The sequence below is a fragment of the Oligoflexus sp. genome (genome assembly GCF_035712445.1).
GTDB lineage: Bacteria > Bdellovibrionota_B > Oligoflexia > Oligoflexales > Oligoflexaceae > Oligoflexus.
On sequence record NZ_DASTAT010000104.1, the window covers coordinates 1 to 49,713 of the forward strand.

Here is a 49,713-nt window from a genome sequence, read left to right on the forward strand (position 1 = left end):
ACCGGCGAAGAGCTGGATGATGAGTTTATCCGTACCGTCATGGAAAATGCGTGGCATGGTGCCGCCACGCGGCCTTTCAGGAGTTCATAATGCCTATCAAGCAGATTATAAATAAAGGTGCGGACGGACGCCCGTTGGCGGCTGTGGCCAAGGTGTGGACCGACGACATTGATGACAGCGCCCTGGATCAGCTGCGGACCTTGGGAACGCTGCCTTTTATCTTTAAGCATGTGGCGGTGATGCCGGATGTTCATGCGGGCAAAGGATCGACCATCGGCTCGGTGCTGGCGACCAAGGGCGCGATCACGCCCGCGACGGTCGGTGTGGATCTGGGCTGCGGAATGTCCGCCTATAAAATTCCTGGACTCAGGCCGGAGCAGCTGGAAGGACGATTGCCCAAGGTGCGGCGGGCTATTGAAAAGGTCGTCCCAGTGGGGCAGTCCGTTCATAAAGGCAACGCGGGCATGCGCATGCTGCAGCGCGAGGAAACCGAGTCGTGTTTGAACGGCAAGCAGGAGGTCCTGGATCGCGCGCGCTCCTTTGTCGGCAACGATCGGCATCTGGGTGGACTCGACAAGGTGAGCACACAGATGGGCACGCTCGGCGGCGGGAATCATTTTATCGAGGTTTGCGTGTCCAAACAGAATGAGGTCTGGCTCCTTCTGCATTCGGGATCACGCGGCGTCGGCAATATGATCGCGCAGCATCATATTAATCTGGCCAAGGGTCTGATGAAAAAAGCCTTCATTGATCTGCCGAACCCGGACCTCGCCTATTTTTTGGAAGGCAGCCGGGAATTCGATCACTATATCCGCGACATGCTCTGGGCCCAGGAATTTGCCTACCTGAACCGTCGCTCGATGGGCCGCCTGGTTTTAAATGAGCTGATCGAGATCTTTGACCTGCGCGATGGCAAGGGTTCACGGCTGAAGGCGGAGTCGATCGAATTCATCGACTGCCATCATAATTATGTGGCCCGCGAGCAGCATTTTGGTGAAGACGTGTGGGTGACCCGGAAAGGGGCCGTGCGGGCCTTTGCCAACGACCTGGGGATCATCCCTGGGTCCATGGGGGCCAGATCCTTTATCGTGAAGGGTCGCGGGGAAGCGGAATCCTTCTGCTCCTGTTCGCATGGCGCCGGTCGGCGTCTTTCGCGAACCAAGGCCAAGGATCTTTATACGGAAGCTGATCTGAAGCGCCAGACGCAGGGTATTGAATGCCGGAAGGATGCTGGCGTTTTGGACGAGATACCGGCGGCCTATAAGAATATTGATGAGGTCATGCAGAATCAGAGCGATCTGGTCGAAGTCGTCGAGGAGCTGCGGCAGGTGGTTTGCGTCAAAGGCTAGGACGATCAGGAAGCGCGGCGCAGGCTTTTCGCGTCCAGCCGGTTGCCGATGCTGTAGTAAAGCCTTGTCGCGGAAGGATCGTCCCGAACATTCAGACTCTGAGCGCTCAGATCGAGTTCCGTGAAATCCTTCCGATGGGTCGCAGGAAGGCTGCGGAAGACCTGGCTCTGGAGGATAATCATCGAGCCTTGGATATCCATGGTCTGGGCCAGGATTTTTCGCAGCTCTTCATAACGCGTTGCCAGGATCACGGCCCGGCCGTACATGTGATATTCGATGGGACGATAGGTCGTATAGAAGCTTTCCAGCTCACCCGACGCGATCCCAATCGAACAGTAGATGGGATTGGTGTAGTCCAGGGTGCGGACGTTCTCTTCAAAAATCTCGACAAAGCGATAGGCCAGCTCCAGAGCCACCTCGGCATTGGCACGCCCGCCGGGAGCCAGGAACGGGTAACCGATCGAGCAGAGAAAGCCATCGCCCATTTCATTGATGCGGAAGGCGTTGCATTCCATCCGCTCGGGATTGTAGTGATCCATCATCAGTTCGCTGCAGCGGCCGAAGGTTTCGCGAAAAAGGGCCTGGGCCCTTTCATGCTCGACCTTGGAGCTGGCGATGATGTCGAAGAAGATCGCGCAGCCCTTGCCCGAACCGCAGGGCATGGTTTTTTCCAGTTCGATGCCCTGCTCCATCATGCGCAGCTGATGGGGATAGAAGACCTTGTCGAGCTGTTTGAAACTGTGCGAAGTTTTCTTTTGCTCCAGCTTCAGCTGAAAGTAATTGCGTCGACTCACTTCATTCAAGAGCGCCGAGCTGAAACCGTAAAAGCCGAAGAAGAAGATGAAGAGCTGCTCATCGGTGCCCCAGGGGATCTTCAGGCTATAGATCAAAACCAGGGCGAGGACGACGTTCGCGAGGGAAAAGAGCACGGTGTGCAAAAATCCCAGCGAGACCTTCAGAAAAAGCAGACCGAACGAGAACAGGAAAAGTATCAGGTAGCCGTTATAGGACTCGTGAATCTGAAGGCCCACATATTCGGCCCAGATGCCATGCATCGCCGTCAGGATCATGGTCAGGCGGGATGGGGGGATCTTCAGGAATTTATTGACCTGAAAGAATGTGGTGAGAAAACCGATCACCGTAAGGACCGTGGGCACCACAACGAAGCGAAAGGGATCCAGCTCGCTCGGATGCCCAAAGATGCGTTCGAAGAGCAGGATAGCGGTGACTGCAAGCAGCCATCCGGGAATCCCCATCAGGGACATCAGGACGCCGATGCGGGCGGCAGGGGATAATTTTTTAAAACGCTTGATGAACATGCTTCGGCATCGGCTACTTGGGCCGAAATATTAAGCCAGCCTCAAGCGGCATAAATCACGCCCAGCAGACCCTCGTGGCAGCGCTGCAGGTACTTCATTCCAGCGTTCCTCGTGATAGGCCTTGATGGAATTCTCCCAAAGGGCCTGATGGGTTCGTTTCAAATTCCTGACGATTATCGGATTGTGATCATAGACTTCGTAAAGGGCTATGCGCTCCGCTTTGCCCTTCACCTGGGTCCGACTGGGCGAGCCATGCAGCGAGGACGCTTGCGAAAGACGAAGCGCCTGGTTCACGGTGACGGAAAAAGGTCAAGGAGCGGGAACCAATGACCGAATCTCTAAAGGGTCTATCTTTATCAAAGGATTTCTTCATGAAAGTATGGTCTTTGGGTTTGGTCTTCGCGGCTTTGAGTATAGGTTGCGGCGAGAAAAAAGAAGAGAAGACGGAGAACATTGTGCAGGTGAAGCTTCCCGATGGGACGGGCATCGAGCTGAATAAGGATAGACTCTATGCGGAAAGCGAATGCGAATTGGATAATGTTCTGACCTCCACCTATCGGAAAAACTGGTACTCCATCAGCCGGGATTATTTTGTGATGTGGGGCCTGGTCTTTTTCAATGCCAACTGCGATACGGCGCAGGAGCATCTCGTGTTCGGCAGTCCTTTCACCATAGGGCTGAAGGACTTTGACGGCAGCAAGGGCACTGTGGATGTGAATGATGATCAGAAGGCGGATTATGAGATCACGGCGACTGAAGATCAGCTGACCATACATGCAGTCTATGATGGCAATGAGGAAGTCGACACGGTTTATGCGAAGTCTGAAGACGTATTCTCGACTGACAGGATATTCGATTTCTCGCTGGAAGTCTCCACACCGACCCTGACTGCGACTCAACTCGATGTGGAATTCAAGCTGGCGCTGACCACCGATGATTTTTTGGTGAACGAAGCGAGCTATCTGAAGTCCATTTATGCCGAGACGACCTGCAAGCTGGCCAATGGTGCCATCGTGCATCCCATGCTACCGGACGAGACGCGGGACAATCGTTTGGATGGTGCGGGCACCTACAAGGCATCGGCGGTTCTGAGCGCGAATCAGAAAAATTCTGCTCTGAAGTCCTGCGAAGTTTACCTGGAACGCGTCTATGAAGCCACGGATTCCGGACGCTCCGGCGCGGAAATCAAGTCTGTGGAAATCTCTCTTTAAAAATGAAAAGGCCGCCTCAGGTGAGGCGACCTTGCTGGGTCGAAATTCAGGGCCGGCACTGAAAGGTGACGTTGGCTTTCCGGGGTTCAGCCGCAGCGCAAAGCTCCGCGTTCACACCCTGAATGGCCAGCGACGGATTGTGACCCCGCAAATCCACCGACAGACTTTCACTGCTGCCGCCTGTCAGCGTAACCTGGGCCCGGGCCTGATCACCGGCTTCAATCAAAGCCAGCGATTGCACCGCAGATGCGGTGGTGAACTGGAGTTCAGTTTCATGTCCGGCCAGGAAAAAGCAGAGGCCGAGCAGCGGGGTCGTGGCATCAAGATCCAAAACGACTTTGGTGCGGTCGCCCACGATTTTCAGTGCGACCACGCTGTTGGGGCTGATCGTGATGGCAGTATCGGTATCCTGAACTGTGACGACGGTCATGGGCTTACCCAGATTTTTCATCGCGGGAGCACAGGCCTTGGCCACGGCTTTGGTATCGGGGATAGGCATCGAAGGCGTGGCATGGGAACTGCCTCCTCCTCCTGCAGCGGCATCCTCGATGGGACCGCGGTTGGATTCTGCAGGGCGGCCGGGCAAGGCTGTACTATCGCGAGATGAAACGGGTTTGGCGAAACTGTTTTCATTGGGATTTGCACCAGGGCCTTCATCAGCCGTGGCATCGGCGCTACCGAATGTATCATCATCGGCGTCGAGAGTGTCGATATCAAAACTTTCACCCGACATCTGGCTGGGATCGTCCGCTTTATTCACAGCGACTTTGATCAGAGCCTGGGGCCGTTCCTGAAACGAAGGCGTATCGCTTCCACATGCAGCCAACTGCAAAGGCAGTAGCACCTTCCACGAAGAACTGACTAACTTGAGCATGCAAAATCCTCCAGGGTGCAGAGTTTCTGAACTCCGCCCAGGATCCTTCGGACCGGGACTGTTAGTTATTCTGAATTTCTAAATTCGTGAGGATATTCGATGGCTTAGGGTGCCGTTTTGGAAACGGCACCCCGTTAGGAAAGCCCTGGCTTTTACATTGTTGCGTCGGCGGAACCGGCCGCTGTGGACTCTCCGTTCCGCTCTGCCCGACGCATCTGCGAAAGGTAGCGCGGTTCATTGGGCGAGCCACGCAGGGCTATTTTATAATGATGGATGGCTTCCGCCCGTCTTTCTTTTTTCAAAAACCAATTGCCCAGACGATAATGAGCCTCGGGATGGTCGGGACTGATTTTAAGCGCCAGATAATATTCCCCGTTGGCCTCGGAATTTTTTCCCTGCCAGCGCGCGATGTCGCCCAGCACCTGATGCGGATCCGCCTGATTGGGGTTCAAAGCCAGACTGCGTTTGAGGGTCGTGGCCGCCTCGCCGGGACGTTTGAGATGAAAGTAGGAGGTACCGAGGCTGGTCAGAACTTCCGGCCAGTCCGGTTTGATTTCCAAAGCCTTGTTGAAGTAGGTCACGGCCTGATCGTATTCCTTGGCATGAAAGAGGACATTGCCGAGATTACGGTTCAGCTCGGGATCCTTCGGATTGGCCTTCACGGCTTTTTCATAGTGAGGACGGGCCTGGGCAAACGCTCCCTGCTCATAGTAAATATCACCGAGCGTGCGATGGGCCGTGTGATCCGAAGGATTAAGCTTCACAGCCGCTTCCAGATGGGTCTGCGCTTCCTGCGCCTTGCCGGTGCGAGACAGGGCCAATCCAATCAGGGCATGGGAATGAGCCTGCTCGGCTGTTTGATTTCCGCCAGCCAGCGAGAGGGCTTTTTGCAGATAAGGAATGGCCTGATCATACTGCTCACGCCGCGCATACAGCATGCCGAGATAGCGAAGATTGGTGCTGTTTTCCGGGGCGATATTCACGGCTTTTTGAAAGTGCAGCAGCGCCTTATCGAAATCACCCTGATCATAATAGGCGAGGCCGAGACGATTGTGGGCTTCCGTGAAGTTGGGATTCAGCTCCAGAGTCTTTTCAAAAAGCGCAGCGGCCTTGGCCGGTGACCCATGCTTCTGTTCAATTTCACCTAAATAGAAGTGAATATCCGCATCGATCTGATTGACGGTGAGTACCTGCTCGTAATGAAACTTGGCCTTCTCCCACTGCCCCTCGCGTCGATAGGTATCACCGAGCGTCGCATGCACGACAGGACTGTTGGGATTGATCACGATCGCATGTTCCCAAAGCGCCTTATCATTCTGCCAATGCTGAACATTCCGCCAGGTCAGATATCCAAAACTGGCAATGGCCACGGCAAAGACTGCAGGAAGCCAGGCGCGGCGTCCCAGGGCCACGGCACCTGCAATGCCAAGGGCCGGACCGAGCATCGCAATATACGCAAAGGAGTCGGCCACGGTGGAGGTGGCCTGCTTCGAGAAGAGCACAAGACCGAGATAAGGCAAAAGCGCAGTCACGAAAATTCCAAAGCCAGCCAGGAAAATTCTTTGCAGCTGGCCACGACTGTAGCCGATGAAGACGAGGATGATCAGCGGCAGCAGCCATGTGAGATAGCCCCACCAGTGACTCATGACGAAGGCCGGTGAGCGGCCATAGTCAGGGCCGAGCATGACCGGAGCCAGAAGCTTCATGATGTAAAACATCAGGGCATCACCCGCGACAAACGGACGATACCAGAAGGGTGTTTGCTCAGCGAGAACATGCGTGGGGTCAGCACGAATGGCCCAAATCACAGGAAAAATAGCCAGAAACGCCCAGAAAAAGAGAGGCCAGACCGGAACGCGCGAGGCGGCGAAGGAACTGCGCTTGGGCAGAATATTCAGCAAAAGCAGCGCGATCAAAGGGGTCACCGCCATCGCGGGTGTCGTCAGCAAAGCCAGGATAAAGCTGAATGTTGCAAGCTGCAGGGGACGACTGCCCTTGCTGCGGGAATCACTGCTGCGCACCTCACCAAAGACGAGATATTGCCAGAGAGCCAGAAGAGCAAAGAAGGCGCCCAACACGTAGGGCGTGGCGGCAATATAGGCGACCGGCTCCACCTGCAAGGGATGCAGCGCGAAGAGCAGGGCTCCCACAAAGGCGGCTCCGCTGCTTTGAAGCGCGAGGGTCAGGATCAGCATGACCAGGATACTATTGGCCACATGCAAACCGAAGCTCAGCCAATGCAGGACTGAGGCTGTTGGCTTTTGACCTGGTGAAGCCAGCTCGACGATGGTCCAGACGGTGCGTGTCACCGGCTGCCAGACCTCACCCTGATGGATGCGCCAGCCTTCGCGAAGCCTTTCCCCGACCGGAGTGTCGGCGGGTTGATCGGTGCTATCGACAAGGCCCAAGGCGCGACGATCATCCCAAACATAAGTGGCCTGACGCATGCCTGAAAACGAGGCGGCACTCGCCACGATAAGCAGCCATGCATAAAAAATTTTTTCCATAATCAGTCTCCTTCGCGAGACAGAACCGAACGCTCGCCGGGGCTGAGTCGGTTAATGTGAACGGGAAAACGGAATAACACATAGATCTTTGTAAGTATTCCGGCACAAAAAATCATTCCTTTTTTGACGAAAGCTCCCATTCCGAGGCCCTGTAGGGAATGGGAGACAGGCTTTCCGTGGGGGTTTTTAGGCTCGCCAGCGTCCTCTTAAATATCCAAGGCCGCATCCTGATGCGCCTCATGTCCGCCTATGCTGCTGCCGCGCAGTCCGCATTGCAGATTCGCGGGCACCGCTTCCAATATTTTTCGCGGGTAATCGAGCTTCAATTCACTCATGAATCGCACGAAGGATTCGCGCGATTGTGTCAAACGCGGATTGAATTTTTTCTCTTCGCCTATAGTCGATGAGGTCATGCCTTTATAGTCGTGACCTGGAAAAACCAAGGTGGATTCCGGCAGCGTGAAGAGTTTTTGCGCGACCGAATCATAGAGCTGCGCGGCGCTGCCGTTCTGAAAATCCGTGCGGCCACAGCCCCGGATGAGAAGTGCATCGCCTGTGAAAACGCGATCACCGACCCAGAAGCTGAGGCAGCCATTCGTATGCCCCGGCGTTTCCAGGACCTTGATTTCAAGCCCGCCGACGAAGAGGGTATCGCGTTCCGTGAGCTGAAGGTCCGCGCATCGCGTCGCGTTCACCTGAGCCAGGGCCGTTTGGCAATTGGTTCGCGCGCGCAGATAACCGGCCCCTGTGATATGGTCCGCATGCACATGCGTATCGAGCACGTATTTAAGTTTCAGATCGAGTTCATCGAGCAGGCGCAGATCACGCTCAAGCTGCTCCTTCACAGGATCGATCAGCACGGCGTCCCGGGTCAGTTCATCCGCCAGGAGATAAGTGTAGGTTGACGTTTCACGATCGAAAAGCTGTCTGAATATCATGGATCCCATCCTCCGTTTCACGAAGGAAGTCTAGCGGCCCCGCACGCGCGGAACAAGTCGCTGTTTGACGGGTTGGATCACCCATCGGCATGGCCTCGCTTTTGCTACTTACGCTTCCGTTGGCTCAACCTTGGAGGTGATTATGCTAGCAATGACCTACCGCGGACCCTATCGTGTGCGCGCGGATCAGAAGGCGGAACCTGACATTGAACATCCTAATGATGCCATCGTGCGCGTGACCCGTTCCGCCATCTGTGGTTCGGATCTCCATCTTTATCACGGCTTGATTCCGGATACCCGCGTGGGATCAACTTTTGGCCACGAGTTCACCGGCGTGGTCGAGGATGTCGGGACATCCGTCCAGAACCTGAAAGTAGGCGATCATGTCCTGGTGCCATTCAACATCGCCTGCGGCTCCTGCTATTTTTGCTCGAAAGAGCTTTATGGGAACTGCCACAACTCAAACCCCGAAGCCACCGCCGTCGGTGCCATCTTCGGCTATTCGCATACAGCCGGTGGTTATGATGGAGGCCAAGCGGAGTATGTGCGAGTACCCTTCGCGGATATCGGGCCTTTGAAGATTGAGGATGATGTCGATGAAGAGGATGCGCTTATGTGCACCGATGCGCTGCCGACGGGTTACCAGGCTGCCGAGATGGGTGATATCAGGGAAGGCGACACCGTGGTCGTGTTCGGAGCTGGCCCGGTGGGGATTTTTGCGGCACGCTGCGCCTGGCTATTCGGAGCCGGCCGCGTGATCGTTGTCGATCATGTGGATTATCGCCTGGAATTCGTGCGGAAGTATGCGCCCTGCGAAACGGTGAATTTCAAGGAGGTGGACGACATGGTCGTGCATCTGAAAAAAATCACCGACTGGCTCGGGCCGGATGTGTGCATAGACGCAGTCGGCGCCGAAGCTGGAGGCAGTGCCCTGCAGCGGCTGACAGGGGTGAAATTGAAGCTGCAGGCCGGAGCTGCCACGGCGATTTTCTGGGCCATCAACTCCGTCCGCAAAGGCGGCAATATTTCGATCGTCGGCGTCTACGGCCCCACCTTCAATGCTGTGCCGATCGGCAATGCGATCAACAAGGGTTTAACCCTGCGGATGAACCAGGCCAGCGTCAAACGCCATCTGCCGCGGCTCATGGAGCATATTCAGGCCGGGCGTCTGGATCCTAAAGCGATCATCACCCATCGCGTGCCGCTTGAAGAAGTGTCTGACGCGTATCATATGTTCTCAAGCAAGCTCGACAATTGTATCAAGACGGTTCTGATTCCACCCCGTGGTGCATTTTGAAAGGATATTCCCATGATGCAGATAGAAAACACGGAAATTCCAGGCTGGGGCGCGGACCTTGATCCGGCGCGACGCCCTGCCGTCCCCATGGAGAAAACACCCGAGGGCGGCACGGGTGCGCATTGGGATATACCCGAGCTGCAGCCAGGCTCCGTCAAAATTTTAAAATCCATCGAGCATCCCCGCATGCCGCCCGTGTTCGGGACGACGGTGCCTCCCAGGGGCCTGAGCGGACGTATCAAGGAATTCGCCTATACATATGGCGAAGGTCGCCTGGAACGCTGGCTGCCTATCCTGCTCGCTGATCGCATCGACGTGGTGGAAGGCATCATCGACGATCTGAAAGCGGGGCACATCCCCAATATCCTGGCCGAGATGGGCTGGAAGGCGGAATGGAAATACAACCGTCAGGGCTTCATACGGAAAGCCATGATAGTTTCAGGCATTCTGGCTGGCGGCTACATTATGCTGAAGAGCAGAAGATCCAGGCTGTCGGTGTGATCCTACAGGCGAACTAATGTGCATGAAGAGCGACCGAAGGCCGAGAGCCCCGGTCGCCGGATCAGAAATCAGAACTGTTCGTAGCATTGAACCTGATAGCAGTCGAGCTTATTGCGCCCGCAGATTTCCCAGGTTTTTATCCGGGCCAGAGCCTCGTCACGGCCCATCTGCATCGCCACGATAAAGCCCTCGTCATTGAAGGCCTGGCAGATGTAAAACTCACGATTCCAGTCATCTATGTCTCGAAGCTGAGTCGACTCGGACTCGTCCGAAGCCAGCAGGGGCATGCTTCCCAGAAGACCGAACATGACAAAAGGCAAAATGATGCGCATACGAGATTTCTCCTCTCCTCGTTATTGGAAAGTTGTTTGGTGATTCTGAAAGCAGTCTACTAATAGATCTACAAAACGGAAGTCTTTACTGAATCTTTACCGGAATTTGCCGAAAATGAACGAATTCCTACAGAAAACTCCGTGATCGCCGCTTCATGATGTCTCGTAATTTTTTTAAACTACAAAAAAAGTGCTAGTAAAAACCGTGGGATGATCAGGGTAAGAAAAAATCTCAGCTCGCGGGATTCGAATACCGATACGCATCCCATGAAAGTTCATAAAGGAAGGGGATGCCATGCATGTCATGTCGGGCCTTGGTTTGCGGCTGATCAGCCTCGGGATGGGGCTGATGCTGACGGCGTGTTCGCGGGAACCGCGCCACACCTCGCCGCGCCTGGGGGAAATCGTATCCATTCAGCCGATTGCCATCGACATGCAGCTTGCGTCCACCGCCCCGAAGAATGTGCCGCTGAAGCTCAACATCATGTGGGGCGGGCGGATGCTGACCGGCGACAAGGGGGATACGACGCTGAACTTCTATGAAAAGTCGGGTCGCGTCCGCTACAGCAAATCCTGGAACCAGCTCAGCAACGCTTATCGCGAGACGGACTGCAGCAACCAGGCGATCGCCACTCTCGACGGTTCCCTCATGGGATCGGCTTTGATCTGTGACGGCAGCCTGAACCTTGATGGGATCGTGAGCATCGAAGGCGTTGACGCCAAAGGTGAAAAACGCAGCGCGACGAGCTGGTCGGTTTACATGCTCAACGAGAATGTGGCTGCGGCTTCGATAGGTCTTTACTAAGGCACCATACAAAGGCTTTTGGCCAAAGGGGATAGGGAATGTCGCACATTCTGCCAACGTTCATCATCATCATGCTCGTCACCGGCAGTGCCGCGTGCAATAAAAGCGGCCTGCGCGGTGGGACGGCCATCACCCAAACGCCCCCGGAAAAGCAGCCGGAAACTGCGCCCGTGGTTGAAGAGCTGCCCGCAACGCCAGCCTCGACTGTGAATACGAGCATCATGGCCGAAAACATCAGTGATATGGTGATCACGCCAGCTTTCAAAGGCGGATTTGAAACGAAGCCGCTGGTTCCCAATGAAGAGAATCATGTTTGGGTGGCGACCGCTGCCGGTGATGTTCAGCATCTGCGTCTGGAAAAAGGCGTGGTCAAAAGCCGGAAGAGCTGGAGCCAGGTGACGCCGGCCGGTGGAACCCGGACTTATGTGCTGGAAGGCGGCGCGGTGATGCTCGCCAAGAACGGTGGACATCTTTATTTCCTGAATGATGCCGTGCCCGAAGGCGCGATCGATAAAGCCCCCGCCAAGGGCAATTACTTTCAGCTGGCCGGTGTCGGCGCCGCGGAGCGAAGCTGCATCGTGAGCTATCGCAAAAACGGCAAACGCTATATAGGCATCGGCTATGGAGTCGGCAATTTCGTTGAGATCGAACAGGATGACAAGCCACCCTATGCGCCGAAGTTCGCGACGGTGACAGCGCCTGTCAAAGCCTCGGCGACCGTGCAGTGGGGCTATAGCTGCTTCATCGACCAGACGCGCCTTCATTATTACGGACAGTTCGTGCGCGGCGCGACCATCGGTCTGGATCTGAAGACGATGACGCCGCTCGATCTGAGCAAGGCTCCCAACAAAGCCTTTGTGTCCACCAATATCCCTGCGATCACAGTCGGCGTGAATTCCAACGGCAACGGCAGCTATGCGATGGCCGGTGATCGCCTGGGTAACGTCTTCAACGGTGATGGCTACTACACGATGGCGTTCGAACCAAGGCAGTCCATGGTCTGGGGTTCCGCGGGCACCAACTTGAATGTCTATCCGCATGACTGCCTTTATAAGACGCCCGAGTGCAAGGGCTTTGCCACCTACAACATGATGGAAAGCATAGGCGCCCAGGTCGGGCCCTTGAGCGCGCTGGGTGATGGCAGCATGGTGGGCATGGTGCGCGGAATCGGTGACGTCTACCTGATCAAACTCAAAGTTCCCGGCAATGCCACAGGCGGTATCGAAGCGGTGAAAATCGCGGAAAAGGTCGGCAACGGCGGTGATCCTTATATGTATACGGATTTCACCGGAGCGACTCTTTATTTGACCAACACCTTGAATGAATTCGATTTCACGAAGATGGGCACGTTTGATGTCAAAAGCCCCTTACGGCAACTGGGTTTCACCTGGACCCAGGTCGATGGAACGCCGGAAGAATTCAAGGACATCAAGGTGGATATACGCTGCTTCAGCGATGAGGCGAACAAGGGTGAATTCCAGACCGTGGAGATTACTGCGAAGCCGAAATCCGTTCAGCTCCTGACGGTCGCCAGCTGCGTGGATAAACTGGTGACCAAGGCTGAACTGCGGATGACGCAGGTGGGAACGACCAGCACCAGCCTGATGGGTGTGAAGGTCGTTCAGCTGACAGCTTTTCAATAAATAAAAGCGTCTTATCATTTTTGGGGGATAGGGTGATGAGAATTCGGACACGACTGCTCTTCAGCGTATGCGCGATCCTGAGCATCCAATGCTCCAAGGTGAGATCCGAAGACCAACGCGGCCTGGCCGGCAAAAGCATCGCGGAGAATCCTGGAGAAGGGGATGCCGTGGTCGAGGATATGCCGAAGCCGGGGACCGATGCCGTGATTACCAGTGGCAGCGATCTTCCGCCGCTCAAAGTGGGGGCTGAAGTCGACGTCACGGCCATGCCGCCTGGCTTTTTGGACGAGATCAGCCAGATCAGCAAAATCAGCCCCACCAAAACTTTGCTGTACAGCAAAAGCAATATCGCGTGGCTGCTCGATGAGGAAAAGATGGGCCTTCTCACCAAAATGCAGAGTGCGGTGACGGCCCCCAGCGGCACCCGCATGTATGTGCAGGAAGGCCAGCATTTCTGGTTGTTCGGCACGATGAGCATCGCCTTTCCCGCCACCAAGCAGGCGGAGGACCTGGGGCAGGTGACCCTTTTGAATATCACGCCCGAGCTGATGAAGGATCCTCAGCATAAGGTCCTGTTCGTTGGCCCTAACAGCATTATTCTGGGAGCGGAAGGCAAGGCCAATATCCTGACTCGCGAAGGGGACAAGGTCCGTTCTTTGAACCTTGATTTGCCGAAGCAAAGCGGGCAGACGGTGGCCGTGACCGCTGCGGGACAAGGGGAGAACCAGGACCTTTTCTGGTTTCTGACGGCCGAGCAGCTGCTTCTTTTGAAGCGCAGCGAAAACAATCAATGGAACTGGCGCGTGGCCAAATTCAAAGTGGATCCCGGCGTGGCGGGAACTCCGGGTCAGGTGGCGATGATGCTGTCGCAGGGCGAGAAGGAAGTGGCTTTCATGGGCCGCACCTTTGTTTTGAATGCGGGCAAGCTCTATGAAAAAGATGCCCTGAAGCTGAGCGTGCCGGATGAAAAAGCGGCCGCGATCGCTCAGGAGTTTACGACCAAGGTCGCGCCGATCCTGAAGAATAATTGCATCAGTTGCCATCCGGGTTACGATACCCAGGCGGTGGCTACGGACAAGGCCGCGGCCTATAAAACCCATCTGATGAACAAGACGATGCCGCCGGCACCGAACGCGCCTCTTTCCGATGCGGACACCAAGATCGTTCTGGACTGGTATGCCAGCATCCCGCTTTAAAAAATTTCCGGCCGCCTCAATAAATGCGGCTTGCCTTGCGTCCTCCTTCGGGGCCATTGTCCCCCGAGGAGGTGCATGTGAAAACGATCGCCGCAATCTTGGTTCCCTTGATCCTGACCTCATGCGTGACCACGTCCCTTGCGCACAATCCCCAAGAGCCCTCGCTATCCTGGGATGCCGCCTGTCAGCCTGAAAATCTGCAGGGTATGACCAGCTGGATACTCCTGACCTGCACCATGACCAATCGCAGCGAAGAAACGCTGAACTTCCAGGCTATCGAACACATTCAGACCGATAAGGACGCCTGGCGACAGCCCGATGCGGATGAACTCGCTATTTTAAAACGCGATCTTGAACGCCGCACTCCGTCCAGGAATCTGCCATTGATGCTGAACGGTGGGGATCGGCTGGAAGGGTTCGTGGCGCAGATGCTGGTGGTTTCGGGACTCTGGTTGACGCAGAGTCTCAAGGATCCGGTCCAACTTCCGGAAAAGACCGAAAAATCAGTCGATGTGAAAGCGGGCGGACATGTTCGGCAGGCTTTTGTCTTGTATAAGGAGTCCATGGAATCGCCGGCTTATGCCATACTCAGCAGTGCCGATGGCGGCTTTCGGAAACGGGTGGACTTCCTTCCAGTTGCGCGGCAAAGGGTCACAACGCCTTGAACCCGAGGTCCAGGCAAAGAATTCTTTACCTGCCGCGATGACTTAATAAGTTGACAGAACAAGCCTCTGGAGCTAGTTTGCGGCTCTCTGGATCGGGCCTCCGCCCGTCCGCCTGGCAAACTGATCTTCAAGAGGCTGGAATTTTATGAAAAGCACACACTTCGCTCTCATCATCCCTGCGCTGTCCGCTTTGTTCATCACGGCCTGCGGTCAGCAGAGTGATGAATCGGATCTGAATGGTTCCCGCAAAAAACATTACGTCCTGGCCTGCGATGGTTTCGTCTTTGATAATAGCGATCCCTTCGGTCGTCGCGTGACTTTCGCTCGCGAAGGCAGCAAGCAATTCAAGCAGTCCAGTGATTTTGTCGTCTCGAACGAAACGAGCGAGTTCCGCAACGTGGTGTCGAACATGGCTGGTGACTGTGTCAGCGGCGCGAACAAGATCCAGGGCTTCGTGCCCAACATCTGCGGTCAGATCAATGCCGTCGATCCACAGCTTTCTTTCAACAGCCTGCAGCTTGAATATAACAAGGTCGTCTACAAAGGCAGCTGGTCCTGCAACCTGAAAGAAAAATCCAAGTAAGGCTTTTCAGGGAAGTTTCTGCCACCAGCGACCCCATCCGGGCGCTGGTTCCACTTCATAAAGCTCCAAAGTCCCAGATCGACGACTTACCCATAGCAAGCCATCCTCGAAGTACACATAGCGGCGATAACCGTTGATAAAGGTATTGGTTTCGAAGGTCAGACCTGACCCTTTTGAATTCCACTTCGGAGTTTGATAAAGGTCCCAGCCGTCCGCGCGCTTCACCAGCACTCCAAAATAACGACCAAGGCAGTAGAGTTCACCCTTGCGATTGAAACCGAGCCGCGCGCAGTGAATCGCACCGTCGCCGGGCAGGATTTCGGTTTCCCACTTATTATTCCGATAAACGCCGATCACGCCCCGCTGCTCCTGGTCCACGCCAGTGACCCAGAGTTCGCCAGCATGCCCGGTCGCATCATAGATTTTCGGCAAGGTCTGATCGGGGCCGGTCAGAGTTCGCAGTCCAGTGATCTCGTTCCAGGCATAAAGATCGTAAAGCGCCGAGGTCCCATCCTCGACCGTGCGGTTATCACGCCAGACCATATCTCCATTGGGAAGCGGAATGAATTCTTCGGCACAGGCAAGGCCATCGGCATCATCCACCTGCAGTCGGCAGGGCTGAACCCGCACTGGTTTTTGATCTTGAATGAAGAAATTGCCACCGGGTTTGGTGAAGTCACCCGTATCGACCATGGAAAACCAAAGCCGACCCTTGGCATCACGCTGGGCGGCCCGGAGCTGGGCATTGGCTCCCCGGAGTTTCATGGCGTCAAAGGCGAGATCCTTTTGATAGCCTGTCTCCGTGATATCCACCTTCCGCATCCAATCGGACGATTCCCACTGCGAGACACCGATGAGGCTGGTGAGACGCCCTTGATCGAAGAGAACTGAGGTCACGGTATTGAAGGGCAGTCCGTTGGTTTCATCACGCCGCTCCAAAGCTTTTTCGGACAGACGGGTGAGTCCGGCCCAGACCATGCCCAGATGCAGGACGCCTTGTTCCATGCGGAAAAGGTGAGTGGTCCCGCCTCCCCATTGCCTTGGCATATAAAACTGATTCGGCTTGATCAGTGTGCGGGTCAGAACTCCGCCTTTGACACTCAAAAGCGCGTCGCCTTCATCAAAAAATACTGTCGGATCCCAGCCCTCATAATTTTCGCCGAAGTTATTCGGAGCCGGACCGTTGATGATCTTGCTGTTGAACTTATTGAAGACTATGGTTTCTCGCGAAGCCATATCCGGGATGAAGGTAAGATCGCCAGCGCGCAGAATCACATAGCTGCCGTCGTCGAACTGATAGGCCCCGGCTGTCAGGCCCGCTTTGGGATGCAGACGCTGATGCGCGATATCCAGATGACGCCAGACGCCGTTTTCCAGCACATCCATTTGATTTTTGCCCGTGGTCCAGACGCGATCCTTCTGATCCCGAAAAAGCGTGCGGCGGCGCAGCACCAGGGCCGGACCCTGATATTCGGGAAAGGCGGTCAGCTCGCAGCGCTTCGTTTTGATGTCGAAGGTATAGTAACGATCCTGCGACAGCAGCGTGAGCTGGCTATCGAACTGAACCAGTATCTTCGGCTCTTCCCTTTCGCTCGCATTGCCCCAGACCGGACAGGCGAAGGTTTGACGTTGACCATCGGAACCGATGCGAATCAGAGCCTCATCCGCCGTTTGCCCCGCAATCCAGAGAGCCCCGGAATCCAGGCGATCGACGATGGCTGCGGCTTCGGTCATATCCAGGCCTTCCGTTCCGGTCGGCTGCAGCCAGCGATTGGTGGCAGGAAGCCATTCCCATAGGGCCAGACGATTGCGCTGCGGCAGCGGCTGAAACAGCATAAAATAACGGCCATCGGAATAACGGAGCTTCATCGGCTCCCAGCCGGCAGGATAGTCGATCGAAGTCCACTTGCCAAAGCTGCCACTCAGGATTTCCCTGGGTTGACTGTCATCATCTGCGGTCTTGCGAATCAGCCAGTACTGGCCCGGGCTGGTCATGGTCATGTCTTCGATGCCCGTGAGCATCTGACCCTTCCACTGATCGGCTGTGAACTGCGGATAAAGGTCTGGATCCACCATCACCATCGCTGAATCGGTGGCTGTCTTTTTACCTTTGTCAGCTGTTCGCACCTCCAGAATGATTTCCCGACTCGCGGGGAATTTCTTCCAAAGCGTCTCATCCATTCGAAAGGCGATATCGGGACTGCAGGGCGTCCAGTCTTCGAAGCGCTGGTCCTGGCAACGTGCGCTATCACAGATGGCGAAACTTCCGGCGATGACGGTCACCGCATCCATCTGCATCCGCACCCGGCACTGCAGGTTGCCCGCAAGGGTCGCGGCGGAACTGATATCATCTTTCAGTTCCACGCGGGCTTCATAATAAGCAAAGGGCAAACGGTCCACATGGCCCAGACGGTTTCTTTGTTTCCGCGTCCAGCGGATCGTGATCTCGGGTGGACTGCGATCCAAAACCAAAGGCAGCGGCGCGCGTTCCAGTCGATTGCCGTAGGCGTCTTCCGCCACAAGATAAAGGCGGAAACGGCCGCCGGTGGCAGGGAGCTGCCAGTCCTTCAACGGACGAAAGTCTTCAGGTTTCTGACAGTCGCGGTCCTGGGCCGCGAGGCAGTAGCTGGCATTCACGCCGACGTCGACCTGAACGGGCAGGCTCTCATCACCATTCATCGAGATGAGTCCCTCACTGTCAAGACTTACATCCAAACGAGGCGTGCCCGTGAACATCGACATCCGGCAGCCGGGTGCGAGCGGATTTTTTTCGCCGAAAGGATTCGTCAGCACCGGGGTGACCAGGTATTCCCCGTTTTCCCATTCGGCTGTGTAAGTGGATTGCGGCGTCAGTCCACGAGCAGGCTCGACCAGGGTATCGGTGCGGCTCCATTCCCGGTCCAGGGCCTGAATGCTCACGGCGAGGCGCTGGCCTTTGAGTTGGAAAAGATCGGTGATGGTCATCGGAATATTCGCGCCGCGACGCAGGCGGCGGCCTTCAGTTGGGCAGTCCCACTGAAAACCCGGAGCTGTCCAGGTGACGAGCCGCAGATCCTCGGTCAAGGCCAGGCGGGCGGAAACCACACGAAAGCTCCGTTCCCTGCCATCGACCAACACATACTCATCACCCTCGGGGACATCGAGGCAGGCGTATGCCGTCAGCCCCTCGTCGCGTTCTTGGCCATTCAGCGTGCGAAGGCTCAGCTGCTTCCGATCGTCTGCGGTATAGCGTTCCCCATTTTTTTTGAAAAGCGGGGCCGGCATGCCGTGAACGCTGGGTCCGCAGAGACGCCGATTCGTATCGATGCGGTCCTGAAGGGAACCCGAACAGCTCAGAACAAAGGGCAGAAGGCACAGGAGATATTTCATCATGGGAACGTCCAGGCGATCAGGGTTGATACTTTGGTCCAACGCCATACGCGGGGATAGCCCGGGTCGTCCGGTCCTGGCATCCCTTCGGTATCCAGCCTGAGTCCGAATCTCAGATTCCGCTCGACATCATCCCAGCCTGCTTCGGCGCTGAAGCCAAAAAGAGGACGCGTGAGGGTCTGATTTTTTTGCAGGGACGCGGCGTCGTCCAGCTGACGCTCCAGATAAAGAAGGCCGAGGCCGGCCCCGGCGCTAAGGTACCAATCCGGATCGCGTTTGCTTCCAGACCGGCGGAAATCCGCTCCGGTCCAGGTCTGGGCAAGATGGGCGGTCACTTCCGTCCAGCTTAGATTTTGCGGGACGGGAAGGCCTTCGGAATCGACCTGATCTTTTTTCTGCGCACGGAAAAGAGTCAGCTCACCGTGCCACGGCCCCAGCACCTGATCATGCCACCAGCTGAGCTGAAGTCCGGGCAGAGGGTCCGGGCCCAGTTTGTCGCGAAGATCCGCCTGCAGCAGCCAGAGCTGAGCGGGACCGATGCGAACGGCCTGCTCGGGTTTATATTCAAGAAAGCGCGCGAGGGAATATTCGCGGCCCTCTTCCAGCGTGATGTCCTTGACCATCAGCAGCTTATCCTTCTGATCCCGGATCGAAAGACGATAGGAACCGGCGGGAATCGAAGCGCCGCCCTTTTTCAGATCGGCCAGTTCCTTTCCGTTCAATTCCACTTTCAGTTTACGCATCATCTGCTCGTAAGCAAAAAGCAGGGGATTGCCCTTCTTTTTTTCCCCGCGCACGATCACGGGGTCGCTGCCCACGATCTCGATGCGGGCTGTGGGATGCTGACGACCCTCGCTTTCTTCGATGACCCTGCGGCTCGCATGATTGTGCGCTTCGGTAATGGAGATGGCTCCATCCTGATTCATATCGTACTGAAAGCCTTCGATCAGATAATGAGTGTAAAGGCTAGCCTGATGCCGCGCGGACTCGATCGCTTCCTCGCCCCAGGCGCTGGCGGCCAGGATGATGGAACCTTCCACCGCGTTCCCCAGGTTCGCGTCCTCGATCGCCCCTTTTTGTCGGGCGAGAAGGTCGAGAATTTTCTGGTTGAGTTTGGACTTGCCGCTGCCCGAGTAGCAGGTGTCCAGGATCAGAACCTTGCGGCGGGATTTTAGTTTCTGGAAGGTCTCGAAGAGCTGGGTGTGCGTGACGCCCGAGAGAGCCGGCGCTTCAGAGTCGGTGTCCGCGGTCACGATCACTTTTTCCAGAGTCGTGCGACCGTCCTGAATATTCTTGCCGATAGTCCCATGCGCCGAGACATAAATCAAAACGGTGTCGTCTTCGGAGAAGTTTTCCTTGTCCAGTTGCGTCAGGGCCTTCATCACATCATCACGCGTGACCCAAAGGTCCTTCTGAGTCCGGGAACTCAAAACCACACCACCATCAAAGGTGGAATCCAGCGCCCTGGCAAAGTCCTGCGCGTCCTTGCCTGCATACTTCAGCTGGCCCCAGTAGGAGTCTTTGTACTGATCAATGCCGATCGCAAGATAAAGCTGGCGGGCTGCGTGCAGCGGCTCGTGCTTTGCGAGCAAGAGGATGAGAATCAGGGCTTTGAACAGGGTGGGGCGCATGTTCATCTCATAGAGGTTTATGCAGCCTCCTTATAAACACCATGCGCGGCAAGGTCCAGACTAAATTGGAAGATCGACCTTACTCAGAAGGGTCCGGGAAGGTCAGACAGGGGACGTCTGTGGGTAATTGCTTTAATTCCCTGATAATATTTAGTTTTTTGGTGATATCTGTGATGTCTTCGCCTCCTATTGCGCAGGCTCGGCTGGTATTGACCTCGCTTTTCGGGATCGTCCAGCTGCCGCTGGGTCCATTGCGGAGCCAAAGGACATCATGGGGTTCCTTGCTGTCCACAAGGGCCAGAAATTCCGCGTCCGAGCCCTTATAGCTGATGATATAGTCGTCCTTATCCATGGTCAGGGAAAGCTCGACCCCCGCCTTGGGGGCGCCTTGCTGTCCGCTTTTGAATTGATCCGCGTCTTTTTCCTGAAGGAACGGCAGAAGAAGTCCAAGCGCGAGCGCCGCGGCGACAGCCCAAGGCCAGAGCTTGCGTCCCGCCTTGCGTGCCTCCGCTCCTGTGCTCGCTTCCAGCCGTTGCCAAAGGCGCTTCTGCGCGATCTCGTCCGTGGGCGCGTCGGTTTCCGCGTCCCGCATTTCCGCTTCCAGCAACGCGACAAATTCCGCATCGCTTATTAAATCCTTGGGAAGGTCTTCGGGTTTTTTGTGATCAGTCACGGGTTTTTTGCCTCAAACATGGGGTTCCAGCTTCCGCTGCAGGCGTTGCCTGAATTTTTCCCGCATCCGCGCCACGCGCGCGGCTATGGTGCCCTGGGGTTCCTGAAGCCGTTCGGCGATTTCCTTCAGAGTCAAACCCTCGCGATAATAAAGGCAGAAGGATTCCCCTCCGGGTTCCTTGGCCAGTTCATCGAGCAGATGCCCGACGACCTGCAGCTGAATCTCCCGTTCGGGATCGGATTCCCACATGGTGCCTGTCGGCTCGTGAACCTCGAAGGTATCCAGATCCGTCTTCTGCCGATTTTTTTTGCGAATGAAATCAATTCCGGCATTCCGAGCGGCCACGATCAGAAAGGCCTTTTCATGATTCTCGGGAATCTGATCCATGTGCCTGAAGAAATTCATGAACACATCATGCTGAAGATCCTCGATGTCCTTATCACTCAGAGGGAACTTCTTTAAGACATGACGCGTGACCTTGAAATTATTTGTATAAATTTTTTGGAAACGTTGATTTTTGGTCATGCCTGCAAAAACCCGTATTATGGGAGGTTTCCCGCGCGGAAGCATCGGCTAAGGCTCTATTCTTTCATGACTTGGGTTGAAACTCCAACGGAAAGCAAACGCCGGCCCTTTGACAGCGCAAGTTTCAGAAAACTCAGGCTTGGAATCACCTGAGGGGACTGTGCTAAAGTCAGGGACCATTTCCATAAAAAGGCTGTGACAGCCGTACTGACACTGGGGGACACACACTTGCGACCTTTTCGACTTTTGCTCACTCTCGTACTCTGTCGTTTTGCTTTTTCACCGCAAGCTTACGCCGAAGCGCCGGTTGTTGACCGCAACTGGGAGGTGCTCAACACCGCGGAAGATGTCACCGTTTACCGGAGCCTCAAAGCGCAGGATAAGATCTTCACCTTCCGGGGCGTAGGTCTGGTCGAGGCCAGCATTCCCAACCTGATCGCGCTGATGTCCGATCCGCATAAGATGCCGGATTGGGTTTACAACTGTGTGGAAGGGGAACTCGTCGAGCGGAATTTTAAAGAGACCGATCGCGCGGCCGATGCGTCTTCGTACTATCAGATCTTTTACGGCGTCACCTCGGTGCCCTGGCCCCTGACCCCGCGCGATTATGTGCTGAAGGCCCAGATCACCTATGAAAAGGAAGAGGGGCGGAAGCTGCCGAAGAATGTCACGATCGCGATGCGCAGCATTCAGCATCCGCAGAAGCCCGCGCTGCCCGGCAAGGTACGGATGCCCGTGATGGAATCCATGATCGTGATGACCCCCGAGGATGCCGAGGGGAAGAAGACCTGGGTTGATTTTTCAGTAACCACCAACCCAGGTGGTGTGATCCCGGCCTGGATCACGCGCATCGCGTCGCGGGACATTCCGCGCAAGACGCTCGTGAACCTTAGGAAGATGGCGGCCCGGCAGGATTATAATAAAGCTTTTGAAGAACTGGTCAGCTACCACTATCAGCAGCAGCTGATCCGGAATTAATCCAAGGAGCAGGTCGCGGCCAGGACCTGACAGCCGCTGTCATACTGCTGACAGCTGCTCATGGCCGAGGCCTCGGCGGCACCGCGATCGGTATTCCAGGCCCAGCCGTAGCCTTTTTTCTGGCCCACAGCAAAGGCCGCGCAGGCATTCTGAGCCCAGGCCATCACCTGGCAGTCGCCGGGCCTTTGTCCATACTGCTCGCAGTTGCCGAGCGCCGTATTCAACGCTGCTTCTTGATTCGTCCAATGCCAGCTGGTGCCATAGGCTCCTGAACTCCTTGACCAGGCGATGGCCGTGTAGGTGCTGCGCGTGTCGCCGCTGTGATAGACTTCGAGCAGAGTCGCCACATCGTTATAGGAAAGAGCAGGATAATGATTGGCCCGGACTTCGGCTTCATTGTTGCAATAATTCATAATCGAGAGCGCATCGTAGCCACCGATATTGATGCCGGGTGAGTTGGTTTTCTGCTCACAGCTCGCGTCCTGCCGATCGGCTTCATGCTTCAATCCGAGCGCGTGACCGAACTCATGCAGCGCGTAGTTGCGAACGCAGTTGCCCACGTTGTCCTCGCGTTGACACAGCGCCCCCCATCCATTGCCGGCCGCGAGGAAATCAAAGGTCAGCTCAAGACCGCGCGAAAGATTATCCAGATTCCGGCCGAACGCATTCACCTTGGGCCATGTGTAGGCATAAACCCAGATCCGAATGTTGGCCCGGCTGACCTTGCTGCAGGGCGTCCAGCCGCTGAAGGTGAATCCCACCCTTTGATACTGGGAGCTCACCACATCACGGACCATATCCTGATAGGTGCGCAGATCACGGTTGGAACTGCTGTCATCTTCCCAGCAGACCGTCAGATCTTTTTGGAGCCACTTGGAATCATAGCTATCGAAGTAACCGGAGGAACGGGAAGAGGTGGAAGGAGGCGATGACAGGCCGCAGCCGCCAAGAATCAAAAGCATCAAGCAGGTTAAAACACGCATGTTTGTCCTCTCATGGTAAGGGAAGTCCCAAGAGAAGACGCGATCCATGAAAATAGCTTGCGGGAAAATTGCGCCGCTTCAATTTTTATGAAGCGGCCTTTCTGGAATCAAGGCAAATCAATTCGCACGATTCCGATACCGATATTAAACCATACGCGATTCTGAGCATCGACCTGCAGGTCTTGAATCTGCAAGTATGTACCACTGGGCTCTTCAGGCAGGCTGTAAAGATCAGCCCGGCTGAAAATTTTCGTGTAGGTCGTGCCGTCCGTGCGGTAGACATCGAAGAGGATATGGACCACAAAATCACCCTGGGCCGTGCGGCCGATGTTGCCCAGGAAGCTGGCATTCTCGGGCACGGCGAAGGGTTTTTTGGTGCCGCTTTCCAGGTCCAGCAGCCAAAGTTCGGTGATCGTGCCGAGTTCGGACACCGATACGAAAAGGGTTTTATCATCAATCTGACGAACCCGGTCCACAGATTGAAGGCCCCAGTCCTGCCAGCTGGATTTGGTCCAATCCGTTTGCCCTTCCGCACGGGTGAAGAGTCCTTTGTCCGTCGCTACAACAAGGCTTTGAGCCGAGGCGAATATGCCTTTCACATCCGTGCCGGCATCCGCCCCCAGAGGAACTTTGTAAAACGTGAAGCCATCGATCACGCCCAGGTCCGTGCTTCCATCTTCATAAACCCAGTAACGGCCCTGACTGTCACGGGTTCCGCCCCAATAATTATGATCATTGGGAAAGCGAACGAGGGCGGCCCAGTTGTTATCGGGAGCCAGCCTGAAAATACCCTGCGTGCTCAGAAGGATTGGCTCGAAAATGGAGTCATCCACCGGCATTTCGGACCGAAGTCCGGGACTGCGCAGCGAGCGCGTCCAGCCAGCGGATTCCAGCGTGTAAAGACCTTCATTTTGCAGATAGATGCTCGGGACACCTGCAGCGTTCACCCAGGGTCCGCTGACGCGAGTGTTCGGGGCGTTTTTGGGCTTTGGAAAATAAGCCCAGGGCCGGAGCTGAAACTGAAAGGGAAAGGTGTTGGAACTTCCAGGGCTGGCCAGAAGCCAGGGCGTTGAATCCTGGCCGATCGCGGCCTGGATTAGCGGACGCACGACCTGAAGGCCGTAAATGCCCATGTCCCAGTAGCGAAGACGCTCTCCGTCCCAATTCAGAAGGCCTTTTTCCGCGATCCAGATCAGATCGCCCTTGCCGACGAAAAGAGCGTTGACCCGCAGGCCTGGATCCCTTTGGGCGAGATAGGGAAAGACCTGCCAGCTGTTTCTGTTCGCATCCCAGTAAGCATCACCCAGAATGACTTCCGAAGCCGGCCCGATGACAAAGTCCTCGGGCATGAGATCCATCGAGCTAAAAGATGGGGGACGCGGCAGCTTGATGCTTTCCGTGGCCGTGGTCATCGTGAGATCCATGGCGTCGCGCCCTGTGCCGCGAAGAGTCCAGATGCGGCCTTCATTGTCGGCAGCGATCTTGACCAGAGGCAGAGGGTCGCTGACGGCTGTCCACGCTGATTGATCAGGATTTTTTTGATAGAGTGAGCTGCCGCACTGCAGCCAAAGTCTATGGGCCGCGTCGCGCACAAGGTTCTGCCGCAGATTCATGCAGGTGGCATCGGGATAGGGGGTCAAAGTCCAGCTGCCGCCTTCGTAAAGAGCAAGGCCTTCGGTTGTTTTGCAGTAAAAACCGCCGCGATGAAAAGCCTGCGGCCCTTCACATTTTGAAAGATTCTCGGGATCCAAAGAGGGAAGCGCCTGCCAGCCGGTTCCATCCCAACGGTAGATGGTACGCACGTATCGCGACGGATTCTGGCGCAGACTTTCCCACTGCACATGCAGGGCGTTATCCTGCGCGAACCAGGCTGTGGTGATGTTCCCGTTATCCGTTTCCGAGGGCGATGGCCATAGCACCCAGCGCCTGTTGGTTTCATCGCGCAGAGAAACGCTGCGAAAACCCACCGAAAATATGCGGCCTTTCTTATCCTGAAGCAGCTGCATGGACATGTCTTCCAGCTTCGGGCTGTCGCTCCAGCGAATCGGTTTCCAACGCTTGGGGTGGATGCCGATGGTGGCCATCTTTTCTTCGATATGCCCGGCCCTGTCATCGGCAAGGACAAAGACTCGCAGCAGTCCGCCGGCATCGTTCATGCTGGACCAAAGGTCGACCAGCGACAGCTGCAGATCGGCATCACAGGGCACGTATTTTTCCATGGACTGATTCCGGCAGCGTCCGCTGGTGCAGAGGACAGACCGACCGGAAAGAATGGATTGATCCTCGCGCACGAAATCAACCTTGCATTGATAACGGGCTGCCAGCGAAGCGTCCTCCAGCTGAGGATGCTGCCCGCGAATCCGAAGCTCCACCTGGGCACTTGGGACCAGCATCTGGGCCGCGGGTTTATTCCAATCCGCTTCAGACCAAAGAAGTTCGAGCTGCGGCTTGTCTTCGGTCACCACCAGAGTCTGGCAGCTGAGCGCGGAGCGATTGCCGGCCTTGTCTTCGGCATAGGCGTAATAATCAAAGACGCCCAGATCGCTGGCGACGATGGCCCCACTCCGCTCGAAATTCTTCAGATCCTGGCAGCGATTCTGCGGCTGGCAGCCATCGGAAGCGGGAGGCAAATTCCCATCATCCAGATCCTTGGCGCGGGGCTCGCGGCAGTAAAGAAGATCGGCATCGGGGGATGGCGTTTTCCAGGGAAGAATGCTGCCTTTGGAAAACACCGCGACGCGATTATCCAGACTGTAAGCATCCAGTCCGCCGACTTCAGGGCGCCTGTGCAGAATGGTGAGGGGACAGGATTCCGTGCGGGTCGGAACAGGGCCAGGCACATCCCAGCCCTCGGTGCTCAATTGAAAGTTCAAACGCAAAAGATACTGACCTTCCGGCAGATCGCGGGTTGAGATATTCGCAGGCAGACCCGTGAGATGCACGCCGTAAGGTTTTTCAAAGAGCATGATGGTTTTTTGCTGCTGCTCATTCACAGCGGTTATTTCGAAACGAGCGGACTGCAGCGCGCCATCACTGGCCCAGCGCAAGGGAAAGGGCAGTTCATCATGAGCGAAAAATCCCTGGGTCGGACACTGAAGCTCGGCGCTGACCTTGGGTGACGCCTGAAGAGGCAGACTGATAAGATTTCGGTCGCTGCGGAGGTCCATGGATTCGGAAATGCTCCAGCCGCGGGCGCTGCTGAAAGCCTGAAGGACACCGGCAGAGGCCGGTATGCGCACACAGCCGCGCGAACTGATCGCAAGATTTTCGCTGCCCCGTGAAGGAAGCAAAAAACGGCTGCGGGTCGTGAGCAGAGTTTCTGCGGACAGCTCCTGGCCATCAGGACTTTCCAATTTGACGAAACGTTCCTCGTTTCCCATCTCGGAAGGATCCACTCCGCAGAGTGAACCGACGGAATCGAAGCGATCCTTAAATTTTTGACAGCCAAGGCCAAGAACAAGAACAGCCCAAAATCCGATAAGCAGGCGTCGCGGCATAAGGTCCCCATCGCTGAGCATAGGCTGCGGAGTATAGCCAGTTTTGATAGCGAAGGGAACCTGAAAGCCGGGCTGCAAGCTGGTTCAAAGGGGCGGGCGCCATCCATGAGTAAAAATTCTCAATCCTGATTCCACTCATAAGCGAGGGAACGTCCTTTTGCGATATGAAGCGCCGCCGCGCGTGCGGTCAGGATGCAACTGCCGAGAAAGCTTCCTTCCAGCGCCCGCTTGCCATGGATGCCGCCGCCTCCGAAACCGGCCGCTTCCCCGACAGCATAAAGGCCCTCCATCACGGTTCCATCCGCGGCCATGGCCTGGGATTGCAGATTGGTTTGAATACCGCCGAGCGACTTGCGGGACAGGATGAACTCCCGAATGGCGATCAGGGGGCCGGCATGGGGATCCAGGATTTTCTGATAGCGGCAGGTTCGCACCCGATCGCCCCGGTAACTGCGCAGCTGCATGATGCGGCGCAGCTGCTCATCGTTGAAATAATGCGGGCCTCGATCAATCATGCTGTCATAATGCTGAATTTCCTTCTGCACCCTTTCCCATTCCACAGCCTCATCACCATTGAGCGCATTCATCTTCGCAACCAGTTCGTCCAAGCTATCGGCCACGACGAAGTCCACGCAGTCCCGCGTCAGCTGCCTGACGAGGCGCTGGTTTCCGGTCAGGACTGTTTTGAGAAAGCTGAAGAACTTTTTATCGCGAATGTCCTCATTATATTCAGCCCCGGACACAGCGAGTTCGCGAACGGCAATTTTCCAGTTCATCACCTGCCATGAATAGGCCCGTGCTTCATGACAGATGGCGGACACCAGAAACCGCGTATCAAACGAGGTGATCAGCGGCACAGGCCCGATGCGATCGCCGCGAAAATTCAGCCACAAAGCGGAGTGCGGTGGAATCAGGCTGAGTCCATGGTCCTTATAAGTCGGATGAGGATGATGGACGCCGGCCGCGTAGTTCCATTGCTTATCGAGATGCGTGAGGCGCGCTCCCGCTTTCTCTGCGGCATCGTGCATCGTGCCATCCGCTGCATCATGGGAACCGTTCAACAATACCGCAGGAACCTGGCCCATATCCTGCCCCCAGTGCTGGCGGACACGATCCAGATTGCCCGTGAATCCACCGCTGGCAATAACCACCGCGCTGGCATGAAGGCTAAAGGGCTCGCCTTCGGTGGTATGGCCGCTGCAGCCTATGACCCGATCCCCGGCCAGGAGCAAAGCCTCCGCCTTGTGCTCAAACAGCATTGTCAGACGCTCGCGCTGGGGATGCTGCTGCACGGCTCCTATGATTTTTTCCATGAGATCCTTGCCGGTGCCCCAGACCATGTGAAAGCGCGGCACGGAATTTCCCGGGGAGAAAAGCCCCCGCTCCACCCAGTGGACCACGGGAAAAAATTGAACCCCATGGGAACGCAGCCAGTCATAGATCAGCGTGCGGGAACCCTCGGTATAAAAACGCGCCCAGGCCCGCGGCAGCGCATCCTCCTCGCCAAAGTCCGCATACGAACACCAATCGTCATAGGCAAGATCGGGGCTATCATGAATGCCGTTTAACTTTTGAATAGGTGAATTGACGATGTTGATGCCACCGAAGGATTCGCGGGCCAGTCCACCCAGAGCCGAGAGCGGCATGCGATCGAGGATCGCCACGGTCTTTCCTTCGCTCAGGAGTTCCAGGGCCGTGACGAGTCCGGCGATGCCGGCGCCTATGATTAAGCAATCCCTTTGCACGTTGAATCTCCTATTGAAGAACGCGGCGTTTGATCAGGCGACCTGCCATCCGGAAACGATCGCCCCATTCCAATCGGGCCGCATTGGTTTTCAAGACGGCCCTGGTGAAAAACGAAGGGATGCTGGAGTCGGTCGTCACGGAAAGGAGGACGGATTCCCCCTGCTCGCAAAGCCGCCCCGCGCTGGCCAGGACTTCGTCCAGGTTTTCATGGTCATCGCAGGCCAGGAAGTGAAGGCTTAAAGCCTTGGCCAAAGCCGCAAAATCAAGGCTCGGAATGCGCGTCAGCACTTCACGACCCAAGGCCCCTTTTTGAAATTGCGCGATCTGCGTGAGCTTGCCGTCATTCAGAATCACAAAAAGAATACCGAGCCCATAATTATGGGCGGTCAGCATCTCCATGCCGGTCATCAGCACCGCTCCATCCCCAATGGCCGCGACCACAGGCCGTGCCGGGCTCGCGAGCTTCGCACCGATCGCGGCAGGGACCGCATAGCCCATGCAGGAAAAATCAACAGGAGCAAGAAAAGAGCGCGGTTCTTCCAAACGTAAGGCTTCCATGGCTTTAAAGAGGCCGTTGCCGCTGTCGGTCACGAAGATGGTGTCGAGACCAAAGTGTTCCTGCAGGCTCTGAAAAAGTCGGTGTGGATTCACGCCCGAGTTTTCGGAGTCGCGGGACAATTCCGCGGCACTGTGCTGGTGAGCAGTCGCGACTCGCGTGAGCCTCGTCAGATCGGTGGAAAGGTCCTGGTCCTCTTCCGTATCCAGAAGCAGTCTGACCACAAAACTTTTCGCATCGGCCTGCAGGGTTGCATGGGCTCCATAGTTTCGCTGCAGCACATCGGGATCAATGTCGACGTGAAGCAAAGGAACCCTGAAGTCAAAGCCATAGCTTCCTGTCGCCACTTCGCTGAAACGGCAGCCGATAGCCAGAATGCAGTCCAGCTCCTCCTCAAGTTTTTGGAAGGGCGGTGGCAGAGCGCGGCCCATTCCATTCCAGACAAAACGCGGATTGGTTTCCGGAAAAAGGCCCTTGGCCGAGATCGAGGTGAAGACCAGAGCATCCAGTTGCTCGGCGAGCTTCTGCAGCCAGTGCGAAGGCATGCTGGCTCCCAGCCCCAGGTAAAGGCCTATATTTTTAGACTCGCGCACGCGCTGCAGGAGAGTCTGATAGTCCAGTTCATCAAAGCCTGCCGGATTTTTGGGGAGAACGGGCCAAGGGTGCGAGGCATCATAACGATCGGTCTTGAAGAAGAGTTCCGCCGGGACCTCAATACCGACAGGACCCATGGGCGCCTGCATAGCCAGTGCCGCTGCATAACGGGTCAGGCTATAGAGTTCCTGATGGGTTTGGATCGCCAGAACTTTTTTGGCGACAGGTTTCAGAATCGCCTTTTGATCTATATCGTGAAGCTGATAAGCAAAACGCAGATCATGCCGCGGCGCACAGAGGATCACCAGCATAGGAATCTGATCCAGCGAAGCCTCGGCAATCCCGGACAGGGCATGGGTCAGCCCAGCACCGGGAACAAGGTTCACGGCCGCCATGCGACCTGATGATCGGTAATGGCCATCTGCCATAAAACCGGCCGATTGTTCATCGGTCACAAGAATGGGATTCAGATCCTCGTCTTCGGAGAGGGCATCATAGAATTCAATATTATGCGTCCCAGGAATTCCAAACAAAGTATGAACACCACTGTCAACCAAAGCCCGGCAGAGAATGCGAGCCCCAGTTTCCGTCTGCGAGTATGCATGAAGCCTGCCTGATCCTGCCAACGCGCGATCGTGGATTAAACTCATGAGGCTCACCCCCGAATAGGAATATGTCCTGAATTTTTTTTAGTTCCACTCGCACGGAAGCAAGTTCCATTCCGGGTAAGCAAAGCCCGTCCGGCCGCAGTCCGCTTGCCTGGCTGCGGGATTTGCTACGAAAATCAGCTGGATTTGCGTAAGGCCAGGCCGGGGAAGGACACCGCATTCTGACGGCCTTGATCCGCGAGCTGGTTTCCATCAATAAATTGCAAAAAAAATTCAAGTCGGGCGTTGGAAGGGTGAACCTTAATCATGGAGACGCCTATGCGTATGTTTACGAAAATCATGCTCGCCAGCACATTCACCTTGATCCTTCAGGCCTGCGGAGGAGCCGACCAGGAGGCTTCGGAGCTGCATCGTGCGATCGGTGGATCAAGTGGAACGGTGGGTGGCCGCTGCAAGGTCACGAGCGGACCCAATGCCGGTAAAACCGGAACCTATGATGATGAAGGCTGGTGTATGGGCGATTGGGGTGGAACCGAATGCAAAGCCGCCGATGGAACATCCAAGTGTCAGGATCTGAAAAAGATCGTGATCACAAAGCCCATCGACCTTATTCCGGTCGCAGGCAGATTCTAAGATCGCGGACCGCCGGTTGTCTCCGGCGGACCCGTCCTGCGGGAACGAGTTTCAACCCGCACGTCCATCCACGCGCGGTGCCGTTAAAATAGGGACGAAAAGCACGCAGAAAATTCCAAAGGCGAGCGCCCAAAGAAGACCGGAGACGATCACCGCATCGGCATAATGTTGGGCCGCAAGTCCTGCAATGGCAACGCGAACTATCACGGCTCCGTTGATCAAAACGAAACCGGCAACCAAAGCCCGCTGGGGTTTGATGGGACGCCCGGTATGACCCAAAGAAACGCGCGGCATGATTCCATAAATGAGAATGCCGATGGCGCCGACTGTGATCGCATGAATGCCGAGGCTCGCCGGAATCGGGAGCCACACTCCGAATCCTCTGAGCAAAAGTCCGATGATCAACCAGAAGTAGCCGCTCAGCATGATCCAAAGTATGGGCTGATGCCGTGTGGCCCACGGATCCCATAAGTACCAGCGGACTGCGTGGGCTGCAGCAGCGAGCAGCGCGATAAGCCCAAAAAACGGGCGGCCCGGTATGAGCATATCACTCAGGGCGTAGGCGAGCGTCAGAGCGATGGCCACTTTATCCAGGGGTGCCCACGAGCGGACATTCGCCGTTTTTTCTGCGTTTCGCGTAAAGAGGGGAATAATGCGTCCGCCAATGACAGTGATCACCACCGCGATCATACCCATGGCCAAAGCCTGCCCCCGAGCGGCCATACCCGGAGCAAGTCCGGCCGCTTCCACATGAACCAGCGCATTCGCCAGAGCCAGCACGGCCAGGACTGCGAGCAGTCCCACGTTACGCCGCTGACTGGACTGCAGCAAATAAGGCGTGAGAAAGCTCACTGCGAGAACGAGAAAGGCGAGGTCCACGGCCGCATAGGCGTAAGATGGAGGCGTCACATACCAGGGCATGATACGCGCCAGCAGCCAGACTGCAGCGAGGAGCTGAAGACGCCAGCCATGAACGCCGCGTTTGCCCGTCCAGTTCTGTGTTGCGGTCATCAGAAAGCCGACGACGACCAGCGAGGCGAAGGCAAAGAGCATTTCATGCGCGTGCCAGAGGACCGGCGTTGCGAAATACCGGGGCGCAGGGATGGTGCCGGTCCAGACGGCCAACCAGAGCAGAATCAATATTGAAGCGGCCGCACCGGCCAAAAGAAAGAAGGGCCGGAAGGCCAGGTTCCATAACGGTCTTAAGGATGGCATAAAGACTCTCCCCATGAATCATGGTCGGGCGCAATGCGCGCAATCGCTTGCTGTATCTCTGCCTTGTGCAAAGAACTTGCCAGGGATGGACGGGGAGTTTTTGGTCGCTTGGAATCAGCCTGCTCCGGCCAGAACCACAGGACGCAGGGGAACATGAATTTCAAAATGGAAATCGTGATGGCGGTCATCCTTGGGCTCGTCGAGAATGATTTCAATCATCCCACCGGCGTCACGCAGAATGGTACGCACCGCATCCATGCCGAGGCCACGTCCCGAAATCAAGGTCGCCTGATCACGGGTGGAAAAGCCGCTCTTGAAAATGCAGTCGGCGATAGCCTGCGGGGTGACTTCGACCCCCTCGGGCAGCCAGCGTGAGGTGCGGGCGCGTTTTTCGATGACGGAAAGGTTGAGGCCGCGTCCATCATCGCGATAAAGAATACGCAAAGAAGCCGAACCGACCGTTTCCACATGAATGTGGATGGTCCCCGCGGGATTCTTGCCGCTCTTCAGCCGCTCGTCCTTGGTTTCCAGACCGTGGTCCATGGAGTTTTGCAGAAGATGACCAAAGACCTGGGTCAGGGGTTCGTGCAGGCTGCGCGGCACGGGGATGTGCGAGCCGCTGAATTCCACCAAAGGCACCGATTTATGCAGCTCGGCCGCCAGGTTTTTCAGATCCGCGATCTGATCATCGAGGATGGTCGGCAGATCGCTGCTCAGGGTCGAATGGAGCTGCTTTTTGAAGAGCCGCAGCTCATCCTGGGTAAAGGGCAGGTTATGCGGCGGCTGGTCTTCCAGATGATCCAGGATTTTCTGGGCAATGCGATGGGATAGGAACACCTTTTCCTCGGACTCGGCCGTGTGGCCCAGGCGACCTTCGTAGATCAAACGATAGGATTTGATCATGGAACTCACTCGCTCCAGTTCGCGCAGGATGAGCTTTTGAGTCAGGCTCACGTTTTTATCCAAAAGGGCGGATTCGGCCGAATGAATGGTCGTGGCCATCATCCGAAAACCACTGACGCGCGCCTCGCCTTTCAGGGTGTGCAGGAAAATAAGCGTCTGCTGGCAAAGGTCTTCCAGCGACTGTTCCCCATGCGCATGCAAAGCCGCTTCGATCATGGTCATCTTTTTTTCCGCATGCTGACGAATGCGCGGGAAGAGCCGCCCCAGAGGCGTCGTCAGCTCACCTGTGATCCAAAGATCCTCTTCCTGCCTTGCAGCCTGTTCCCGCAGCGTACGCAGCGCCGTCACATCCCTTAGGGTCACCAGGACCTTTTCCAGGACGTTGCCGCTGCCCACGATGGGATTCCAGTCCACTTCCAGATAAACAGTCGGACCTTTCGGCGATTTGAAAGAGAGCTGCCTTGCGAGGTGGTCGCTGTTGAGTTCAAAACTCAGCATGTCCGAACCGAGGGAACTCAAAAGCGAGTTTTTGATCTGATCCAGCTGATCCAGGGTCAGATCCGTGGAGCGGAAGATCAAATCGATCGGATCCTGGCCGGCGATATCCCGTCGATGCAGAATTTGCGTGAGATGCTCCGAGTATTCCGGCTGAATCTCAAGACGCGCAGGGCCGGGTGCGATCATGAAGATGCCCTGCGAGATGGACTTGAGTATGGAGCGAATATCCCGCGTGCGGTTCTGCACCTCGCGGTCGAGGTTTTGAATGTAAGCCTCGCGCTGCTCCAAAAGAGTCTGCTGCACGCGGGTTTTTTCCAGCTCCGCCTGGATCAGATCGTCCTGCAGCCTGTGCTGGCTCTGCAGAGCAGCTTCTCTTTGCTCCGAGATATCGGACATGCGGGCACCCAGGGCAAAGGAGAGCAGCACCATTTCCATGGCGGCGCCGGTGAACTGACTCCAGCTCGTTAAGGTGTTGAAGGGGATCAGACCGCTGCCTGCCAGAAGAACAGTCAGGTTCCCCACCAAAAGAGTCATCCAGGCCATCGTATAGTAGCGGGCCGAACGATTGTTTTTAAGACTCGCAAAAACACCGGCAAAACTGAGGACGAAGCTGAGAAGGAAACTGTTCAGGATCGTTATGTGAATGCAACCGATCTGCACCGTGAGCCAGTTGATGATATTCAGAGCGATCTGCACGCGGATGACATTGATCAGGATATAGATGCGGGGATGGGTTGTCTTGAGGCGTAAGAATTCCAAAGTGAAGGTATAGGCCGTGAGACAGGTCAGGTCGATGCAGAGCATCATCCCGACATTCATGAACCAGCTCTCACTCACCTTTGGGAAAAGAAACTGCTGCACCAGACCCTGATAGTTCATCACAAAGCTGGTGTACGACAGAATATAAAGCACATACATGATGAACGAGGTCGAGCGGAATTTGATATAGATGAAAAGGTTATAGAACATCATGATGAAGCAGGCGCCGCAGAGCAGGCCAAGGTAAATGCTTTCCTTGGTATCATGTTCCTCGAAGACGCGTGGCGAGGAAATGGTCAAAGGAAATTGCGTCGAGCTGGTCGTGCGGGTCCAGAAGTAATATGTATGCTGCCCCGGAGGGACCCGAACCGGAAAGATCGGAAAGCGGTAGGCGATAGGCCTTTTATCGAAAGCGACCTGATCCCCGAGCGTCAGGGAATCATAGGATCCATCGGCCTTGGGACTGTAAACGGTCAGGTAATCAATGGGCGCGTAACGGCTGACAATGTAATAGAGGATCGGTCTATTTCCAGGGTTTTCCAAGGTCACGCGAGCCCAGTAGCTATTGCGATCCAGGTAACCGAAGGTGGGAATATCCCGATTTTGCTTGAAAAATTCCCCATCATAATCACCCGACAGGATGTCTTCCAAAGTCAATTCATGCGAACTGTCCCGCAGGATCTCAAGCTCGGGTCCGAGCCAGGTCAAGTCCTGGTTGGGCCGGAGGGTAAGGGCTGACAGCTGTGCCGTCCAAAGAGCACAGGCGATCATGATTATTTTTGATAATGCACCCAACATGAAAGTCCTGGTTGCGCGTACACGGGATCTTTTCAAGTATCGGTCGGGGTTTACAGACCTTGATGAGTAAAGACTGGTATGGGTCTGGCTGGATAAAGTGGCAGGGAATTCCCATCAATTCACATCATATCATTCTATGGGAGCTGAGCGGCTACCCGCGACGCGTCCTGCTAGTTTAGGGGCATGGACAACCCTAGCGAGTCGAGGATAAACCCATGAGTCAGGTCATTGAATTGCGTTCGCGGCACTTGCAAATACTTTATAAAGATTTGGCGCCATCGGCGCGGGCCTATTTAAAAAAGCAGGGCTGCAGCGATGCCGATTGCGAAGACTTCGTGCAGGAAGCTTTTCTGCGGCTTTGGAGCAAGCAGCGTCATATACCTGATGGAATGGAAAAGGCTTATCTGCATCGCGTGCTGAAAAATTTATGGATCGACGAATACCGTCGTGAAAAATCAAAAAAAAATTATCTGCGCTGTCTGGATGAAAACGCCTATGAAGTGCCCGCAGCGGATGAACGGCCGGTTCGTGAAGCGCGACGTCTGCTCTGGCAGAAATTATCGGAAGTTTCCCGCGATCCCCGCGCCAGTGCGTTTCTTTTGCAAGTGCGTCACGGCATGAGCCTTGAGCAAATTGCCGCAAGAGAACATTCGAATGTGGGAACGATCGCTGCAAAAATTTCGCGCTACCGCGGTCAGTTCAAAAATAATTTTCAAAAAGCCTGGGAATCTTCTGTGTGGTGTTGAGGGAGGACGGGCCGATTTGACTTCTTCGATGGGATCACGCATAGTAAGGGAAGCCATTTTTGAGTGTTGGTGCGAGGATTCATGCAGTAAAAAATGGGCGTTTTACGCAATCATATCCGTCCTCTAATAAAATATTTTTGCTGGTTTTTTGTAGGAAAAACTGGATTAATGTAGGGTTCACGAGTTATATTTCTTGTTTGGTAGTTGGTGCGACAGGGGTATAATTTTGGGAAGTCCATTCATTGCGAGGAGACCATGCGTACAGAACTGCATCAAAAACTCTTGGCTAATGTGATTCTGAGTACGAAGTCTGAGCCTCTTTCGATTAAGCGTTTACGTCATTCGGCAACAGCGGGCGGAGCGCTCTTTTATCTTGTCGCTTCCTGCGCTGCGGCGCTGGGCCTCCTGGCTTTGGCCTTTACCAAGTGGAACCACGCGTTCTAGTAAAATATCCCCGATCCCGCCATTGGGATCGGGGATGGAGTCACGAACTGCGAACCAGATCCAACACAAATCGTCGGGATGGACGCAGGTATTTCATCGTATGGGCCGCGAGACGATCTTCCACGAATCCAAACTTTCCGTAGATATGATTGGCCGCCTCAAGTTTTGCGCTGGTATGCAGGATAAGAGAGTGCGCCCCCATGTTCTTCGCTTCCGCCAGGGCCTCAGTCAGCATCCGCTGGCCGATCCCGCGGTTTCGATGCCGTCGCGTCACGGCCATCTTTGCGAGTTCAAAGACACCTTTCTGTAAAGCCACCAACGCAAATGTACCTACAATTTCATCACCCAGGCAGGCGAAAAAAATGGCTCCGCCCTCGCTGAGTATGTTTTCGGGATGATCGAGCATCTGTCGATCTTCATCTTCGATACTAAAATATTCTGTCAGCCATTCTTCATTCAAGCTTTTAAAATAAGGGGCCAACACTTTGGAATAGGGCCGGAACTGAAGATCCAGGCTGTGCTTGCGACGATAACGCTCCTGAACCCGTTTGGAAATAGGTTTTTCCTGCAGCAGCTCTTCCATGCTTTCCAAAACGCCGAGAATGTCGATATTCAATTTGGCGAAGAGTTCCTGAAGCTCCTCTTCCAGGGCCTTCCAGACCGGCTGGAGTTCGGGAATCAGAGCCTCGCCCTTGGCCGACAGGGTGATCATGCGCTTGCGCCCATCGCGGCTATTCTTAGCCGATTCAATGAGTCCCGCCTCTTCCATCGACTCAATAATTTTAATGATGGCGGGATGGGAAAGCCCGATCCGGCTCGCCACCTCGGTCACGGGCAGCTCGTGGTGCTCCTGGAGCAAGTAAAAAACGCTAAACCAGCGAGGCTGAAAGTTGATACCCAGGCCTGCATAAATCTGCAGTCCATCCGCTAACATCGCATCACCCAAAGTCTTGATGCGGGTGGCCAGGCTCAGATAACCAAGTTCCTTGAGGAGCGTCATCGCCTCGTCCTTATTTATTTACTGCGTTCACTCTTATCGGTCTTGCCATCTTCGTAAAGACCGCTGAGGCTCACAAGATTGCCTTGGCCATCACGGTTGAACTGCACACGAAAATGATCAAGACCGTCCACGGCAAAGCGATCGTTGTCCAGGGGAATCAAACGACTCTTGCGTGTCCCACGGTTATAAACAAGCTGCTCATTTTCCAGCGCGATGACCCGATCCCCATATTGACCCACATAGGATTTCAGGGTTTCCGCCTTCAAAGTCAAGGGTGATCGCTGCGCCTTCACAGTATCAAGGGCCCAGCTGATGCGTTTTTTGTCATCAGCATCCTTGCTTTTCTTCAGAAGATTTTCGAGCGCCAGGCTGTGGGCTTTGGTCAGCGCCTCTTCGGTCTTGACTTTGACGTCAGGTTCGACGCCCGTGCCTTCCCAGTTGGTTTTGGTGATGGGATTGATGGCCCGACCAAAGGGGATCATGGCCGCGAACTTAATATCTTTGAGGTAATGGAGATTCACAGGATGCGCACCGCCGCCCGTGGTTTCACCGACGAGGGTCGCACGCTTCAGGTTTTTCAGGTTGTAGCTGAATTCCTCGGCCGCCGAGAAGGTGCCGCCGCTGGTCAGGACATAGACCTCTTTATCCAGATAACGCGGCCCCTCCACATGCGCCGCTGTCCAGAACTGCTCTTCGGAATTGGTTTTGCGCACATAAAAGGTATTCAGATGGGTGGGCGAGGCGACGAGATAACTCGTGAGCAGCTGGATCATCGAAGGTGAACCGCCTCCGTTATTGCGAAGGTCGAAGATCAACGCACGGGTGTTGGCCATGTATTTCATGGCGGCGACGGCTGTAGGACCGCCGTATTCCGCCGGCATGAAACCACGCAGGTCGATGTAACCGATATTTCCGGGCAGGATCTCCAGCTTTTTGAAACCGAAATTGCCGCTCGCCATCGCGGCGACTTCCCTGGCTTCGACCGCGGGATTTGTTTCAGGATCGCCGGGATCCTTTTCCCTATAAAAGACATTGATGTGCTTATCGTGGCTGACTTCGATGAGATCGACCTTTAAGCGGTTGGCAAGGATTTCAGGATCGTCGATATCCTTATAACGGCCGTCGGCGAGATTTTTCTTGAGCGCGCTTTCCATTTTCGCAGCGACGTCCGGGAACACATAATTCTCTTTGAACTCCCGGGTCAGAGACTCGACGATTTTGGCGTGATTGAGCCGCTCCTTGGCCACACCAATCGACGGGCTCGATACCGCCCCTGTGACCAGCACCATTCCTAAAAAAGTTAAGAATCCAGGATAATTACGCTTGAACATGGCCGAATTTCCTTACCTGATATCAATGTTACGAATCCAGATACGTAACCTATTACATATCTTATCGACGGAATCCAGAAAAAATCAAGAAAGACCTGTATCCCATGGATAGTCTGGGATAAAAGAGGGAAAACCCTCATGAGCCTTATGGTGAAGGGGTTGGACCTTGATGATGATGTTCAGGAGGATGCGGTTCATGGCGGGAAAGCTTAAAAACTGGTTCGGGACATTGAGCCTCGGGGCCCTGGTCAGCAGCTGCCAAACGACCGATTGGTCGGATGAAGGCGGGGGACGGGTTTATATGAAGGGTCGGGGCGTGGCGAAGTATCATCACTACGATGGCGTCAGCAAATGCAAAACCGCCTTCGGTCTTGATCCCGCCGCCTTTCAGATGCGGGTCACGGCCGCGTCCTCGCAGATCACCAAAAAATTTCCCGCCATGGTCAAAGCCGGTCGCAGGAATGGACCCTATGATGGGACGGCGCGTTGCATTCGGGTGCAGCGTGTGGGCACGAAGAAAACGATCGTGGTGCGGGCCATTGATGTGTGCTGCGGCGGGGATCTGGGCAGTGCCCGCAGCCATCAGCTGGATCTTTCGCGGCAGGCTTTTGAACAGCTCGGGCCGCGCTCGCTCGGCAATCTGCAGGTGAGCTGGGCAGTCGTGGACTGCCCGTCGTCACTCCAGGTTCCAAGCGATGCGGCCGTCTGTGATCAGGACTATTACTTCACACGCTAATCAGGCTTTTTTCACCACGGCCGGCATGTTCACACGGTTATCAAAACTGATGCCCATGGCCTGCGCGATCGCACTGTAGTGATGCTTTTCTTTCATCACGGTGTTCGGCATCGGAGTGCCGGTGACGGGATCAAAGCCATAGGTCAGTCCGGTTCCCGGATCCACGCCACCGAAGATGCTGTTGCCCTTCACCATCGGCGAGATGACCACGACGCCGTTGTTCAGGTGATGGCCGCTGCCGCCGGTCGCGACCTTGTCACGGCCGAATTCGGTGGCGATATAGATCAGCGAACGATCCCACATTTTGCCTTTGGCGGGATCGCCATCGACATCGGTGGCCTTCAGAAGATCAATCAGAGCATCCATGCCTTTCAGAATGTAGCTCCACATCGAGTTCTGCGCGCCGCGGTGATCGACGTGCGACCAGTCGAAGGCGATCGGCGCGTTGGGTGAACCGTTGGCCGTAATCAAAGGACTGTTGCTCGGGCCCACCGAGATCGCGTTGGACAGGCCGTTTTTCGCAGCCAAAAAACCGAGCGCCAGACGCGATTCAAAGGGATCGGTGGCCATGTTGGGGAATTTGCCGCGAACGAGGTTGATATCCGCGGACATGGTGAAACCATACTGAGCAAGGTTGCTCGTGGCCGGGTCGAGCATCATGAGCTTGGTGACCATATCGCCTTTTTCCAGAGCATCAACGATGCGATCACGGTTGACCTGATAGGCGTCGAGCACTTTGGAACCGGCGAACTGTGATTGAAAGCGGGAGACCGATTCCAATTGCTTCCGCAGCTGACGCGCTGCGGCCACATCACCGGCGCCGAGGGAATTGGTCATGCCTTTGAAACCATGGGTGGCGAAGGCGAACATCAAAGGATCCGTGACGGCCTGCGCGCGGGCGCTTTCCGGAACGGTATCATCATCACCGTGCAGGGCGTAGCCACCACCGGCGAGCATCAGGTTGGGAAGCGGACAGCTCTTGCCGAAGGCCAGCGCCACGGCTTCAGCGATCGTGCGGCCACCGTTGATGTTATCACCAGTCATGGCACGCTTGGCGGCAATGATGTGGTTCACGCTCGAAACTTCACAGGTCATGACCATCATATCCGCACCGTGCTTTTGCACGAAGACGGCCTGATCATAACCGTTGCCCAGCGGAATCGCGCCCTGGATGCTGTTCTGCAGCGGCGGCACGGTTTTGAAGGCCGAGCCATTGGGCTGAACGAGGTTATTGTAGGCAGCCGGGCCAGCGGCCTGGGCCAGGAAGCTGTCGACGATGTTGGCGCCACCGAAGGCGCAGATGTTGAAGATATACTTCTTATCCGCCGTGGTCTGGGCCTGCAGCACGGCGCCTGATCCACCCAGGGTGGCTCCCAGAGCTCCGGCTCCACCGATCTTGATCAGCTGACGACGATCGAATTGGGAATTCTTTATTTTCATAAGGTTGCCCTTTTGTCTTTATAAAAAGATGTTTTCAGAACTGGATGCGATCGCATAGCAAAGGCTCAATGCAATCTTATCACCCGCCGTGGCCGTGCCTCCAAACGCGCTGATGGCCTGAAGCTCAGGAGCTTCGGGATCACGGGCGAGAAGACGCCGATAGAGTTCGGTCGCCTGCTGCTTGATCTGGTCATCGCTGGGTTTGGCGGCGGTCAAGGGAAAGTGCTTGAACACGACGGCGTTGGCCCCGAGGCCCGCATCGAGTTCAATGCGACGACTGCAGGCGGCCAGCACCACGCGATCAATGGCGACTGCGGTCAGGACCGTAGGCGTTTGCGCGCGTTCATACTGTCCGTTGATGAAGGGCTCATTGCCACCGAGCACGGTCAGGTGCACCTTGTCGATACACGAATCCTTGCCGAGTTCCAGGCAGACCTGGTCCTTGGTCAAACCCAGACCTTTCACAAGGCCGGATTCAAAGGGACGATAGCGTTTCCATACCAGGGTTTTTCCAGCCTGGGGCAGACCAGGCTTGACGGACCCGGGAGTACCAGGACGGCCGCTGCCATCCACGGGATTGCCGTCGGAATCGGTCTGGGCCGGTGTGCTGCCGCGACCGCTGCTGCGCTTCAAACGATTGCCGGAACACTGTACGATCATCACGCTGATCAAAGTCAGCATTACGAGTTTCTTCATGGCTGACGTCCTCCGAAGGCCAGGCTATCAACGAAGCGATGCAGCATCTTATTCACCGAATAATTATCGGCGGGCAGACCTTGCCAGAGGGCATCGAACTCCGCTTTCTCATGAGCCATGGGTTCGCGGCTCAGAGCCTGGGTGAACATCATGCGGGCTATATTCTTTTTGAAGGCTTCGGAGTTCCGGGCCTTGTCGGCCCAGGTTAAAAGATCAGGAACAGGAGCGCCCATGATCACGCCCTGGTTCGCATAGGCTGTGCGGTTGGCGCGATAGGTTCCGTTGCTGTTGAAGAGGAAGGCCTGCACGGTTTCAATGCCCACGTAACTTGAGAACGAGTAGGCGAGGGGATCGAGCGTACTGTGACAGACCGCGCAATCAGGCTGCGCGACTTTGCGATTGTCGACATCCTTCGGTTCATTGGCGACCGGCATCAGACCTTCGCCCTTGGCGATATCCATGCCGAGGTATTCGCGGTAAACCTGCGAAGCCGTGTTGCGTGGCAGCGGCGAGAACATCGTATAGAAGGCGAGGAACCACTGGGTGGTCATCATCCCGGCCCGGCGCGCGGGATCCAAAGGCTGACCGCCGCCGATCACGATGCGTTGACCGATCTGGGCCTGCTCTTCACGGGCGAGTGCGCCCTCGACCTTGTTGCCGTTGATATCTATGTGATACTGAGCGGACAGGAGTTCCCGCGCATCGCGATCACCGCTCATGATGTACGAGAAAAGACGATAATCGAAGCGATAGTCGGCGATCACCACGTTGCCGCCGAAACCCACCGCGGCGAGCGGCTGAATTTTTTTATCGGCGAGACGCTGCAGCGCCTCGTTTTTCCAGTAGGGCGTATCCAGGCAACGGGTCAGTTCCGTGTGAAGGAGGGGCTTGGGATCGGCCGCCTTACGGATCTGCTCCAGTTCCTCATAGGTCGCGGACTCACCGCAGTAAACACCTTTGAGTCTTTTGTAAGCTTGGACAGGATCGTAGGTGAGCGAGACCTTGGACTCGGGCTTCACGGCCTTGTTACCAGGAGCGCCGCCATTCAGGATCTCGTCGAGGTTTTTCACCCCGTCCCCATCGCTGTCGAGGTTTTCAATCTTATCGAGTGCTTCGAGCAGCACGACATTGATATTGCCGCTCAGGTTCTTGGTCAGGTCTTCACCATAGGGATTCACAGCCGGAGCTGTGGTGTGGCAGATATTACAGGACGCCTGCTGCGTCTCGCAACCCAGCGATTTCGGATACTTCTGACAGAAAATCGGGGTTGATTCTGGGGTAGCTGAGACGGTTCCTGCCAGCATAAGCAGCAGAAGCCAACTCCTCCTAAGAAGGTGACTGATCATCGCGTATGTCCTCATGTCCTTGGCCTGGCTTTTATTTAACGCCCTACCGCATCGGCAAAGGATGGACAAACCTTGAGTAAGTTTCTTTTTCAGTTGAGTTTTGTGAGTTTACCCAGGGGATTAGGTAACCCGAATGGATGGGGTGAGGCCCCTAGTGGGCCCCGGTATCGCTGTCGAGAGCCTGCATACGGCGCAGCTCGCCCGGGTCCAGATGCGATTGGCCATAAGCCTCAAGCTGGGCTTTTTTCTCGCCCTCGGACAGATCAGGGCGCGCCGACAGTCGGGCCTTCTCGGCCAGCCAGTCCTCGCGTTTTTGTTCCCAGCTTTGGCGCTCCTGCTCGACTGCGGCCAGCCGATCGAGGGCGTTGTCACCAAAACGCTGGCGGATCGCATCGGCGCCCTCAGCATCCAGTGACTCGATCGGTTGGCGCGCGAGTTGTTTAATATCGAGCCACGCAAAGGTTTGTTTGCGTATCTCCCTTTGCTGAGGAGACAGAAGGCTCTCCGCAGCGTCCAAGGCCGCTTTCTTTTCCGCTTCATTCAGATCGGGATTGGTGCTGATCTTCATCCGTTCCAATTGAAACGCTTCATACTGCTCCTGGTCCTGATAGAAGGCTTCGCTCAAAGCGTCACCCAGATATTCGCGCCGCAGATTGCGCCTTTCTTCCAGGACGGATGCCACCTGCTCACTCGCCTTCAGATCGCGCTCCGTCCATTCCTCGGCGTATTTGGCTTCGGCGTTGATGAGCGCGACATACTGATCGAAGAGAGCCAGAGCCTCCTGCACGACGGTGCCGGGCTGGGAAGCTTCCAGATGCTGCCGCAGGAGCGCACGGATGCTTTCATTATCCATGCGTCCTCTGAGGCTTAAATAGTAATCAAAGAGCCGCCGCACATCACGATGCAGTATGATGCGGCCCTTGTCATCGACGCGAATGCCGCCATTGACATCGGTTCCTTCGAGGGAGGGATGCGGTGCCGGGGCGTTTTCAATCGGGGCGCTGGTCACCGCCCGAGGCTGAGTCGCGGGCGGGGCATCAGGGCGCACAGCCCAGCTCCCGTCCGTGTCCGCGGGAGCTGCCGCAAGCGGCTCAGAAGGATCCGCTTGCGGCTCGCGCCGACTGATGACGATGAGGGCAAGGATCAGGAGACTGGCAAGCATCCCGGCCCGACCCATGAATCGCCGCTTCATCAGTGACCCGCCTTCTGCAGGCGATTGGCGTTCTGAACATACAGGGTTGGGATATCAATGCCGCTGCGCACAAGGCCGAAGGCCTGGTTGATCGCATCGAAATGATTCAATGGATAAAAGCCTTCCGTGAGTTGTCCGAGCGGATGGCCGCAGCTGCGCACGAGGCCATCCCAAATGCGGGCGTTGCTTGGGAAGAAGATTTTCACCACGGGCACAAGGACGGAATCCAGAGGATCGACCCGGTTGGTGACGACATCCACGCCGCCCCAGGAAAAATAGGAGACGTTATTCACCAAGGCGGGACCGCTGATGCCTTTATAGAGCTTGCCCTTTTCCTGCAGCTCACAGTTCATTTCGGAAAGCGCCTCGGGGAACTGGGCATTGAATTTATCCAGAGCCTTTGTGCCGGCTGCCTGTACAAGGTCCTCGGCGATCTGCACGCCGCGGTAGGCGCTATTGTAGGAACCATCCTTCGAAGAGGTCGAAAAAATATCGAGGGCGGAAAAAACCGTCGAAAGTGTGACGTTGGCGACCCATTTCAGAAGAATATGTTTGTTCAGAAAGGCATAAAGGTTGTCCGCGAACTCGGTGCCTTCATTCATACAGGTCACGCAGTTGACGGACTCGATCCACTCGGGCTTCAGACTGGCCACATAACGTGCGGCCGGACCGCCCTGACTATGCGCGATCAGATTCACGCGCGAGGCACCCGTGAGCGCCCGAATCTGCCGGATGTCTTCCAGCAATTCCTCGCCACGACGGACGTTCGAAGCGGAGCTGCTCAGGTTCGTGACGTAGACTTCCGCGCCCTGACGCCGCAACTCGTCAGTGATGCCATACCAATAATCGACGACGCCGAGGACGTTGTCGAAGGCAAAGGCGCCAGGCACCATAACAATAGGGTAGCGGGTTTTGGCGTAATTATCGCTGCCAGCATGGGCGGACGCTGTGGCGACAACAAGCGTGAAAAGGCTGCAAATCATGGTTTTTAACCATGCCTTGACGTCGAATCCGGTTGTGGAAAGGCCTGACATATAATCCCCCTTAGTTAGGCTTATTTCGATCCCGGTTTTCATAAGTAGAAGTGCTGAGTTTGTTCTAGAGCAAGACTTGATGGTTTGCAATTTCGTTTCGGCCTCTTACGTTTTTCTGAACTGTCCTGTATCGCCTGCACCGCGCAGAATTTATGAGACTGTTTGCATAGAGTGACAGAGCGTCATCTCATGTGGATGGCTGGCCAATCCCATCAGGACGGGATTTTGCCGGAGCACCATTTCGTAGGAGATTACAGACGTAAGCCATAAAATGGCGGAATTCTCACGCCGATCAGGGTTTCCGAAATGTAGGAAATTTTGTGAGTTGCAGAATGGTTGTCTTTTCACAGTAGGGCGGATAAAAAGCCTTTTACTTTTCCACGAAACCGGGAGTTCTCATGTCGGCCGCTGCACAAATGAACAAGACAGCCGGTGGTTTTCCGCCGCAGATCCCCTACATCATCGGAAACGAAGCCTGCGAGCGGTTTTCGTTCTATGGGATGCGTAATATCCTGACGGCTTTTTTGGTGAGTCATCTTTTGTTGGACGTTGCAGTCTCCGAACGTGAGGTCGCGGCCAAGGAAATCTTTCACATCTTCGTGATGGGTGTTTATTTTTTTCCGCTGCTCGGCGGCTGGCTCGCGGACCGCTTCCTGGGGAAGTATCGTACCATTTTTTGGTTGAGCCTTCTTTACTGCGTGGGTCACCTCTGTCTGGCGCTCTTTGAAGCCCAGAAGTCGGGTTTTTATCTGGGTCTCTTTCTGATCGCCCTGGGGTCCGGGGGGATCAAGCCCTGCGTGTCGTCCTTCGTCGGCGATCAGTTCGATCAGAGCAACAAGGATAAGGCTCGGGTGGTCTTTGATATCTTTTATTGGAGTATCAACTTCGGGTCCTTCTTCGCCTCGCTCCTGATTCCTTTGATCCTGGATCGCGCCGGTCCGGGCTGGGCTTTTGGAATTCCGGGTGTGCTGATGGCTCTGGCCACCTTTGTGTTCTGGCTCGGTCGCAAGCAGTATCGCGTCACGGCCCCGGCGGCCGCGGATCCTCATTCTTTCATGCGCGTAGTTTATAGTGCTCTTTTCCGTTCGCAGGGGGCCCGCACGGGAACCGTACTGGCCTTTATCGGCGTCCTGCTCGCTGTCGTTTCCGTCCTGTGCTGGCCGATGCTGGGCGTGGTCGCGGCCGTGTGCCTTGCCCTTGTCATGCTCCTTCTGTTCGGGGGAATTGGCGCCTGGATGCAGCTCGATCAGGCGCGGGCTCTGCATCCGGCCGATGCCGTGGAAGGTGTGCGGGCGGTTTTGCGCGTGCTCGTCATCTTTGGACTCGTGACGCCGTTCTGGTCGCTCTTCGATCAAAAAGCTTCGACCTGGATTCTGCAGGCGCGGGTGATGGAACTGCCAGGCTGGTCATGGCTTACGAGTGCTTCTCAGATGCAGGCCTTGAATCCTTTGCTCGTGGTCCTGCTCATTCCTTTCAATAACCTTGTTCTTTATCCCTTCCTCGCGCGTCGGGGGATTGTGTTCTCGCCTCTGCGCCGCATGACCTTTGGTATCGTGCTGTCGGGGCTTTCGTGGGTCGTGGTCGGTGCGTTTCAGTTGGCCATCGATCAGGGGGCGCAGCTTTCCATTCTGTGGCAGGTGCTGCCTTATATTATCCTGACTCTGGCGGAAGTCTTCGTCTCGGCCACGGGACTTGAATTCGCGTATAGCCAGGCGCCGGCGCGGATGAAGGGTGTGATCATGAGCTTTTGGAGTCTTTCCGTAACGATCGGCAGCCTTTGGGTGCTGCTCGTGAATGTTGGCGTGAAATCCGAGAGTCTGACCCAGGCCGTCAGCGCCGGTGGCATCAGCGTGACTGCCTTCCAGATGTTCTTCTTTGCAGGTTTTGCGTTCCTGGCAGCGCTGGCCTTCGGTCTTTATGCGAAGCGTTATCCGGTGGCCGATCATTACCTGAAAACTTGAGCTTTGGTCCAATTTTAAGAAGTCCCAGGGATGTGGCGCATATCTCTGGGCAGTTTTCCATGAATCTCCGCTCTATGTCTCTCCATAAAACCCGGCACGCTTGTTGCTTTTACTGGAACTGTGGTTGTTCCTTTTCCAGTAGTTGTTGATTGCGCTCCTCCTGAACCAGCTCAAGCGGAAGTTGTATGTATCGAAAAATACTGTCTCGATATCTTGTATGGGCTACAATGTTCCTCACTTTTTTAGCCTCCGCATGTGGAATTTTTTCTAATAAGTACGAAACGATAAGTCTGGAGTGCCAGCTATCATCCCCCGACTCCAAGGCACGCTTTCTCAAGGTCGTAGACCAGGATGGAAGTGACTTGGATTCTGACGCTCGACTGTTTCTGCAGACACAGCTGGTTACCGATTCTGGACTAAGCTTTCAACCTCAAGTCACTGCCAAAGGTTGCATTCAATTGCCTGATTCAGCCGGTCGCCTCATGGTCTCGGCTCCCCTTCGTCAATCCTCTTTGTTTTTTGCATTTAAAGAATCCTCACCGTTTCTCATCAAGGCTGCACTCGTCAAAAGTCCGACGATCAAAGTTTCAACACCATGTACTTCTGAAGGTTTTTTTGCCAGCAACAAGCTGCCCCGGCAGTGGAGCTTTGACACTTCGGGTGATCTCCAAGGTACCAGGATTACTGTTCGAGCCATAAAAGCATCTGGCGAAAAGTCTTTTGAGATTTTTAATAAGGATTTTGGAGAATCCCGTCTCAATTTGCCTGAAGAATGGGATCTTCGGGACCTTCCTGAAGGTCTGTATCGACTTGAAGCGACCTATCAGGACCTTCAGAATGGCTTCGGAGTCGTTCCGCAGCTCTTGAACGATGGAAGTGACTGTAGCTTGACCGTCCTCCGCAATAAGCCATCTCTGGTTTACCGTGCTGCGACAGGTAAGTCCTTTCAGGTCGTTGGTCTGGATGCAGCCCTCCCTTGGGCGACTGATAATGCGCGCTCTACTATTTACTCTTGTATGGAAGAACGTTCAGAAGCTGCTGTTATTCCGAATGAGCTGCCCTGTCAACCTCGAGGAGTTTGCAGCAACCTCAATGCTTTTGAAGCCAGCACATCCATAGTGGGAAAGAAAGCGGGAATCTATGACGTCTTTCTTTTTAGCCGTGATAGGGCTTCCAACCAAAGTGATCTCGCCTGTCAGACTGTTGTGTTCTCCGAACGCTCGCCTGAAATTCGATTGCAGTGGAAAATTGATGAATGGAATCAAGATGGTGCTATCTTGAAAACCCCGCAACTTCTGTATAACGCGGAAGTAAGTATGAGACATCCCCAGGTCGAGCGGAAGCTATTGGAGGATACTCTTAAATGTAAGGTTGATTTCTTGCTGCCTGATAAAGAAGTTGTTTCAGGACGCAATGTGCTGTGTACAACGGGGCGTTGCGCTGGGCAACCCATGGGAGATTTTGTTCCCTGTGATTCCAAAGTTCAATTTTCGTTGGTCAATGCCTGGAAGCAGGAAATAATTGGTGACGCCACTCTGCGGCTGCAAGTTAAAGCTAGTGACGGGGGAAGCCAGGAAGCGGTTGCGAATCGCTATTTGATTCTCAACAGCAGCAAGTGGAAGTTTGATACTTTTGCTGCTCCTAACGCTCAACCGCGGTTTTCTCCAGATAGATTAGCCGTCGATTCTAAAGGTCAGATACTTGCCTGGTCCTATAACGGTGGTTTTTGGCGATTTGATGGAACATCCTGGATAGACGATAATATAGACTGGCTCAAATCGGCTGCGAGTGTTTCGTTTTTCACCGATGACCAGGGACAGGTTTTTGCGAATGTCTTCTATTCGAACGCCGATGGCATCTATAATGAGATATTACTACAAAGGAAAGATGATGCCTGGAGCTATCGCTTGATCCAGAAGGATCAAGTGGAAAATCTGAGCGTCAAATGTAGAGGCAAACCGTTCATCGAACAGGGTATGGCTTGCTCGGTTGGAGGACAGCTTCAGCTCATCCGGGGTGAGGTCACCACGGAGATTGAAACTTCTCCTACGATCAATGGACAAGCCTGTCCTATTCCACTGGAGAGCCTCTTTGAGAGCCAGAAGGTGGGACTTTGGGCAGTCTGCAATACAGAGATCATTCAGTACGTTAACCAAAAGTGGGTGTCCCGGGCGGTCGTAGATAAACCTGAAAATTTTGTCCAAAGCTACATTGGCTTTGATTCCGAAGCCCGGGTCTGGATCAGTCTTAGCAATCAACGAAGTTTCTCCCTCGGATTTTTCGAAGGTGATCAGTATCGTTCGGTCTCTGTAGAAGGACTCCCCGCAAGAAGGCCTTATGGTGAGATGGGCTTTGCGATTCATGAAGGCAGGGCTTATTTTGGTGTACACTACTGGAATGGTCAACTGAAGCAGTGGATAGCCAGTTTTGAGAATTGGAAGCCACTGTTCGAAACGGTCCCAAAAATTGAGTCTGTCCCAGGACTCGATTTCCCTGTTTGGAAGCCTGATTTGCGTACGACGATATTGCTGCAGGGCTCAACTCCACTTGTTTTGAGCGATTCGTTTCCCCAAATTGATGGACGCTTTGATCTGCGCTGGT

General features: G+C 55.2%; 38 protein-coding genes. 16 read left to right on the top strand and 22 right to left on the bottom strand.

Annotated elements, in window-relative coordinates; all coding sequences use genetic code 11:
* Nucleotides 1-89: 89 nt before the first annotated feature.
* On the top strand, nucleotides 90-1,349 hold the full coding sequence (locus tag VFO10_RS22950) for an RtcB family protein (protein ID WP_325144325.1): 1,260 nt from the start codon (nucleotides 90-92) through the stop codon (nucleotides 1,347-1,349).
* A gap of 5 nt (nucleotides 1,350-1,354) precedes the next feature.
* Here the strand turns inward: VFO10_RS22950 and VFO10_RS22955 are convergent, their stop codons facing one another.
* Nucleotides 1,355-2,668 (bottom strand): adenylate/guanylate cyclase domain-containing protein, encoded by a 1,314-nt coding sequence (locus tag VFO10_RS22955; RefSeq protein WP_325144326.1) that lies wholly within the window; start codon nucleotides 2,666-2,668, stop codon nucleotides 1,355-1,357.
* A 371-nt stretch (nucleotides 2,669-3,039) separates the two neighbouring features.
* Between VFO10_RS22955 and VFO10_RS22960 the strand changes: the two genes are divergently transcribed.
* A complete protein-coding gene (locus VFO10_RS22960) occupies nucleotides 3,040-3,879 on the top strand; it encodes a hypothetical protein (RefSeq protein ID WP_325144327.1) in 840 nt (279 codons plus the stop codon).
* A 46-nt stretch (nucleotides 3,880-3,925) separates the two neighbouring features.
* On the opposite strand, the gene VFO10_RS22965 is transcribed toward VFO10_RS22960, so the two are convergent.
* The 3 genes from VFO10_RS22965 to VFO10_RS22975 all read right to left on the bottom strand — a co-directional run bounded on the left by VFO10_RS22965 (nucleotide 3,926) and on the right by VFO10_RS22975 (nucleotide 8,198).
* Complete coding sequence (locus VFO10_RS22965) at nucleotides 3,926-4,753, bottom strand: hypothetical protein (protein ID WP_325144328.1); 828 nt, start codon at nucleotides 4,751-4,753, stop codon at nucleotides 3,926-3,928.
* A gap of 152 nt (nucleotides 4,754-4,905) precedes the next feature.
* A complete protein-coding gene (locus VFO10_RS22970) occupies nucleotides 4,906-7,260 on the bottom strand; it encodes a tetratricopeptide repeat protein (RefSeq protein WP_325144329.1) in 2,355 nt (784 codons plus the stop codon).
* A 206-nt stretch (nucleotides 7,261-7,466) separates the two neighbouring features.
* Nucleotides 7,467-8,198, bottom strand: a complete 732-nt coding sequence (locus VFO10_RS22975) for an MBL fold metallo-hydrolase (protein WP_325144330.1) — start codon at nucleotides 8,196-8,198, stop codon at nucleotides 7,467-7,469.
* 142 nt (nucleotides 8,199-8,340) lie between these two features.
* Between VFO10_RS22975 and VFO10_RS22980 the strand changes: the two genes are divergently transcribed.
* Together VFO10_RS22980 and VFO10_RS22985 are read left to right on the top strand one after the other, a co-directional pair.
* A complete protein-coding gene (locus VFO10_RS22980) occupies nucleotides 8,341-9,495 on the top strand; it encodes a zinc-dependent alcohol dehydrogenase (RefSeq protein ID WP_325144331.1) in 1,155 nt (384 codons plus the stop codon).
* 12 nt (nucleotides 9,496-9,507) lie between these two features.
* The gene (locus VFO10_RS22985) at nucleotides 9,508-9,996 is read left to right on the top strand and encodes a hypothetical protein (RefSeq protein ID WP_325144332.1); all 489 of its coding nucleotides are present in this window, start codon (nucleotides 9,508-9,510) and stop codon (nucleotides 9,994-9,996) included.
* 68 nt (nucleotides 9,997-10,064) lie between these two features.
* On the opposite strand, the gene VFO10_RS22990 is transcribed toward VFO10_RS22985, so the two are convergent.
* The gene (locus tag VFO10_RS22990) at nucleotides 10,065-10,328 is read right to left on the bottom strand and encodes a hypothetical protein (RefSeq protein ID WP_325144333.1); all 264 of its coding nucleotides are present in this window, start codon (nucleotides 10,326-10,328) and stop codon (nucleotides 10,065-10,067) included.
* Nucleotides 10,329-10,623: 295 nt separating this feature from the next.
* On the opposite strand from VFO10_RS22990, the gene VFO10_RS22995 reads away from it, so the two are divergent.
* The 5 genes from VFO10_RS22995 (at nucleotide 10,624) to VFO10_RS23015 (ending at nucleotide 15,220) form a co-directional block, all read left to right on the top strand.
* Nucleotides 10,624-11,133 carry a hypothetical protein gene (locus VFO10_RS22995; RefSeq protein WP_325144334.1) on the top strand — a complete coding sequence of 170 codons (510 nt, stop codon included), beginning with the start codon at nucleotides 10,624-10,626 and terminating at the stop codon, nucleotides 11,131-11,133.
* 38 nt (nucleotides 11,134-11,171) lie between these two features.
* On the top strand, nucleotides 11,172-12,776 hold the full coding sequence (locus VFO10_RS23000; protein ID WP_325144335.1) for a hypothetical protein: 1,605 nt from the start codon (nucleotides 11,172-11,174) through the stop codon (nucleotides 12,774-12,776).
* 35 nt (nucleotides 12,777-12,811) lie between these two features.
* Nucleotides 12,812-13,972 (top strand): hypothetical protein, encoded by a 1,161-nt coding sequence (locus VFO10_RS23005; RefSeq protein ID WP_325144336.1) that lies wholly within the window; start codon nucleotides 12,812-12,814, stop codon nucleotides 13,970-13,972.
* A gap of 77 nt (nucleotides 13,973-14,049) precedes the next feature.
* On the top strand, nucleotides 14,050-14,637 hold the full coding sequence (locus VFO10_RS23010) for a hypothetical protein (protein ID WP_325144337.1): 588 nt from the start codon (nucleotides 14,050-14,052) through the stop codon (nucleotides 14,635-14,637).
* A gap of 145 nt (nucleotides 14,638-14,782) precedes the next feature.
* Nucleotides 14,783-15,220: a hypothetical protein gene (locus VFO10_RS23015; RefSeq protein ID WP_325144338.1), complete on the top strand. Its 438-nt coding sequence runs from the start codon at nucleotides 14,783-14,785 to the stop codon at nucleotides 15,218-15,220.
* Nucleotides 15,221-15,226: 6 nt separating this feature from the next.
* On the opposite strand, the gene VFO10_RS23020 is transcribed toward VFO10_RS23015, so the two are convergent.
* From VFO10_RS23020 to VFO10_RS23035, 4 genes are all read right to left on the bottom strand, one after another.
* The gene (locus VFO10_RS23020) at nucleotides 15,227-18,592 is read right to left on the bottom strand and encodes a hypothetical protein (RefSeq protein ID WP_325144339.1); all 3,366 of its coding nucleotides are present in this window, start codon (nucleotides 18,590-18,592) and stop codon (nucleotides 15,227-15,229) included.
* Nucleotides 18,589-20,220, bottom strand: coding sequence for a caspase family protein (locus VFO10_RS23025; protein ID WP_325144340.1), 1,632 nt, complete (start codon nucleotides 20,218-20,220; stop codon nucleotides 18,589-18,591). The genes VFO10_RS23020 and VFO10_RS23025 overlap by 4 nt, the downstream gene beginning before the upstream one ends.
* Before the next feature lie 79 nt (nucleotides 20,221-20,299).
* Complete coding sequence (locus tag VFO10_RS23030) at nucleotides 20,300-20,893, bottom strand: hypothetical protein (protein ID WP_325144341.1); 594 nt, start codon at nucleotides 20,891-20,893, stop codon at nucleotides 20,300-20,302.
* 12 nt (nucleotides 20,894-20,905) lie between these two features.
* On the bottom strand, nucleotides 20,906-21,418 hold the full coding sequence (locus VFO10_RS23035) for a sigma-70 family RNA polymerase sigma factor (protein WP_325144342.1): 513 nt from the start codon (nucleotides 21,416-21,418) through the stop codon (nucleotides 20,906-20,908).
* Between the two features lie 228 nt (nucleotides 21,419-21,646).
* Between VFO10_RS23035 and VFO10_RS23040 the strand changes: the two genes are divergently transcribed.
* Nucleotides 21,647-22,396 (top strand): START domain-containing protein, encoded by a 750-nt coding sequence (locus VFO10_RS23040; RefSeq protein WP_325144343.1) that lies wholly within the window; start codon nucleotides 21,647-21,649, stop codon nucleotides 22,394-22,396.
* Here VFO10_RS23040 and VFO10_RS23045 read toward each other — a convergent pair.
* The 4 genes from VFO10_RS23045 to VFO10_RS23060 all read right to left on the bottom strand — a co-directional run bounded on the left by VFO10_RS23045 (nucleotide 22,393) and on the right by VFO10_RS23060 (nucleotide 30,422).
* Nucleotides 22,393-23,379: a DUF4189 domain-containing protein gene (locus tag VFO10_RS23045; protein WP_325144344.1), complete on the bottom strand. Its 987-nt coding sequence runs from the start codon at nucleotides 23,377-23,379 to the stop codon at nucleotides 22,393-22,395. The two genes, VFO10_RS23040 and VFO10_RS23045, sit on opposite strands and share 4 nt — an antisense overlap.
* A 107-nt stretch (nucleotides 23,380-23,486) precedes the next feature.
* Complete coding sequence (locus VFO10_RS23050) at nucleotides 23,487-26,876, bottom strand: hypothetical protein (protein WP_325144345.1); 3,390 nt, start codon at nucleotides 26,874-26,876, stop codon at nucleotides 23,487-23,489.
* Nucleotides 26,877-26,995: 119 nt separating this feature from the next.
* Nucleotides 26,996-28,621 carry an FAD-binding dehydrogenase gene (locus tag VFO10_RS23055; protein WP_325144346.1) on the bottom strand — a complete coding sequence of 542 codons (1,626 nt, stop codon included), beginning with the start codon at nucleotides 28,619-28,621 and terminating at the stop codon, nucleotides 26,996-26,998.
* 10 nt (nucleotides 28,622-28,631) lie between these two features.
* Nucleotides 28,632-30,422 carry a thiamine pyrophosphate-binding protein gene (locus VFO10_RS23060; protein ID WP_325144347.1) on the bottom strand — a complete coding sequence of 597 codons (1,791 nt, stop codon included), beginning with the start codon at nucleotides 30,420-30,422 and terminating at the stop codon, nucleotides 28,632-28,634.
* 276 nt (nucleotides 30,423-30,698) lie between these two features.
* Here VFO10_RS23060 and VFO10_RS23065 point away from each other — a divergent pair, with 276 nt between their 5' ends.
* Complete coding sequence (locus tag VFO10_RS23065) at nucleotides 30,699-31,013, top strand: hypothetical protein (protein ID WP_325144348.1); 315 nt, start codon at nucleotides 30,699-30,701, stop codon at nucleotides 31,011-31,013.
* 51 nt (nucleotides 31,014-31,064) lie between these two features.
* Here VFO10_RS23065 and VFO10_RS23070 read toward each other — a convergent pair whose 3' ends face one another.
* Complete coding sequence (locus tag VFO10_RS23070; RefSeq protein WP_325144349.1) at nucleotides 31,065-32,228, bottom strand: NnrS family protein; 1,164 nt, start codon at nucleotides 32,226-32,228, stop codon at nucleotides 31,065-31,067.
* A 114-nt stretch (nucleotides 32,229-32,342) separates the two neighbouring features.
* On the bottom strand, nucleotides 32,343-35,186 hold the full coding sequence (locus VFO10_RS23075; RefSeq protein ID WP_325144350.1) for a 7TM diverse intracellular signaling domain-containing protein: 2,844 nt from the start codon (nucleotides 35,184-35,186) through the stop codon (nucleotides 32,343-32,345).
* Between the two features lie 215 nt (nucleotides 35,187-35,401).
* Between VFO10_RS23075 and VFO10_RS23080 the strand changes: the two genes are divergently transcribed.
* Nucleotides 35,402-35,932, top strand: a complete 531-nt coding sequence (locus VFO10_RS23080; RefSeq protein WP_325144351.1) for an RNA polymerase sigma factor — start codon at nucleotides 35,402-35,404, stop codon at nucleotides 35,930-35,932.
* A 255-nt stretch (nucleotides 35,933-36,187) separates the two neighbouring features.
* On the top strand, nucleotides 36,188-36,376 hold the full coding sequence (locus tag VFO10_RS23085) for a hypothetical protein (RefSeq protein WP_325144352.1): 189 nt from the start codon (nucleotides 36,188-36,190) through the stop codon (nucleotides 36,374-36,376).
* A 40-nt stretch (nucleotides 36,377-36,416) separates the two neighbouring features.
* Here the strand turns inward: VFO10_RS23085 and VFO10_RS23090 are convergent, their stop codons facing one another.
* Both VFO10_RS23090 and VFO10_RS23095 read right to left on the bottom strand, forming a co-directional pair.
* Nucleotides 36,417-37,376, bottom strand: a complete 960-nt coding sequence (locus tag VFO10_RS23090; protein WP_325144353.1) for a bifunctional helix-turn-helix transcriptional regulator/GNAT family N-acetyltransferase — start codon at nucleotides 37,374-37,376, stop codon at nucleotides 36,417-36,419.
* Between the two features lie 14 nt (nucleotides 37,377-37,390).
* The gene (locus tag VFO10_RS23095; RefSeq protein ID WP_325144354.1) at nucleotides 37,391-38,707 is read right to left on the bottom strand and encodes a S41 family peptidase; all 1,317 of its coding nucleotides are present in this window, start codon (nucleotides 38,705-38,707) and stop codon (nucleotides 37,391-37,393) included.
* Nucleotides 38,708-38,903: 196 nt separating this feature from the next.
* On the opposite strand from VFO10_RS23095, the gene VFO10_RS23100 reads away from it, so the two are divergent.
* Nucleotides 38,904-39,443, top strand: a complete 540-nt coding sequence (locus tag VFO10_RS23100; RefSeq protein ID WP_325144355.1) for a hypothetical protein — start codon at nucleotides 38,904-38,906, stop codon at nucleotides 39,441-39,443.
* Here the strand turns inward: VFO10_RS23100 and VFO10_RS23105 are convergent, their stop codons facing one another.
* From VFO10_RS23105 to VFO10_RS23125, 5 genes are all read right to left on the bottom strand, one after another.
* Nucleotides 39,444-40,883, bottom strand: coding sequence for a hypothetical protein (locus VFO10_RS23105; protein WP_325144356.1), 1,440 nt, complete (start codon nucleotides 40,881-40,883; stop codon nucleotides 39,444-39,446).
* 18 nt (nucleotides 40,884-40,901) lie between these two features.
* Nucleotides 40,902-41,579 carry a hypothetical protein gene (locus VFO10_RS23110; RefSeq protein WP_325144357.1) on the bottom strand — a complete coding sequence of 226 codons (678 nt, stop codon included), beginning with the start codon at nucleotides 41,577-41,579 and terminating at the stop codon, nucleotides 40,902-40,904.
* Nucleotides 41,576-42,925: a hypothetical protein gene (locus VFO10_RS23115; RefSeq protein ID WP_325144358.1), complete on the bottom strand. Its 1,350-nt coding sequence runs from the start codon at nucleotides 42,923-42,925 to the stop codon at nucleotides 41,576-41,578. The genes VFO10_RS23110 and VFO10_RS23115 overlap by 4 nt, the downstream gene beginning before the upstream one ends.
* A gap of 151 nt (nucleotides 42,926-43,076) precedes the next feature.
* Nucleotides 43,077-44,117: a lipase secretion chaperone gene (locus VFO10_RS23120; RefSeq protein ID WP_325144359.1), complete on the bottom strand. Its 1,041-nt coding sequence runs from the start codon at nucleotides 44,115-44,117 to the stop codon at nucleotides 43,077-43,079.
* Nucleotides 44,117-45,151 (bottom strand): lipase family alpha/beta hydrolase, encoded by a 1,035-nt coding sequence (locus VFO10_RS23125; RefSeq protein ID WP_325144360.1) that lies wholly within the window; start codon nucleotides 45,149-45,151, stop codon nucleotides 44,117-44,119. Before VFO10_RS23125 ends, VFO10_RS23120 begins: the two co-directional genes overlap by 1 nt.
* A 398-nt stretch (nucleotides 45,152-45,549) precedes the next feature.
* Here VFO10_RS23125 and VFO10_RS23130 point away from each other — a divergent pair, with 398 nt between their 5' ends.
* Both VFO10_RS23130 and VFO10_RS23135 read left to right on the top strand, forming a co-directional pair.
* Nucleotides 45,550-47,112 carry an oligopeptide:H+ symporter gene (locus VFO10_RS23130; RefSeq protein ID WP_325144361.1) on the top strand — a complete coding sequence of 521 codons (1,563 nt, stop codon included), beginning with the start codon at nucleotides 45,550-45,552 and terminating at the stop codon, nucleotides 47,110-47,112.
* Between the two features lie 362 nt (nucleotides 47,113-47,474).
* Nucleotides 47,475-49,713: hypothetical protein (locus VFO10_RS23135; protein WP_325144362.1), on the top strand; the 2,239-nt coding region annotated here is incomplete at its 3' end.

What these genes read in the sequence shown, in the direction of transcription:
- VFO10_RS22950 (WP_325144325.1), top strand. Translation starts at nt 90, where the DNA reads ATGCCTATCAAGCAGATTATAAATAAAGGTGCGGACGGACGCCCGTTG.
- VFO10_RS22955 (WP_325144326.1), bottom strand. Translation starts at nt 2,668, where the DNA reads ATGTTCATCAAGCGTTTTAAAAAATTATCCCCTGCCGCCCGCATCGGC.
- VFO10_RS22960 (WP_325144327.1), top strand. Translation starts at nt 3,040, where the DNA reads ATGAAAGTATGGTCTTTGGGTTTGGTCTTCGCGGCTTTGAGTATAGGT.
- VFO10_RS22965 (WP_325144328.1), bottom strand. Translation starts at nt 4,753, where the DNA reads ATGCTCAAGTTAGTCAGTTCTTCGTGGAAGGTGCTACTGCCTTTGCAG.
- VFO10_RS22970 (WP_325144329.1), bottom strand. Translation starts at nt 7,260, where the DNA reads ATGGAAAAAATTTTTTATGCATGGCTGCTTATCGTGGCGAGTGCCGCC.
- VFO10_RS22975 (WP_325144330.1), bottom strand. Translation starts at nt 8,198, where the DNA reads ATGATATTCAGACAGCTTTTCGATCGTGAAACGTCAACCTACACTTAT.
- VFO10_RS22980 (WP_325144331.1), top strand. Translation starts at nt 8,341, where the DNA reads ATGCTAGCAATGACCTACCGCGGACCCTATCGTGTGCGCGCGGATCAG.
- VFO10_RS22985 (WP_325144332.1), top strand. Translation starts at nt 9,508, where the DNA reads ATGATGCAGATAGAAAACACGGAAATTCCAGGCTGGGGCGCGGACCTT.
- VFO10_RS22990 (WP_325144333.1), bottom strand. Translation starts at nt 10,328, where the DNA reads ATGCGCATCATTTTGCCTTTTGTCATGTTCGGTCTTCTGGGAAGCATG.
- VFO10_RS22995 (WP_325144334.1), top strand. Translation starts at nt 10,624, where the DNA reads ATGCATGTCATGTCGGGCCTTGGTTTGCGGCTGATCAGCCTCGGGATG.
- VFO10_RS23000 (WP_325144335.1), top strand. Translation starts at nt 11,172, where the DNA reads ATGTCGCACATTCTGCCAACGTTCATCATCATCATGCTCGTCACCGGC.
- VFO10_RS23005 (WP_325144336.1), top strand. Translation starts at nt 12,812, where the DNA reads ATGAGAATTCGGACACGACTGCTCTTCAGCGTATGCGCGATCCTGAGC.
- VFO10_RS23015 (WP_325144338.1), top strand. Translation starts at nt 14,783, where the DNA reads ATGAAAAGCACACACTTCGCTCTCATCATCCCTGCGCTGTCCGCTTTG.
- VFO10_RS23020 (WP_325144339.1), bottom strand. Translation starts at nt 18,592, where the DNA reads ATGATGAAATATCTCCTGTGCCTTCTGCCCTTTGTTCTGAGCTGTTCG.
- VFO10_RS23025 (WP_325144340.1), bottom strand. Translation starts at nt 20,220, where the DNA reads ATGCGCCCCACCCTGTTCAAAGCCCTGATTCTCATCCTCTTGCTCGCA.
- VFO10_RS23035 (WP_325144342.1), bottom strand. Translation starts at nt 21,418, where the DNA reads ATGACCAAAAATCAACGTTTCCAAAAAATTTATACAAATAATTTCAAG.
- VFO10_RS23045 (WP_325144344.1), bottom strand. Translation starts at nt 23,379, where the DNA reads ATGCGTGTTTTAACCTGCTTGATGCTTTTGATTCTTGGCGGCTGCGGC.
- VFO10_RS23050 (WP_325144345.1), bottom strand. Translation starts at nt 26,876, where the DNA reads ATGCCGCGACGCCTGCTTATCGGATTTTGGGCTGTTCTTGTTCTTGGC.
- VFO10_RS23060 (WP_325144347.1), bottom strand. Translation starts at nt 30,422, where the DNA reads ATGAGTTTAATCCACGATCGCGCGTTGGCAGGATCAGGCAGGCTTCAT.
- VFO10_RS23065 (WP_325144348.1), top strand. Translation starts at nt 30,699, where the DNA reads ATGCGTATGTTTACGAAAATCATGCTCGCCAGCACATTCACCTTGATC.
- VFO10_RS23070 (WP_325144349.1), bottom strand. Translation starts at nt 32,228, where the DNA reads ATGCCATCCTTAAGACCGTTATGGAACCTGGCCTTCCGGCCCTTCTTT.
- VFO10_RS23075 (WP_325144350.1), bottom strand. Translation starts at nt 35,186, where the DNA reads ATGTTGGGTGCATTATCAAAAATAATCATGATCGCCTGTGCTCTTTGG.
- VFO10_RS23080 (WP_325144351.1), top strand. Translation starts at nt 35,402, where the DNA reads ATGAGTCAGGTCATTGAATTGCGTTCGCGGCACTTGCAAATACTTTAT.
- VFO10_RS23085 (WP_325144352.1), top strand. Translation starts at nt 36,188, where the DNA reads ATGCGTACAGAACTGCATCAAAAACTCTTGGCTAATGTGATTCTGAGT.
- VFO10_RS23090 (WP_325144353.1), bottom strand. Translation starts at nt 37,376, where the DNA reads ATGACGCTCCTCAAGGAACTTGGTTATCTGAGCCTGGCCACCCGCATC.
- VFO10_RS23095 (WP_325144354.1), bottom strand. Translation starts at nt 38,707, where the DNA reads ATGTTCAAGCGTAATTATCCTGGATTCTTAACTTTTTTAGGAATGGTG.
- VFO10_RS23100 (WP_325144355.1), top strand. Translation starts at nt 38,904, where the DNA reads ATGGCGGGAAAGCTTAAAAACTGGTTCGGGACATTGAGCCTCGGGGCC.
- VFO10_RS23105 (WP_325144356.1), bottom strand. Translation starts at nt 40,883, where the DNA reads ATGAAAATAAAGAATTCCCAATTCGATCGTCGTCAGCTGATCAAGATC.
- VFO10_RS23110 (WP_325144357.1), bottom strand. Translation starts at nt 41,579, where the DNA reads ATGAAGAAACTCGTAATGCTGACTTTGATCAGCGTGATGATCGTACAG.
- VFO10_RS23115 (WP_325144358.1), bottom strand. Translation starts at nt 42,925, where the DNA reads ATGATCAGTCACCTTCTTAGGAGGAGTTGGCTTCTGCTGCTTATGCTG.
- VFO10_RS23120 (WP_325144359.1), bottom strand. Translation starts at nt 44,117, where the DNA reads ATGAAGCGGCGATTCATGGGTCGGGCCGGGATGCTTGCCAGTCTCCTG.
- VFO10_RS23125 (WP_325144360.1), bottom strand. Translation starts at nt 45,151, where the DNA reads ATGTCAGGCCTTTCCACAACCGGATTCGACGTCAAGGCATGGTTAAAA.
- VFO10_RS23130 (WP_325144361.1), top strand. Translation starts at nt 45,550, where the DNA reads ATGTCGGCCGCTGCACAAATGAACAAGACAGCCGGTGGTTTTCCGCCG.